Source organism: Actinokineospora spheciospongiae (assembly GCF_000564855.1).
Classification (GTDB): Bacteria; Actinomycetota; Actinomycetes; order Mycobacteriales; family Pseudonocardiaceae; genus Actinokineospora; species Actinokineospora spheciospongiae.
Map to the genome: position 1 here is coordinate 1 of NZ_AYXG01000100.1, position 54,259 is coordinate 54,259.

The following is a 54,259-nucleotide window of genomic DNA, read 5'->3' on the forward strand; positions in this document are numbered from 1 at the left end:
TCGCCACCCCCGGCCAAACACATCCACCCACCCGGGCAGGGCCGTAGCCGGGCCAGCGGTTTTCGGGGGCGGACGGCTGAGTTGCTGCGCCGGTGGGGTTCGCGGTGGCTGGCGGTTGCGGGGTGGTCGGTTGGGCAAGCGCATCCGCCCACCCGGGCAATTTGCTTGGCCGGGCAGGCGGTTGTCGGGGTGGCTGGCTGGTTGTTGCTGCGCCGGTGGGGTTCGGGTGGCCGGTGGCCGGGCCGCCGATTTCGGGGTGGCCGCAGGCGGGTCGGTGGTGTGCGGGTGGTTGGCCGGGCTTGGTAGTGGTCTAGCTGAAGCGGCTCGCGCAGCCCTTGCTGCCTTCGAAGAAGCCGACCCGGAAGGCCTCCACGCGGGCGAAGCCGGAGGGGATCTGCTTGCCCCGGGCGTCGGCGGCGATGAGGCTGTTGTCCTGGAGCAGTTCCGCCACCGCTTCGTCGAGGTCGCCGACGGCGAGGCGGAGTCTGCGGCCGGTGTCGTCGGTGGCGGTGTCGGTGTAGCGGGCCCAGGCGCCGGTCAGGCAGGCTGTGCGCAGGCCCGCCTTGTCGCCGTCGAGGGGGGCTCCTTCGGTTTTCTGGACCGACAGGGAGTAGCGGGAGGCGATTTCGGCGAAGGCGGCGAAGTCGCCGATGCCCGCGCCGTCGACGCCCGGTTCCTGGCCGCGCTTGGGTGGGTTGGCGATCTTCTGCACCTCATCGGCGTCGACGGCGATGGTGTTGGAGTCGGGGCAGAAGGAGACCGGTGGGGTGGAGGTGCCGGAGTCGCAGTCGGCGCCGTCGTAGGTGATCTCCGGGTGGCTGTCGGTGCCGCTGAAGGCGTCCGAGAGGCTTTCCTTGAGCAGCTTGCGGACCTCGTCCTTGCTGAGGTCGACGTTGCCGTCCTTGGAGTTCTCGATCTCGGAGTCCTTGCGCTCCTTCTCCACGATCCGGCCGTTGATCTCGTCGGTGTCCATCCGGGCGCAGCGGGTGGGGCCCTCGGCGAAGCCCGCCTGGAACGCGAACACCCGGTCGAACGCCAGGCCGTGCGCGCCCTGCTTCGACGCCGACAGGCCCGCCGGGTCGCGGATGAAGAACATGGTGGCCAGCACGTGGTTGAGGCCGGTGCCCGCGTTGATGTCGAAGTGCTCGGACTTCTTGTCGGCCACCCAGCGGAAGAAGCCGCCCGCGTAGCAGTCGGCCTGCTGCTCCTTGACGATGGTCGGCGTGGCCTGGCTGATGTTGCTCTTGGCGCCGAGGCGGAACTGCACCGCGTGGCCCATCTCGTGCGCGAGCACCGCCACCACCGACATCGGGCCGAACTGCTTGTCCAGCATCGGCAGCAGCACACCCCGGTCCCAGGCGACGCTGTCGTCCTGGCCGCAGTAGAACGCGTTGACCAGTTGCTTGGTGCTCTGCCCGCAGAGGGTGATCGACTTGCCCTCGGAGTCGTAGGACGCCAGGCGCTTGACCGGCTCGAACTCCTGGCCGTCGAAGTCGGCGGGCATCCGCTCGCCCCAGTACCTGTAGATGTCGGCCAGCGCGTTGGTCGCCAGCCGGTCCATCTCGCCGCCGTCGGCGTTCTCCACCGCCAGCTCGGCGTCCGGCACGCCCTGCTTGGGGCCGCTGGGCTGGTTGTTGTCCACCGGGATGCCCGCCGCGGTGCCCGCGTCGATGTCGCCGACGCCGCGTGCCCTGCCCTCGATCGGCGTGCCCGCGCAGCCGCCCAACTGGGCCACGACGGCGACCGCGGCGGTGAGCACCACCGCGACCCTGATCCTGGTGTCCCTTGCCCGCACGTCATCCCCACACTTCGCTCTGCGCAGGCCAGGGGCCTGCCGCCGGATGGCTGCACCCTACTGGGGAGTGGGCGGGAGCGGACCCCGATCAGCCCACGGCGGCACGGAAATGAGCGATTTTCACAACAGGGGGTGATCCGGTGGGCGTCAGACCAGCCCGCACTTGCCGTCGCCGCCGGTGAAGCCCGCGCGGAAGGCGGCCACCCGGTCGAACCCGGCGGGGATCGCCGCGCCCTTGGCGTCGCGGGCCGCGTAGTCGTAGTCGAGCAGCACCTGCACGGCCTCGTCGAGGTCGCCGGGGGACAGGTACTGCCCGGCGGAGTCGAACAGCGACCGGGTGAACGAGCCGGTCAGGCAGACGACCGAGCGCTGCGCGTCCGCCCCGTCCAGCGGCTTGCCCACCGCCGCCCGGGCGGCCAGCGCGTAGCGGCCCGCCAGCAGCGTGCCGGTGGCGTAGTCGCCGATGTCGCCGTGGATGCCGGGCAGGTCGTCGCGGTCGTCCAGCTCGATGGTCCCGGCGGTGGCGCAGTAGGCCACCGGCCCCTGCTCGCCCCCGTCGCAGGTGGGGTTGCCCGCCACCGCCTTCACCTCCGGCTTGGCCCACTCCTTGCCCGACCTGGTGACCAGCCCGCCGAAGTAGGTGTCGAGCCCGGGGGTGATCGAACCGACGATCTGGTCGAACTCGACGTTGCCGCCGCGGGCGGCGTCGTCGGCGTTGGTGAACCCGGTGAGGGTGAACTCCCGGTTGCCCACGGTCATCCCCGCGCACAGCTCGGCGCCCCGGTCGTAGCCGTCCTGGAACGCCGAGACCCGGTCGAAGGCGTCGCCGTGCGCACCGCCGTCGGTCTGGTCGGTGCCGATCGGGTCGCGGAAGCTGATCAGCGACTCCAGCGCCGAGTCCAGCCGCTCCTTCTCGATGCTCAGGTGCGGCGCCTTGCCGTCGGCGACCCAGCGCACGAACGAGCCCGCGTAGCAGTCGGCCATCGCCTCGATCAGGATCGTCGGGAACGCCTGCGGGTCGGCCCGCCGCTGCTCCATGCCCACCCCGGTCCGCGCCTGCACCGCGTGCCCGATCTCGTGCGCGAGCACCAGCACCACCGCGGCCTCGCCGAACCGCTCGCGCAGCACCGGCAGCAGCGCCGCCCGGTCCCAGGCGATCGCGTCGGAGGTCGGGCAGTAGAACGCGTTGCCCTCCACGTCGACCGGGCTGTCCGCGCACGGCGGCTTGGGGCTGTCCGCGTCGGAGGTGTCGACGGAGTAGTAGCCGCCCGCCAGGTCGTCGAACCGGGTGTCGAAGGTGGACGGGAAGGCGTCGGTCCAGTACGCCCGCACGTCGTCGACGACGGTGGCGGCCAGCCGGTCGATCTCACCGCCGTCGGTGTTCTTCACGAACGAGGTGTCCGCCGCCCCGCCCCTGTCCGGGGCCACCACCGAACCCTGGCCGACCGGCGTGCCGGACACGGTGGTCGTGCAGGCCACCAGCGCCACGGCGAGCGACAGCGCCGGGAGGAGGCGGGGCAGACGGGTGCGCACCCGTCCAGTGTGCCGCAGGACGGGTGCGCGATGGGGTCGGATTCGAAGCTCAGGCCTCCGGGACCAGCCAGACCACGCCCTGCGGGGGCAGGTTCAGCACCGCCGACGACGACCGGCCGTGCCACGGGGTGTCTTCGGCGGTGACCACGCCGTAGTTGCCCACCCCCGACCCGCCGTAGGCCTCCGCGTCGGTGTTGAGGACTTCGCGCCAGCGCCCGCCGTGGGGCAGCCCCACCCGGTAGTCCAGGTGCGGGGCGCCCGCGAAGTTGGCCACGCAGACCAGGTCACCGCCACCGCCGTGCCGGGCGAAGCTGAGCACGTTGTTGGCCGAGTCGTTGGCGTCGATCCAGGAGAAGCCCTCGGGGCGGACGTCGTCGGCGTAGAGCGCGGGCCGGTCGCGGTAGACGGCGTTGAGGTCGCCCACCAGCCTGCGCACCCCGCCGTGGAAGTGCTGCTCGGTCAGTTCCCAGTCCAGCGAGCGCGACTCCGACCACTCGCGGACCTGGCCGAACTCCTGGCCCATGAACAGCAGTTGCTTGCCGGGGTGCGCCCACATGAAGGCCAGCAGCGCGCGCAGCCCCGCCGCCTTGTTCCAGTCGTCGCCGGGCATCCGCGTCCACAGCGAACCCTTGCCGTGCACGACCTCGTCGTGCGACAGCGGCAGGACGAAGTTCTCGCTCCAGGCGTAGACCAGGGAGAACGTGACCTCGTTGTGGTGGAACGCCCGGTGCACCGGGTTGTGCCCGATGTAGTTGAGCGTGTCGTGCATCCAGCCCATGTTCCACTTGAAGCCGAAGCCCAGACCGCCCAGGTGCGTCGGCCTGGTGACACCCGGCCACGCGGTGGACTCCTCGGCGATCATCACCGAACCGGGGTGGTGCTTGTAGACGGTGGCGTTGAGCTCCTGGAGGAACTTGACCGCGTCCAGGTTCTCCCGGCCGCCGTGGACGTTGGGCAGCCACTCGCCGTCCTTGCGCGAGTAGTCCAGATACAGCATCGAGGCCACCGCGTCGACCCGCAGGCCGTCGACGTGGAACTCCTCCATCCAGTACAGGGCGTTGGCCACCAGGAAGTTGCGCACCTCGCTGCGGCCGAAGTCGAACACCAGTGTGCCCCAGTCGGGCTGCTCGCCGCGGCGCGGGTCGGCGTGCTCGTAGAGCGGGCTGCCGTCGAACCGGGCCAGCGCCCAGGCGTCGCGCGGGAAGTGCGCGGGCACCCAGTCCACGATCACGCCGATGCCTCGGTTGTGCAGGGCGTCGACGAACTCCCGGAACTCGTCCGGGGTGCCGAACCGCGAGGTCGGCGCGTAGTAGGAGGTGACCTGGTAGCCCCAGGAGCCGCCGAACGGGTGCTCGGCGACCGGCAGCAGCTCCACGTGGGTGAAGTTGTGCTCGACCAGGTAGTCGCCCAGCTCCTGGGCCAGCTCGCGGTACCCGAGGCCCTGGCGCCAGGAACCCAGGTGCACCTCGTAGGCGCTCATCGGCGCGCCCGACCAGTCGGTGGCGTCGCGCCGGGCGATCCACTCCTCGTCGGTCCAGGTGTGCGTCGAGGTGGTCACCACGGACGCGGTCTGCGGCGGGACCTCGGTGGCGAACGCCATCGGGTCGGCCTTCTCGTGCCAGTGGCCGTCGGCGCCGTGGATGCGGAACTTGTACCGGCTGCCCACCGGCACGCCCGGGATGAACAGCTCCCACACCCCCGAGGAGCCCAGCGAGCGCATCGGGTTCGCCCGACCGTCCCAGCCGTCGAAGTCGCCGCACACCCGCACCCCGCGCGCGGTCGGCGCCCACACCGCGAAGGAGGTGCCGGTGACCGTGCCGTTGGGGGTGTCGTAGGCGCGCGGGTGGGCGCCGAGGATCTCCCACAGGCGCTCGTGCCTGCCCTCGCCGAACAGGTGCAGGTCCAGCTCGCCCAGCGTCGGCAGCCAGCGGTACGGGTCCTCCACCAGCTCCGGGCCGGTGCCGTAGTCCACTTCCAGCAGGTACTCGTTCGGCACCACGGGCACCGCGGCCTCGAAGAAACCGGAAAGGCCCTCGGCCAGTTCGTGGCGGTCGCGGCCGATGAGCACCGCCACCGACTTCGCGTTCGGCCGCAGCGCGCGGACCACCGCCGTGCCGGGCTCCGCCGGGTTGGCGTGCGCACCCAGCACCGAGTGCGGATCGTGGTGGGTACCGGCGAGCAGGCGCTCGATCTGGTCCGTCGTCAAGAGAGTCAACCTCGATCCTGTGCGTCGGGCCCTGTCGCTGTCCAGTGGTACCCGAATCGGTCAGCCTGAAAGGTCTTGTGCCCGCGCGGTCACGCCGCGCGCTTGATCGCCGCCAGCGGGATCGCCACCCAGTCCGGGCGGTTGCGGTGCTCGTAGCGCACCTCGTAGACGGCCTTGTCCAGCTCGAACGCGCGCAGCAGCGCGGCGTGCTCGCGCGGGTCGCCGCCGACGGTGGCGTAACCCTCGCAGAACGCCGCCCGGTTGCGGTCGGCCCACTCCGCCGCCCGCACCTCCTGCTGGTGGTCCGGTTCGCCCCCGGCCACCAGGTGCAGGGCCGCGTAGTCGAACGAGCGCAGCATCCCGGCCACGTCGCGCAGCGGTGAGCGGGTCAGCACCCGCTCCTCCGGCGCCGCCGCGGGCTCGCCCTCGAAGTCGATCAGCACCCAGCCCGCCGTGGTGCGCAGCACCTGGCCCAGGTGCAGGTCACCGTGCACGTGCTGCACCGGGATGCCCCCGGACACCCCGCGCACCGCGTCGAAGGCCGCCCGCACCGCCGCCTCGTGCTCGGCCAGCGCGGGCACCTCCAGCAGCACCTCGTCGAGCCGCCGGTGCATCTGCGCCAGCGACGACTCCATCCCGGCCGCGTCGATCACGTCGCTGCCCAGGGTGGTGGCCAGGTCGGCGTGCACCTGCGCCACCGCCGCCCCCAGCCGCGACGCCTCGCCCGCGAAGTCGCCGCCGACCTCGCGGGCGTGCAGGTCGCCCTCGGCCAGCAGGTCGCGCACGCTCGCGGTGGCCGTCGCCCAGCCCTCGGCGGAGTCGCCGAGGAAGCGCTGGGCGAAGCCGAGCACCGCCCCCGCCCCCTCGACGACCCCCACCGGCTGCGCGATCTGCTTGCTGCCCGCCGCCCACAGCGCCCGGTGCAGGTCGACGTCGCGGTTGGCGCCGAGGACCGGCCTGCGGAACAGCTTGAGGATGTAGTGGTAGCCGAACACCACCGAGGTGTTGCTCTGCTCCACCCCGATCGGCCGCGCCCGCAACCCGGTCAGCAGCTCGACCCCGGGCTCGGCCCGCCAGCTCAGCCCGCCGAGGTCCGCGCCCTTGGCCATCAGGTCGATGAGCCCGGACATCAGCTCCGGGTCGTGCGTGGCGTCGTAGGCGTGCGACTCGCCCAACTGCCCTATCGCGAACGGCGCCAGGTGGTCGGGCAGCTCGGCGCGCACACCGATCAGCACCTGGTACAGCTCGCCGTTGGCCTCCACCAGGGCGTGCACGAGCGCGGGATCGCCGTCGGCCAGGCCGACGGCGCGCTCGACCCGGACGTCGGTGAGGTCCCGCCCCTTCGCCGCGAACCAGCGCTGCGCGGGCAGCCACGTGCGCAGGTCGTCCGTCAGGGACGCCACGGCGTGTAGGGGTCGGGTGCTCACTGAGGTTCGCCCTCCTCCTGGGGATCGGTGATCTGGAACCAGTAGAAACCGTGACCGGGGAGGGTGAGCAGGTACGGCAGCTCACCGATCGCCGGGAACCGGACGCCGCCGGTCAACTCCACCGGGATGCGCCCCTCCAACTCGGACAGGTGCAGCTCCACCGGCTGCGGGAACCGGGAGAGGTTGTTGACGCAGATGACCATGTCCTCGGTGCCGTCCGGGCGGGTGTGCCTGCGCAGGTACGCCAGCACACTCGGGTTCGAGGAGCCCAGCTCGGTGAAGTCGCCCTTGCCGAACGCGGTGTGCTCGGTGCGCACCTGCAGCATCCGCCGCGTCCAGTGCAGCAGCGACGACGTGTTGTTCATCTGCGACTCGACGTTGACCGCCTGGAACCCGTACACCGGGTCGGCGATCGCGGGCAGGTACAGCCGCCCCGGGTCGCACCGGGAGAACCCGGCGTTGCGGTCCGGCGACCACTGCATCGGGGTGCGCACCGCGTCGCGGTCACCCAGCCAGATGTTGTCGCCCATGCCGATCTCGTCGCCGTAGTACAGCACCGGCGAGCCCGGCAGCGACAGCAGCAGCGCGGTGAACAGCTCCTGCTGGTTGCGGTCGTTGTCCAGCAGCGGCGCCAGCCTGCGGCGGATGCCGATGTTGGCCTTCATCCGCGGGTCCTTGGCGTACTCCGCGTACATGTAGTCGCGCTCGTCGTCGGTGACCATCTCGAGGGTCAGCTCGTCGTGGTTGCGCAGGAAGATGCCCCACTGCGCCCCGCCGGGGATCGCCGGGGTCTGCGCCAGGATCTCCGAGATCGGGAACCGCGACTCCCGGCGCACCGCCATGAAGATCCGCGGCATCAGCGGGAAGTGGAACGCCATGTGGCACTCGTCGCCACCGATCTCCGGGTCGCCGAAGTACTCCACCACGTCCGCGGGCCACTGGTTCGCCTCCGCCAGCAGCACCCGGCCCGGGTACTCGTCGTCGACGACCTTGCGGCACTTCTTCAGGAACTCGTGCGTCCGGGGGAGGTTTTCGCAGTTGGTGCCCTCCTCCTCGAACAGGTACGGCACCGCGTCCAGCCGGAACCCATCGATGCCGATGTCCAGCCAGAACCGCAGGACGTCCAGCATCGCCTCCTGGACCTCGGGGTTCTCGTAGTTGAGGTCCGGCTGATGCGAGAAGAACCGGTGCCAGTAGAACTGCCCGCGCACCGGGTCATACGTCCAGTTCGACGTCTCGGTGTCGACGAAGATGATCCGCGCGTCGGAGTAGCGCTCGTCGGTGTCGGACCAGACGTAGTAGTCGCCGTAGGGGCCGTCCGGGTGGTTGCGCCCCTCCTGGAACCACGGGTGCGCGTCCGAGGTGTGGTTGAGCACCAGGTCGGTGATCACCCGGATGCCCCGCCGGTGGGCCTGGTCGAGCAGGTAGCTGAAGTCCTCGACCGTCCCGAACTCTGGCAGCACCGCCCGGAAGTCGGAGATGTCGTACCCGCCGTCGCGCAGCGGCGACGCGTAGAACGGGGGCAACCAGAGGCAGTCCACCCCGAGCCACTGCAGGTAGTCCAGCTTGTCGGCGAGTCCGCGCAGGTCGCCGGTGCCGTTGCCGTCGGAGTCGTTGAACGCGCGGACCAGCACCTCGTAGAAGACCGCGCTCTTGTACCACTCGAAGTCAGGGGGCGCTTGGCGGGCGGAGGTGAAGTCCTCGGCCTGCGGCTCCACCAGGTGGCCGTCGGCGGTCACCGATTCCCCCGTGTGCGGAACGCCCTCGAGCCCCAGTGCCGCGTCCGGCGCGGCGTCGTTGTCAACCGTCATGCTAAGTCGCCCTGTCACCGTCGTCGTTGTCGGTTGGCAATGCGTACACCACGTCCACTCGGCACGCACTCCCGACCCTGCCCTGACCTCGCGCTCCGGCTCTGTCCCGCACCCGGGGGTCTCGACGGTGTTCCGGGCGCGTCCCCGATGAGCTACCACGGGGACGGCCGGTTCAAGCGTCGTGGACGCGATCCACCCGGACAGACGCACAGCCGAACCCTGCCGCGGCAGGACAGCGCGGAACCGCCGAGCGCCTCCCGGCACCCGGCGATCCCCGTCCCACCGCCCCCGCTACCGGCGGATGTGCACGATGTGCGCCACGGCCTGCCACGGGTCGAGCCGGACGTAGTTGCCGATCGACGAGCCCCACTCCCAGGTCTGCCCCGACACCTCGTCGTGGACCTGGTAGGTGCGGTCGGGCTCGAGGCCGAGCGCCTTCCAGTCCAGCCACAGCCAGCCGTCCTGGGTGGTGTTCGGGTCGAGCGTCACCACGACCACCACGGTGTCCCCGGTCGCCGGGTCGACCTTGGAGTAGGCGATCAGCCCGTCGTTCTCCACGGTGTGGAAGGTCAGCGTCCGTAGCTGCTGCAACGCCGGGTGCGCCCGGCGGATCGCGTTGAGCCGGGTCAGCCACGGTTGCAGCGACCGCCCCTCGGCCAGCGCCGTCGCATAGTCGCGCGGCCGGAGCTGGTACTTCTCCGAGTCCAGGTACTCCTCGCTGCCCGGCTTCACGGCCTCGTTCTCGAACAGCTCGTAACCGGAGTACACCCCCCAGGTGGGGGACATCGTCGCCGCCAGCGCCGCCCGGATGGCGAACATCGCCCGCCCGCCGTGCTGCAACGACTCGTGCAGGATGTCGGGGGTGTTGACGAACAGGTTCGGCCGCGACTCGTCCGCGTGCGCGACGATCTCCTGGCCGAACTCGGTCAGCTCCCACTTCGCCGTCCGCCAGGTGAAGTAGGTGTAGGACTGGGTGTAGCCCAGCTTCGCCAACCCGTAGAGCCGCGCCGGGCGGGTGAACGCCTCGGCCAGGAACAGCACGTCCGGGTGCTGCGCCTTCACCTGCCGGATCAGCCACTCCCAGAAGTCCGGCGGCTTGGTGTGCGGGTTGTCCACTCGGAACACCTTGACGCCGTGGCTCACCCACAGCAGCACGACCCGCAGCGACTCGGCGTAGATGCCCTCGGGGTCGTTGTCGAAGTTGACCGGGTAGATGTCCTGGTACTTCTTCGGCGGGTTCTCCGCGTAGGCGATGGTGCCGTCGGGTCGGGTGGTGAACCACTCCGGGGCCTTGCTCACCCACGGGTGGTCCGGCGCGCACTGGAGCGCGAAGTCCAGCGCGACCTCCAGGTCCAGCTCCCTGGCCCTGGCCACGAACGCGTCGAAGTCGTCGAAGTCGCCGAGCTGCGGGTGGATGGCGTCGTGCCCGCCGTCGGAGGACCCGATCGCCCAGGTGGAGCCGACGTCACCGGGCTCGGACACGACGCTGTTGTTCGGACCCTTGCGGTTGACCTCGCCGATCGGGTGGATCGGCGGCAGGTAGACCACGTCGAAGCCCATGGCCGCGACCCGGTCCAGCTCCTTGGTCGCGGTGCGGAACGTGCCGTGCACGGGGTTGCCCGCCGCGTCCACCCCGCCGGTGGAACGCGGGAAGAACTCGTACCAGGAGCCGTAGAGGGCGGCCTTGCGGTCGACCAGGATCTGGTACGCCTTGCCCTTGGTCACCAGCTCGCGCACCGGGTGCTCGGTCATCACCCGCTGCACCGACTCCGACAGCGCCTCCGCGATCCGCGCCGGGAGGGGCACGGTGGTGTCGCGCAGCGCCCGCGCGGCGGAGATCAGCAGCTTGCGCTCGACGCTGCGGTCGGGCCGCCTGCCCACCCGCTCGACCAGCCGCGCCCCGATCTCCAGGTCGTTGGCCAGCTCGTCGGCGTCCTGCCCGGCCGCCACCTTCACCTCGACGGCGTGCCGCCACGTGCTCCACGGGTCGGACCAGGCGTCCACCCGGAACGTCCACAGCCCCTCGGCGTCGGGCACCACGTCGGCGGCGAACCGGTCGGTGTCCTTGCCGAGCGAGCGCATCCGCGTCCGGCGGGCGCGGGCGTCACCCGGCCCGCGCCAGGTGACCGTCGCGGCGACCGCGTCGTGGCCCTCGCGCCAGACGGTCGCCTCGATCGGGATGTGTTCCCCCACAACGGCTTTGGAGGGGTAACGACCGTTCGACACGATCGGGGAGACGTCATCGATGCCCAGGCGACCGCTCACCGGTCAGGCTCCTCTCGGTCGCGGGTGCTTGCCCCCAGTCTGCCTTGCTCGATCCAGTCGCACACACCGACCTCCCCATCCGAAAACCCAGGCATTGCTCGAAGACGTACCCCGCCCGGCCCGCCCCTCAACCGCCCCGGCGCGACCCCGCGCCGAGCTTCCCCCATAGGCACCACCGCGCCCCTCCGGTTCCTGACTCCCTGTCACCCCAACCGCTCCGCGGCCACCTCCCGGCAACCTGTCCGTCGCACGCGCGCCCCTCCTCCGCTTCTTTCGTTACTGTCGCGTAGCCCCCGCTCCCGGGCCGGGTGGTCCGGCGGGGTGGCTTGCTCGATCCAGGTTCGCCGCTAGGGTCGGTCAGCGTGAAAGCCGTACGTCGATTCACTGTCCGCGCCGGTCTGCCCGCGGCGCTCGCCGACCTGGGCACCCTCGCCACGAACCTGAGGTGGACCTGGCACCCGCCGACCCAGGACCTGTTCGCCTCGGTCGACCAGGCGATCTGGGAACGGGTCGGCGGCGACCCGCTGCACCTGCTCGCCCAGGTCCCGGCCGAGCGGCTGGAGGTGCTGGCCACCGACGACGCGTTCCTGGCCCGGGTCGCCGAGGTCGCCGACGACCTGCGCCGCTACCTCAGCGAACCCCGGTGGTACCAGCACCGGGCAGCCGAGCTGAACGGCACCCGGATGCCCGACTCCATCGCCTACTTCTCGATGGAGTTCGGCGTCACCGAGGCGCTGCCCAACTACTCCGGCGGCCTCGGCGTCCTCGCGGGCGACCACCTCAAGGCGGCGTCGGACCTCGGCGTCCCGCTGATCGGCGTCGGCCTGCTCTACCGCTCCGGCTACTTCCGCCAGTCGCTGTCGCTGGACGGCTGGCAGGTCGAGCACTACCCGGTGATCGACCCGAGCGGCCTCCCGCTCGAACCCCTCACCGAGCCCTCCGGCACCCCGATCCTGGTGCACGTGGCGATGCCCGGCGGCCGGGTGCTGCGCGCCCGGATCTGGAAGGCCAACGTCGGCCGGGTGCCGCTGCTGCTGCTCGACTCCGACATCGAGGAGAACTCCGACGACCTGCGCGGGGTCACCGACCGCCTCTACGGCGGCGACCAGGACCACCGCATCCGCCAGGAGATCCTCGCGGGCGTCGGCGGCGTCCGGGCGGTCCGCACCTACTGCGAGCTGACCGGCACCGCCCAACCCGAGGTCTTCCACACCAACGAGGGCCACGCGGGCTTCCTCGGCCTCGAACGCCTCCGCGAACTGGTCTCCAGCCAGGGGCTCGACTTCGACCAGGCGCTGTCGGCGGTGCGGGCGGGCACGGTGTTCACCACGCACACCCCGGTCCCCGCGGGCATCGACCGCTTCCCGGTCGACCTCGTCCAGCACTACTTCGGCGACGAATCCCTCCTTCCCGGGATCGACCTGCGCCGGGTCCTGGCGCTCGGTGCCGAGGAGAACCCCGGCATGTTCAACATGGCGCACATGGGACTCCGCCTGGCCCAGCGCGCCAACGGCGTCTCCCGGTTGCACGGCGCGGTCAGCCGCAGCATGTTCGGCGCCCTGTGGCCCGGCTTCGACACCGACGAGGTGCCGATCACCTCGGTCACCAACGGTGTGCACGGCCCGACCTGGGCGGCCAAGGAGATGACCACCCTCATCGGCGACCCGGAGACCCCCGGCGCCGACATCGCGGACGCCTCGGTTTCCGACGCGAAGCTGTGGGAACTGCGCTGCGGCCTCCGCGAGCGCCTGGTCGGCGAGGTCCGCCGCCGGGTTCGCGCCGCCTGGCTCCAACGCGGCGCCTCCGCCCTGGAGTTGGGCTGGACCGACTCGGTGTTCGACCCCGACGTGCTCACCGTCGGCTTCGCCCGCCGCGTGCCCACCTACAAGCGCCTGACCCTCATGCTGCGCGACCCCGACCGGCTGCGGGCCCTGCTGCTGCACCCGGACCGCCCGGTGCAGCTCGTCGTGGCGGGCAAGTCGCACCCCGCCGACGACGGCGGCAAGGCCCTCATCCAGCAAATCGTCCGCTTCGCCGACGACGTCGGCATGCGTCACCGCATCGCATTCCTCCCCGACTACGACATGTCCATGGCCCGCTACCTGTACTGGGGTTGCGACGTCTGGCTCAACAACCCCATGCGCCCGCTGGAGGCCTGCGGCACCTCCGGCATGAAGGCCGCCCTCAACGGCGGTCTCAACCTCTCCATCCGCGACGGCTGGTGGGACGAGTTCTACGACGGCAGCAACGGCTGGGCCATCCCCACCGCCGACGGCGTCAACGACCCCGTCCGCCGCGACGACCTCGAGGCCGCCGCGCTCTACGAACTGCTCGGCTCCCAGGTCGCCCCGCTGTACTACGACCGCGACGCCGCCGGGGTCCCCACCCGCTGGATGTCGATGGTCCGGCACACCCTGTCCTCGCTCGGCCCGCAGGTGCAGGCCTCCCGGATGGTGCGCGAGTACGTCGAGTCCGCCTACGCCCCCGCCGCCACCGCGGGCGCCCTGGCCCAGTCCGACGACTTCCGCGTCGCCCGCGACCTCGCCGCGTACCGGGGCAGGCTCTCCGGTGCGTGGCAGCAGGTCCGCGTCGTCGACTGCGAGCTGAGCCTGGACGAGGGGCAGACCCCGGTCATCGGCGACCGCGTCCACGTGCACGCCACCGTCGACCTCGCGGGCCTGACCCCCGACGACGTCGAGGTGCAGGCCGTGGTCGGGCGGGTCGGCGACACCGACGAGCTCTCCGATGTCGTCACCGCGACCATGCACCCCGTCGCCGCGGGCCGGTACACCGTCGAACTCCCGCTGCCCCACGCGGGAGCCCTCGGTGTGACCGCCCGGGTCCTGCCCAAGCACAACCTCCTCGCCACGCCCGCGGAGCTGGGCAAGGTGGTCCTCGCCTGAGCCGGACCCTAGACCGGGGCCCGATCGGCACCCGGCGGGTCAGCGCCAGTGACCGGGTCGGTCCGAACCTCCGCGTTCGGACCGACCCGGTCTGCTTTCCCGGTCATCAGGCCGAATTCCGCGTCCGTCCGCAGTGGACCGCGTCAGTCAGTGTCCATCCCGTCGCCTCTCGTCTGTGGTGTCGTGTGTGGTGCCGCTCGTGCCTTCGCCACCCGTCGCCGCGGCTGCCCCTGATTCGAGGATGCCCGACCTCCCGGCCGGTTGCGAGGGATGTCCCACCATCGAGTGAAGACTCGTTTCCGCACCTCACACCGCTTTGAATCTCGGTACAGTCGAACACGTGTCCACTTCGGGCATCGGACCTGAGGTGTCGGGAAGAGAAAGGACAGTCCTCATGGGAGAGTGCGTTCAGACAGGTCGGAACCACCGGTCGGAGGCCGGGTCGGAGCAGCCGGGCAGACCCGTCAGACGAGATCGAGCCGGGAGCGGGTAGCCGCGACCCTGGGCCACCACGGCACCAGCCGCTCGGCCTCGCCCAGCGCCGCGCGGGCGGCCCGGTTGTCGCCCGCCGCCATGTGCGCCCTGGCGAGCGTGGCCAGGTCGTCGGCGCGGCCGAGCCGGTCGTCACCGGAGTCGGCGGCGAGGCGGGCCAGTGAGATGGCCTTGCCGGTGTTGCCGAGCAACAGCTCGTGCAGCGCGCGGGAGCCGTTGAGCTTGTGCGCCGGGTAGCCCAGCGTCTCGGCGTTCTCGAAGGCCTGGACCGCCGTGCCCAACCCGAGTTCCGCGTCGAGGTGCCCCGCCTCGACCGTGGCGCAGGCCAGCCCGGCCAGGGCGGCGAAGGACACCGCGGCCTCCTGCGGTGTCTGCTCGGCGTCCCCGGCCAGTGCCATGGCCAGCATGAGCGCCTCGGCGTACCGGCCCTCGGCCTCCATCACCAGGATTCGCGCGGCGGTCGCCGTCCGGAGGCCCGGGTGGGTCTCGGCCAGTTCGGCGGCCAACGCGGCGGCGACCTCCAGGTGTCCCTCCTGGGCCGCGTCGACCGCCCGGCCGACCAGCGGGGCCGCATCGAGCTGCCGGGCGCGCACCCCGGTGACCTTGGGCAGCCGCAGCAGGTACCACCCCGTCGACGTCGAAGCCGCCGTCCTGCGCGGCAGCAACCCCGTCCCCACGGTGTAGGCGCAACCGAGCGCCGCCCCGATCCAGAACCCGTTCCGAGAGGAAAGCGCGAACACGATGGCCACCGCGACGACCGCCAGACCGACCAGTGCGGAACACAGCGCCGCACCCCACATCCGCTTGCGCGCGGGCGCCTTCCCCGGCCCCACCGCCACCGACAGCAACAGCGGCACCGCACGCACCGACACGACCCGCCGGGGCGTGGTCCAGTCGGCGAGCCTGCTGCCCACCCCGATCACGACCCTGTGCACCCGAACGCCCAGCGCCACCGCACCCACGAGCATCCCAACCTGCAAGGCGGCCAACCCGACGAGCAACCCGCACAACAGCCCGAACAACCCCCACCCGACCCCACCCGCTGTCCCGTCGACGAACCACAGCAGAACCCCGCCCCCGATCACCAACAGCGGAAGAGGATGGCGCAACACACGCGGGATCGACACACGACGCAGACGCGCCACACCCGCCCGGGGTTCCCCGCCCCCGCCCCCGGCCACCCGCGCCACGGCGCTACAGGCTGTCCACCTCACCGGCCAGCCGGACCACCCGCTACCCGCTACCCGCCACCCGTTAGCCGCCGCTCGCCACCGTTAGCCGCCAGCCGCCAGCCGCCAGCCGCCAGCCGCCAGCCGCCAGCCGCCAGCCGCCAGCCGCCAGCCGCCAGCCGCCAGCCGCCACGCCCCGCCCACGCGCCACCCGCGCCCCGCCAGCCCCGCTCGCCACCCGTGCGCCGCCAACCCCCCGCCCGCACCACCTGCGCCCCACCCGACTGGCGCCCCACCTGCCGGTGGCGGCTAGTCCGGTTGCGGCCAGGTGGGGGTGGCGCGTGCTCTGTGGCTGCCTTGCCTGGGTGCTGTTCCGGCGAACGCCTGGACTCGGGGCGTCACGACCGGAGGTGCTTTGCGGTGGTCTCGTCTGCCGTTCCTCCCGGCGAGACCACCTGAGTTCGCCGCGCCAGGGCCGTGTGGCTGCTCAGGCATGTTGCGCGGTGGGGCCGAGGGTGGCGGGGTCAGGGGATGGCGGGGGTGCCGCCTTCCTGTACCGGCAGGCCTGCTGCCTGCCAGGCGCGGAAGCCGCCTATGAGGTCGGTGGCGTGGGGGAGGCCCACCCGCTTGAGGTCGCGGGCGGCGAAGCTGGAGGCGTAGCCCTCGTTGCAGAGCACCACGACCGTTGTGTCCTCGGTGAAGCCGGGGATGCGGTGGTCGCCGTGCGGGTCGAGGCGCCATTCCAGGTGGATGCGCTCCACCGGGACCGCGCCGGGGATTTCGCCCTCGGCCGCCCGGTTGGTCAGCGGGCGGATGTCGACGAAGACCGCGCCTGCCCGGCGCAGTTCGTCGGCCCTGGCGGGGTCGACCCGGTCGAGTTCGGCTCTGGCCTGGGCGAGTTGGTCGTCGACGCCGCTCATGTGGGGCTCCCGGGGTGGGGCGGGGTGGTCATCGGGCGGTGCGCTGGGTGGGGAGGGGTGGGATTTCGGCGGGGACGTCGCGCAGGCTGGCGTACTCGCGGGTGGGGACCAGCGGTGGGGAGTAGGCGTGCACGCTCGCGGCCATCGTGGTGCCCAGGTTCTGCACCCGGTGGGCTCGGCCCTGGCCGAAGCCGAGTGCCGACCCGGTGGTGTGCAGGCGGTGGCGGATCGGGCCGGACGGGTAGCGGTAGGTCTCCGCCAGTTCACCCAGGAGCACGGTGAACGAGCCGGAGGCCCCACCGTGGTCGTGCGGGGCGGTGCCCTGGCCGGGGAGCCAGGACAGCAACCACAGCTCGACCTCGTCGGTGACGGCGAGGCGGGCCCACCAGCGCTGGGGGCTGGAGAAGCGGACCGTTGAGAGGAGTTGCTGCTGTAGATCGGTGCTCACCGCGGTGGTGAGGTCGCGGAGTTCAGCCGGGGTCCAGAGTGGACTTCGGGGGGAGATCAGTTCCCGCAGCCGCGGGACGGCGAAGCGGGGGTGGATGTCCAGGTCGGAGGTCGAGGTGGTCATGGCGCGCGCTCCCGGGTCGTGTCGTGCTGCGACGGCGGAACGCGGTGCGCCCGGTTCAGGCCGGGGGGTCCGGCGGGTGGGCGCACCGCGTGGCGCTACAGCCGCACGACGCCACCAGCAGGAGGTCGATCGTGCGGTCGCACCACGTGAACAACGTCGCGGACCTGGTCACGGGGCGATGCTGGCACGGGGCGGGAGGAATTCACCAGGCTTCTCACTGATTGGTACGCGGGGCTCGCAACAGGAGCAATGTGCGCCCGGTGAGCACCATGGCCTTGCCCGGCGACAACGGGTCGACGGCGGCGGGCACCCCGCGCGGGGTGCCGCTGTCGAGCACCGGGACGAAGCACTCGCCGTAGCGCTGCGACGGCAGGGTGAACTCGACGGCGTCCGGGCCGGAGTGCAGGAGCAGCAACCACGAGTCGTCGGCGACCAGTTCGCCCTCCCGGTTGCGCGACAGGCACTCCGAGCCGTCGATCCACATGCCGAGGGTGCGGTTGCCCTCGTCGAACCAGTCCTCGTCGGTCATGACCTCGCCGTCGGCGCGGAACCACACCAGGTCCGGTTCGCCGGAGCGGGTGGGCCTGCCGTCGAAGAAGTGCGGTTGGCGCAGGGCGGGGGACTCCGCGCGCAGCGCGGTGAGGCGCCGGGTGAAGGCGAGCAGGTCCTCGGCGCGCGCGTCGACCGCCCAGTCGAACCAGGAGGTGTGGTTGTCCAGGCAGTAGGGGTTGTTGTTGCCGTGCTGGGTGCGCCAGCGCTCGTCGCCCGCGCACAGCATCGGGGTGCCGGTGGACAGCAGCAGGGTGCCCAGCAGGTTGCGGGCCTGCCGGTCGCGCAGGGCCAGCACGGTCGGGTCGCCCGTCTCGCCCTCCGCTCCGCAGTTCCACGAGCGGTTGTCGTCGGTGCCGTCGCGGTTGTGCTCGCCGTTCTCCTGGTTGTGCTTGTGGTCGTAGGACACCAGGTCGCGCAGGGTGAAGCCGTCGTGGGCGGTGATGAAGTTGATCGACGCCCACGGCCGCCTGCCGCTGCCCGCGTACAGGTCCGACGACCCCGACAGCCGGTAGGCCAGGTCGCGCGGGCCGGTGGCGCCGCGCCAGAAGTCGCGGGCGCCGTCGCGGAAGCGGCCGTTCCACTCCGCCCACTGCCCGCCGAAGCCGCCCACCCGGTAGCCCTCGCCGGTGGCGTCCCACGGTTCGGCGATCAGCTTGCGGTTGGACAGCACCGGGTCGGTGGTGATGGCGGTGAGCAGCGTCGAGTTCGGGTCGAAGGCGCCGCCGCGGGGGCGGCCCAGCGCGCTGGCCAGGTCGAGCCGGAAGCCGTCGACGCCCAGCTCGGTGGCGAAGTAGCGCATCGAGTCGGTCACCAGCCGCACCACCGTCGGCGAGCCGGGGTCGAGGGTGTTGCCGCAGCCGGTCAGGTCGATGTCGCGGCCCGCGTCGTCGAGCAGGTAGTAGGCCGGGGCGTCCAGGCCGCGCATGGACAGCGTCGGGCCGTCAACGCCGCCCTCGCAGGTGTGGTTGTAGACGACGTCGAGGATCACCTCGATGCCCGCGGCGTGCAGCGCCGCCACCATGGTGCGGAACTCCTCGATCTCGTGGCCCGGCCTGCACGCGTAGCCCTCGTGCGGTGCCAGGAAGCCCAGCGTCGAGTAGCCCCAGTAGTTGTGCCTGCCCGAGCGCAGCAGCATCGGTTCGTCGGAGTGGCTGTGCACCGGCAGCAGCTCGACCGCGGTCACCCCAAGGCGCACCAGGTGCTCGATGACCGCCGGGTGCGCCATGCCCAGGTAGGTGCCGCGCTGGTGCTTGGGCACCTCCGGGTGCAGCTTGGTGAAGCCGCGCACGTGCAGCTCGTAGACCACCGTCTCCTCGAACGGCACGTCCGGGCGGGCACCGGTGGCCGAGCCGCCCGCGGCGGCCACCACCGACAGCGGGACCGAGCCGCGCGAGTCGAGCCGGGAGGGGGCGCCGGTCAGCGCGTCGCCGCGGTGGGCGCGGACCGCGGCGAGGTCGCCGACGGTGCCGGTGATCCGCCGGGCGTACGGGTCGACCAGCAGCTTCGCCGGGTTGCACCGGATGCCCCGGCCCGGCTCCCACGGGCCGTGCACCCGGTAGCCGTAGCGCTGGCCCGGGGTGATGCCGGGGACCAGGGCGTGCCAGATGCCGAAGGTGCGCTCGGTCAGCTCGATCCGCTGCTCCACCGGGGCGTCGTCCCCGTCGCCGACCAGGCACAGCTCGACCGACTCGGCCACCGAGCTGGCCACCGCGAACCGGACACCACCCGCCTCCGGGTGGGCGCCGAGGGGGAACGGGTGGCCGGGCAGCGTGCGCGGGTCAGTGTGGGACACCCGTCCATCCTCGCTCAGCTCGGCCGGACGATCGAGGGCGGTGGCGGCGGTGAGTGAGCGAAATCGCCCCCCGGGCTCAGGTCAGCCGGAAGGTGTGGTGCTCGAACGACTCCTCCTCGTCGACCGCCGGGCGCCCGCGCGGGCGCCGGGACACCGCGGGACGGACCTGCTCGGCCGCCGGACCCGGCCGGGAGGGGGCGGCGGCCCCGGCCGCCTGACCTGGCTGAGAAGAGGCGGCGGCTTGGCCTGGTCGGGAGGCGGCGGGGCTCCCGGTCGCTTGGCCTGGCCGGGAAGAGGCGGGGTGTCCGGCCGCCTGACCTGGCTGAGAAGAGGCGGTCGCTTGGCCTGGCTGGGAGGAGGCGGGGCTCCCGGTCGCTTGGCCTGGCCGGGAAGAGGCGGGGCGTCCGACCGCCTGACCTGGCTGGGGGGAGGCGGGGATCGCGGTTGCCGGACGCGGCTGGGAGGCGGCGGCCCCGGCTGCCGGGTCGGGCTGGGAGGAGGCGGGGTCGGGGACGGCGGGGGGTCTGCCGGTCGCGGCGAGGGCGGGGGTGAAGCCGACCGGGCCGAAACCGGTGTCCCACTCGGCCGGTCCCGGGCCTGCGGCGGCCACGATCTGCCCGAAGAGCTGCTGGTGGGCCGTCCAGCCGGTCAGCGACGGGCAGGCGAGGGTGAGCAGCAGCATCCGGCCCGTCCCCGGCTCCGGGATGAACGCCTGCAGTTGCAGGGTCAGCGGGCGGCGGTCGCGGACCTGCTCGGGGCCGGGCACCCGCTGGGCGATCACCGCCGGGCCCAGGCCGGTCTCCACCACGACCGTCTCCCGCACGTCCGGGCCCGCCAGGTCCTCCACCGAGTCGCGCAGCGCTTCCGCCGAGTCCTGGTCCCAGGACGGCGGGGCGTCCAGCGGGACACCGGTGAGCAGCGCGGGGGCGGCGTCCTGGGGTTCCACCACGGCCAGCAGCACCGCGCCCTCGCGCAGCGCGGCGTCGACCGCCTCGCCCGCGAGCGCTTCCAGGTCGGCCGCCGCCGCGGGCCGGATGCCCGCGATGGCCTGGGCGAATTCGCGCACCGCCGTGTCCCGGCTGCCGAGGGGGATGCGCTGGACCACGTCCGGGGGCATCGAGATGATCACTTGTCGCCGCTCAGGGTGCCGCTGATCTTGTCGGTGACCGCCTGGTCGACCGCGTCGCCGGTCGGGTTCATGGCCACCCGCAGCAGGGCCAGTCGGTCCTTCTGCTCCTCCGACAGCTCGACCCCCGCCTTCTCGGCCAGCTTCTGGGTGTGGTCGACGGCGCTGACCAGGCCCTCGCGCTGCCGCTCGCTCCTGCCCAGCTCCAACCAGACCTCGCGCCGCTGCGGGGTGGGGACCTTCGACAACCGTTCGAGCAGGTCCGGGTCCTTCTTGGCCGCCGCGCGCCCGGCGTCGATGAGGTCCCGGCGCACCTTGCGGGTCAGGCCCTTCTCCCGGACGGCCCTGGCGTCGTCGACCAGCCCGGGGACGCCGCCGTCGGTCAGCGCCCCCCGCATGTCCTTGGCGATCTGGCGGGCCGCCACCTTCTCCCCGCGCTTGAACGCGGCCTTGCCCGCGGAGCGCACCCCCGCCGCCACCGTGCCGCCGCCGGGGATCACGCTGGTGCCCAGGCCGAGCAGCGTGCTGGTCCACCCGGGGGCGTTCCTGGACCCGGACAACTGCTGCCCCAGGCCCGCCACGGACCCGACCGCGCCCGAGGCGGTCGAGATCCCCTCGGCGACCGCGGCGGCCGGGAGGCCGACGCCGGTGGCCGCCAGGCCCGCCGCGGCCGCCCCCGTGGCCAGTGAGACCGCGTCGGCCGCGATCGCGGTGCCGTCGAAGGCCTGCACGTACCAGGAGTCGTTCTCGGGCTCGAAGGCGTCGTCGGGGCCGCCCCGGATGCCCGCGGCGGCGCTGTTGGCCTCGCGCAGGTGCTTGGCCCGCAGCCGCTCGGCGTCGTCGAGCACCTTGCGCAGCGCGTCGTCGAGCCTGCCGCACGCCTCGTTCGCGGTGAGGAAGGCGTCGTACCGCTCCCGGTACCGCGGGTGGCCGGTGTCGTGCGGAACGGCCGCCGCGGCGGACTCCAGGTCGGCCTCGGCCGCCTTGAGGTCCTTCCTGATCTTCTTGGCCTTGGCCTCCAGCTCGTCGGCCTTGGCCTGGTTGGCCGTCAACTGCCCCGACCAGGTGCTCAGCGCCTTGGTGGCCGCGCCCAGCGACTCGCCGCCCTTGCCCAGGGCCTGCGGCAGGTCGTCGCCGTGGTCGCTGAACTCCTCGGCGGCGCTGCCGCCCCAGTCCGCTGAGTCGGTGATCTTCGCGGCGTCCTGCAACCGGGGCAGGGTGGTGGCGATGGCCTGCTGGGCCGAGGCCATGGACAGCAGCACCGCCTGCACGGAGCTGCTCTCACCCGGTGTCGGGTCGAAGCCCAGCGCGGGGAAGCCCGGCCTGCTCATCGGTGCCTCCTGCCGCCGCCGGTCGAGCCGCCCTGCCCCTGCCGGGAGTGCTGGTTGGCCACCTGCACGTCGGGGGCGTTGCGCACCAGGCCCTGGACGAGCTGCTCGGCGACGGTCTCGTCGGCCAGGGCCATCATCCGGTCGCGGCCCCCCTGCTCGACGGACTCGTAGTTGGCCACCGCGCCGCGGACGTTGTCGGCGATCGTGCCGATCTTGTCGCGCATCTTCCCCAGGTTCTGCTGCCACTGGTCGATGACCTCGGTGACCGCGGCGGTGATTTCGCCCGGCCCCAGGTCGCCGCTCGCGGCGTTCAGCGTCGAGATCACCTCGCCCACCGAGTCGGCCACCGCGTTCAGCTCGCCGACCCTGATCGCGAGGCTGGTGGTGTTCACCGTGTATCCCGACGCCATCACCCGCTCCTGTCTGTGCGTTGGCCACGAGTAGACGCGGATCGTCCCACCGGGGGACAGCCCGGTTGCGCACCCGGTCAAAACGGCCGCACGGGTCGGCAAGCCCCGCGCGGGGAGGCCGGGGGGCCGCAGAGGCAGAATGGCCGGTGTGACGGACCAGATCCAGCCCGGCAGCGGCCCCGAGACGCACGGCGACCTCGACGACCTCGACGACCTGGTGCTGCACCTGGCGGACGTGGGTGTCCGCCGCGGCGGCAACGACCTGCTCAGGGGCGTCGACTGGCAGGTCGAGTTGGACGAGCGCTGGGTGGTCCTCGGCGGCAACGGCGCGGGCAAGACGACGCTGCTGCGGCTCGCCGGGGCGGAGCTGCACCCGACCGCGGGGGTGGTGCACGTCCTCGGCGAGCGGATGGGCCGGGTGAACGTGTTCGAGCTGCGCACCAGGGTCGGCTTCGCCACCGCCGCGATCGGCGGTCGGATTCCGCCGGACGAGACCGTGCTCGACGTGGTGGTCAGCGCCGGGTACGCGGTGCTCGGGCGCTGGCGCGAGGAGTACGACCAGCTCGACACCGGTCGGGCGGGTGGGCTGCTCAAGTCGATGGGCATCGCGCACCTGGCCGAGCGGACCTTCGGCACCCTGTCGGAGGGCGAGCGCAAGCGCACGCTGATCGCCCGGGCGCTGATGACCGACCCTGAGCTGCTGCTGCTCGACGAGCCCGCCGCCGGGCTCGACCTCGGTGGTCGCGAGGACCTGGTCGGGCGGTTGAGCGAGCTGGCCATGGACCCGGACGCGCCCGCGACCGTGCTGGTGACCCACCACGTGGAGGAGATCCCGCCCGGGTTCACCCACCTGCTGCTCCTCGCCCGCGGCGAGGTGGTGGCGCAGGGGCTGATCGACGACGTGCTCACCAGCGAGAACCTGTCGGCGGCCTTCGGGCAGCCGCTGGAGCTCGAACGGTCGGGGGACCGCTACTTCGCCCGGCGCAGCACTGGCCATACAGTGCGTACTGACGAGTAACCTTCGACGGTCGGGTCAGCGACGACCGTGGTACACGAACCGGTAGGAGGGCATGGCCGTGGGTGAGTTCGTCCGGCTCGAGGTGGAGGACGGTGTCGGCACCATCCGCCTCGACCGGCCACCGATGAACGCGATCAACCGGCAGCTCCAGGCTGAGCTGCGCGAAGCGGCGCGGGAGGCCAGGGCGCGCGCCGACGTCAAGGCGGTGATCGTCTACGGCGGCCCGAAGGTGTTCGCGGCGGGCGCCGACGTCAAGGAGTTCGCCGAGATGGGCTACGGCGACATCGTCGACTACGCCCCCGAGTTGCAGTCCTCGCTGGCCGAGGTGGCGGCGCTGCCCAAGCCGACGGTCGCGGCGATCACCGGCTTCGCCCTCGGCGGCGGCTTCGAGCTGGCGCTGTGCTGCGACCGGCGGATCGCGGGCGACAACGCCAAGGTCGGGCAGCCGGAGATCCTGCTCGGCATCATCCCCGGCGCGGGTGGCACCCAGCGCCTGGCGCGGCTGATCGGCCCGAGCAAGACCAAGGACCTCGTCTACACCGGCCGGTTCGTCAAGGCCGAGGAGGCGCTGGCCCTGGGCATGGTCGACGAGGTCGTGGCCCCGGACGACGTCTACGAGGCGGCCAGGCGGTGGGCCGGGCAGTTCACCGGCGGTGCGTCGCGGGCGCTCGCGGCGGCCAAGGCGGCGATCGACGGCGGGTTGGACAACGACCTGGCCAGCGGTCTGAAGCTGGAGACGACCCTGTTCGCCGCGTTGTTCGCCACCGAGGACCGCGACACCGGGATGCGCTCGTTCATCGAGAACGGGCCGGGGAAGGCGCAGTTCGATGGCCGCTGACCCCACCCCGAACCCGCACGCCACCGCCGAGGAGGTGCAGGCCGCGTTCGCCGACCCCAAGCTGGCGAACGTGCTGTACCACGACTGGGAGGCGGGCACCTACGACGAGAAGTGGTCGATCTCCTACGACGAGCGCTGCATCGAGTACGCCACCGGCCGGTTCAAGGCGGTCGCGGGCGAGGACGGCTGGCCGTACGAGACGGTCATGGAACTGGGCAGCGGCACCGGCTTCTTCCTGCTGAACCTGATGCAGGGCGGGGTCGGCAGGAAGGGCTTCGCCACCGACCTCTCGCCCGGCATGGTCGAGGTCGCGCTGCGCAACGCCAAGGGCCTGGGCCTCGACGTCGAGGGCCGGGTGGCCGACGCCGAGCGCATCCCCTACGACGACAACAGCTTCGACCTGGTCGTCGGGCACGCGGTGCTGCACCACATCCCGGACCTGCCCGCCGCGTTCGCCGAGATCCGCCGGGTGCTCAAGCCGGGCGGGCGGTTCGTCTTCGCGGGCGAGCCGACGAAGATCGGCGACACCTACGCGCGCAAGCTCGGGCAGGCCACCTGGTGGCTGACCACGAACATCACGAAGTTCGGGCCGCTGCGCTCGTGGCGGCGGCCGCAGGGCGAGCTGGACGAGTCCTCGCGGGCCGCGGCGCTGGAGGCCGTGGTCGACATCCACACCTTCGACCCGGCCGAGTTGGAGCGCACCGCGCGCGACGCGGGCATGGTCGAGGTGAACGCGGTGACCGAGGAGTTCACCGCGGCGCTGTTCGGCTGGCCGGTGCGCACCTTCGAGGCCGCGGTGCCCCGGGAGAAGCTGGGCTTCGGCTGGGCGCTGTTCGCGATGAAGTCCTGGCAGCGGCTGTCCTGGCTGGACGAGAAGGTCATGCGCCGGGTCGTGCCGAGGCAGTTCTTCTACAACGTCATGATCGGCGGCCGCAAGCCGCTGTGACGGTCGGCGGCCGCGGCGGGGTCCTCGACCGCCGCGGCCGTCCCCGGCTCAGGTCAGCCGGTCGAGCAGGAACGCCCGCAGGGCCTCCACATCGGTCTCCAGTGCCACCTCGATCGTGCGGAACCCCGGGTCGACCGCGGGCGCGATGAGCCGCCGGTCGGCCAGCAGCCCGCCCCGGCGCGGGCCGAACGCGGTGTCGACGTGCACCGGGATCGGGGTGGTGCGCAGGATTCCCGGCCGGATCGCCTCCGCCACGGCCACCGCGTCGTGGATGACGGTGCCGTCGTAGCCGAGGATCTGCCGGTAGTGCGCCCGGTAGACCTCCGTCAGCGGCTCCAGCGCCGCGCCCAGCGGCCCGGACGCCGCGAGCCGGTCGAGCCAGTCGCCGTCGACAGCGCACTGGTAGGTCAGGTCGGTGGGGACCAGCACGGTCGGCAGGTCCTCGGTCACCAGGACGCGGTGGGCGGCCTCGGGGTCGCACCACAGGTTGAACTCGGCCGCGGCGGTCACGTTGCCGCCGGTGAGGCCGCCGCCCATGATGACCACCCGGTCGATGTTGGACTTCACCCCGGGGTGGGCGGCCAGCAGCGCGGCGATGTTGGTCAGCGGCCCGATCGGCACCAGCGTCACCGGCTCGGGGGATTCGGTGATCAGCCGGGCCATCAGCGCCACGGCGTCCTCCGGCTCCACTCCGCGTGACCGCTGCGGCAGCAGCGCGGACCGGCCGGACAACCCGTCGTCGCCGTGCACCGCCGCCGCCCGCAGCGGGGTGGCGTGCACCAGCGGCCGGGCGGCGCCGACGCCGACCGGGACGTCCTCCCGGCCGAGCAAAGCCAGTACCCGCAGGGCGTTGCGCGTCGTGTGCTCCAGGCCGACGTTGCCGAAGACCGTGGTCACGGCGAGCAGGTCCACCTCGGGTGAGCGGGCGGCCAGGGCCAGGGCGAAGGCGTCGTCCACGCCGGGGTCGGTGTCGATGATCAGTCGGGACATGCCCCCAGCCTGCCACCCGGTGGCGCTGGGTTACCGTCACCGGCATGACGTCGATGTGGGGTTCCCCGGTCGCCACCCGGCTCCGCTTCTGGTCCCGCGGCCACCGCGACCCGGCGCAGGCCCGGTTCCTCACGGTGGCCTCGCTGCGCTGGGTGCTGCGCAACCGCGCCTACACCCCGTGGTACCTGGTCCGGTACTGGCGGCTGCTGAAGTTCCGCCTGGTCAACCCGCACGTGGTGCTGCGCGGCATGGTCTTCCTCGGCAGGGACGTGGAGATCCACGCCCGCCCCGGCTTCGGCAGGCTGGAGATCGGCCGCTGGGTCCACATCGGCGACGGCAACGCCATCCGCTGCCACGAGGGTTCGCTGCGCATCGGCGACAAGGCCGTCTTCGGCAGGCAGAACGTGGTCAACTGCTACCTCGACATCGAGCTGGGCGCCGCCACCCTGGTCGCCGACTGGGTCTACATCTGCGACTTCGACCACGTCACCGCGGACGTCCACCAGCCGATCAAGGACCAGGGCATCGTCAAGTCCCCGGTCCGCATCGGCCCGGACACCTGGGTCTGCACCAAGGTCACCATCACCAAGGGCACCCGGATCGGGCGCGGCTGCGTCCTCGGCGCGCACGCCGTGGTCCGCGGTGACATCCCGGACTTCGCGGTGGCGGCGGGGATTCCGGCGAAGGTGGTGCGCAACCGCGTCTCCGCCTACGAGGCCGACGCCGAGCGCCGCGCCGCCGTCGCGGACATGGCCCGCAAGGCGGCCAAGGCGTTGCAGAAGACGCTGGAGAGCTGAGCCCCCTGAGCCGGGGTTCCGGGGGCGAGTCCCGGCCCGCGGGGCGGACCGGGCCTAGGAGACGGTGAAGGCGTTGCCGGTGGCGATCTTGGGGCGGCCGAGTTCGCGGGGGTGGGCCGGGGTGGCGCGGGTGTAGACCTCCGCGGTGCGGGTGGCGATGAGGGACCAGTCGAAGTCCTTGGTGAGGCGGGACTTGGCCAGGCGGGCCCGGCGCTTGGCGGCGGCCGGGTCGTCGAGGACGGCGCGGGTGGCCCCGGTGAGGCCGTCGACGTCGCCCGGGGGGAAGGAGAGGCCGGTGCGGTCCTGGACGACGACCTCGCCGAGGCCGCCCGCGGTGGAGGCGACCAGGGGGGCGCCCGCGGCGGCGGCTTCGAGGGCGACGATGCCGAACGGTTCGTAGCGGCTGGGGAGGACCACCGCGTCGGCGGCGGCCAGGGTGGCGAGCAGTTCCCGGTCGTCGAGGTGGCCAGCGAACTCGACCGCGCGGCGCACGCGCAGCTTCTTCGACAGCTCGACCAGGGCCTTGGCCTGCGAACCCCGGCCCGCGACGACCAGGCGGGTGCCGGGGTGGGTGCGGCGGATGCGGGGGAGGGCGGCGATCAGGTCGTGCACGCCCTTCTCCCACTCCAGCCTGCCGAAGAACAGCAGCAGCGGGGCGCCGTCGGGGCTGTGGGTGAGCCGGGCGGCGCGCACGTCGCGGGCCGAGACCCGCCAGCCGCGAGGTTCGATGCCGTTGTGGATGACCTCGATGCCAGCCGGGTCGACCTCGAAGAGGTGGGCGACCTCGGTGCGCATGGCCGACGAGCAGGTGATCAGCGCGTCGGCGCGGTTGGCCAGCCACCACTCGACCGAGTGGACCTGCTGGTTGAGCGGTTGGGAGAGCCAGCCGCTGTGCCTGCCCGCCTCGGTGGCGTGGACGGTGGCGACCAGGGCGACCCCGGCCTGCTCGGCGAGGGCGACCGCCGGGTGGGTGACCAGCCAGTCGTGGGCGTGCACCACGTCCGGCCGCCACTGCCGCAGCAGGGCCAGGCCCGCGCGGACCATGCCGTGGCCCATGGCCAGGGTCCAGGCCACCAGGTCCTTCTCGAAGACCAGGTGGGTGGGGTCCTCGGCGACGCGGATGACCCGCACCCCGGCGTCGGTGGTGTCGGTGGTGGGGTGCGTGGCGGCGTCGGTGCCCGCCTCGTGCCTGCACAGCACGACGACCTCGTGGCCCTGGGCGGCGAGGTTGACCGCGATGGCGTGCACGTGTCTGCCCAGACCGCCGATGACCACCGGCGGGTACTCCCAGGACAGCATCAGCACGCGCATCTCGTCGACTTCCTCACCTTCGGGTCTGAGAACCCTACTTGCCGGTAAGGAGGGTTCTGGCGTCGAGGTCGCCGAACAGGCCGTCCTCGGCGCGCAGCCGGGCCGCCCGGTCGGCGGCCCGCTCGCGCGCCCCCGACCGCAGCAGCGAGGCCAGCTCGGCGTAGCGCTCGCCGTGCACCTTGGCCCGGCGGCGGGCGTAGTCGGCGGCCGAGTCCTTGGTGACCATGAACGCCCAGTCGCTCGACAGGGCCAGCAGGGCCTCGCGGACGACCTGGTCGAACACGGGGTCGCGGCCCACCGACGGCGCCCGGTGCGCGACCAGGTCGAGCAGGTCGCGTTGCAGTTCGGCGCCCGCGTGCACCAGGTCGGCCACCTGCTCGCCGTCCCACACCCGCCAGTCCTTGCCCGACCCCCACGACGACGCGGGCAGGTCGACCCGGCCGCCGAGGTAGCCGGCGTCCAGCGCGCCGCGCAGCGAGGTCACCTCGACCCCGCGCGCGGGCAGCAGCCGCAGCACCTGTTCCAGCCACGCCGGTCCCTCGTGCCACCAGTGCCCGAACAGCTCGGTGTCGTACGCGGACACCACGAGCCCCGGCCTGCCGTGCCTGTCGTTCAGCTCGTGCAGCCTGCGCACCACCGTGTCCACGAAGTCGACCGCGTGCCGCTGCACGGTTTCCAGCGCGAGGGCGGGCTCGTAGGGCCGCTTGTCCTGCGGTGCCACGTGGCGCCCGGTCACCCGCGCGGGCTTGAGGCCCGACGGGTGGTCGTAGGTGTGGAAGTCGCGGTAGGCGGGGTCGCCCGGGTAGCCCGCCTTCGGGGACCAGACCCGGTAGGTGACCTCCAGGTCGCGGCCGAAGCACACCACGTCGGAGTCGCCGACCGTGCGGGCCAGGGCGGTGTCGCCGTGCAGCGCGGGGCCGTCGACGAGGAACCGGCGCACCCCCGCCGCCGCGTAGCCGGTCTCCATGCCCGGGGCGTACCCGCACTCCGGCGCCCAGATGCCCTCGGGCCGGTGGCCGATCCGGGCGGTGGTGTCGTCCAGGCCCGCGCGCAGGGCGAACGCCCGAAGCGCCGGGTCGAGCAGCGGCTGGAACGGGTGCGTGGCCGGGCCGCCGATCAGCTCGACGACACCGCTGTCCACCAGTGGCCGCAGGACCGGCGAGAACCCGTGCCGCCAGCGCCCCTCGAACTCGCCCAGGGCCGCCGCGGACGCCCGGAACTCCGCCGCGGCCACCTCGCGCAGCAGCGGGTCGTCGCGCTGCCAGCGGGTGGCGGCGTACTGGGCGCGCAGGTTCCAGTTGCCCAGCCAGTCGTGCACGGCGCGCAGCGAGTGCGGGTCGTCGAGCTGGGCGGCGAGCACCGGGGTCACGCCCAGGGTGAGCACGTCGCGGCGGCCCTCGGCGGCGAACCGCTCCAGCATCCCCACCAGCGGCAGGTAGGAGTGCGCCCACGCCTGGTAGAGCCACTCCTCGCCGACCGGCCAGGTGCCGTGGTGCGGCAGCCAGGGCAGGTGGCTGTGCAGGACGAGCGCGAAGCCCCCGATCGGCTCGCTCATGCGCGTGCGACCGCGACGAGGTCGAGCGAGGCGTCCACGTCCACGTCGTCGGCGGAGGTGATCTCGAAGTCCGCCGACGCCACCGAGGTCACCGCGTCGAGCAGTTGCGCCGACCACGGCTCCCCGGAGACGGCGACCTCCAACTGCGCGTCGATGATCGACCCGCCCAGGGCGGCGTCCAGCCCGCGCAGCCGGGGGCCGTGGGCCAGCCCGCCCAGGAACTCCACGGTGAAGCCCGCGTCGCGCAGCAGCCCGGCCAGTTCACCGCCCGCCAGCTCGCGGGTGTGGAACGGGTTGAGCGGGGTGTCGCGGCCGGGGGAGAAGGTGATCCGGTTCGGCGTGGTGACCAGCAGCAGCCCACCGGGGCGCAGCACCCGGTGGCACTCCAGCAGGAAGCCCTCCTGGTCCCACAGGTGCTCGATCACCTGCAGGTTCGCCACCACGTCGACCGCGCCGGTGCGGACCGGCAGCGCGGCGAGGTTGCCGCGCACGGTCCGCACCGCCGGGTACGCCTTCGCCACGTGGGCGGCGGTGTACGCGTCGTAGTCGAGCCCGATGACCTGCCGGGCGGTGCCCGCCAGCAGGTCGGCGCCGTAGCCCTCACCGCACCCGGCCTCCAGCACCACCGCGCCCGCGCAGTGGTGGGCCAGGTTCAGGTACGCGGCCTCGTGCCTGCGGAACCAATAATTCTCTTCCGCGATGCCGGGGACGGTGCGCTCCCCGGTGAGCGGCAGCTTGTCGGCGGCGCCTGCGGTTTCGGTGGACACGCGGGAAGACGGTAGCCGATGGACTACTGGTCAGTAAGGGTCAGGGCTTGCGGCCGACCGCCCCCGCGATGCAGAACTGCACCTCGTCGAGCGGCTTGAGCTGCGGGCCGTCCGGCCACCACTCCGCGCACAGCGAGAAGCCGGGCGGGACCAGTTCCAGGCCGGGGAACATGCTCTCGATGGCGGCGCGGGTGCGGAACAGGCCGGTGCCCATCGGGCTGTGCAGGAACACGTCCTCCATGCGCCGGGCCAGCGGGCTGTACTCGCTGGTCTCCGGGTCGAAGAAGTGGCTGATGCCGACCACCGAGCCCGAGGGCAGCGCGTCGATGTAGACCCGCATGATGTCGGCCGGGTCGCGCTCGCCCCCGTAGTGGTGGATGGTGCCCATCTGGAACAGCGCCAGCGGCTGGTCGAAGTCGATGTACTTGCGCACGACCTCGTCGGCCAGCACCCGCTCCGGCTCGAAGATGTCCTCGGCGGTGAAGTGGGTCTGGTCGTTCTCCTCCAGCAGCGCGCGCCCGTGCGCGAGCACCACCGGGTCGTTGTCGACGTAGACGACGGTCGACTCGGGGTTGATCCGCTGCGCCACCTGGTGGGTGTTCTCCGCGGTGGGCAGGCCGGAGCCGAGGTCGAGGTACTGGGTGATGCCGGTCTGCAGCGCCACGAACCGGGTGACGCGGATGAGGAACTCGCGGTTGTCGAAGGCGAGCTGCGCGGCCTCGGGGGCGACGCTCTGCACGCGGCGCAGGACCTCGCGGTCGATCTCGTAGTTGTCCTTGCCGTGCAGGAATGCGTCGTACACCCTGGCGATGCTGGCCTTGGAGGTGTCGATGTAGACGGGCACCCCTGGCTCGTCTGAGTGGGGACCTGCGGTAGACATGCGTTCCTCACCGGGTGTCGTGGATCATGGATGTTTCGCGATCAGGAGGTACCCTCACTGTAGGGGGACGGAACCGGCGGAAACCACGTCGGGTGATGATTGTTCTGCGAAGGGATGGCGGCCGTGGCGGAGGCGCAGAGCGGCGGGCCCACCGCGCGCCGCATCGTGCTCGGTTCCCAGCTCCGCAGACTCCGCGAGCGCGCCGAGATCACCCGCGCCGAGGCCGGGTACCACATCCGCGGGTCCGAGTCGAAGATCAGCCGCATGGAGCTGGGCCGGGTCGGTTTCAAGGAGCGGGACATCGTCGACCTGCTGGCCCTCTACGGGGTGGACGACCCCACCGAGCGCGACCAGTTCCTCGACCTGGTCCGCCAGGCGGGTGAGCCCGGGTGGTGGCACCGCTACAGCGACCTGATGCCCACCTGGTTCCAGGACCTGGTCGGGCTGCAGGAGGCCGCGTCCCGGTTGCAGATGTACGAGCTGCAGTTCGTGCCCGGTCTGCTGCAGACCGAGGAGTACGCCAGGGCGCTGGTCAGCCAGGGCCGCCCCGACCTCGCCACCGCGGAGACCGAGCGGCTGGTCGCGCTGCGGATGTCGCGGCAGAACATCCTGCGCAGCCTGAGCGCGCCGAAGCTGTGGGCGGTCGTGGACGAGTCGGTGTTGCACCGGCCGATCGGCGGGGCGCGGGTGCTGCGCGAGCAGATCGATCACCTGCTGGAGGTGACCCGGCTGCCGAACGTGACGTTGCAGGTGGTGCCGTACGCGCTGAGCGGGTACGCGGCCGAGGGCTCGTTCTCGATCCTGCGCTTCACCGAGCCGGAACTGCCCGACCTGGTCTACCTGGAGCACCTCGGCGGCGCGGCGTACCTGGACCGGCCCGAGGAGATCGAGCGCTACAGCCGCGTGGCCGACCGGTTGACCGTCGACGCGGAGACGCCGAGCCACACGCGGCAGTTCCTGGTCAAGCGCCGCCAGGAGATCTGACCCGAATCTTATTTTGCTTCACCTTTTTGTGTCGCCCTGACAGCTCCTCGTTCGACTCTGCGCATCCCCGTTCGCACGTTCGAGTTCCACGAGCGGATGACACTTTCGGATGCACGTGCATGTGCAAGCCCTTCGACCGTGTTACGGTCAGCAACGGCAGATGCACGTGCAGACACGAGACGGTCCGGAGGTCGACAGATGACCGACATTCGCAACGGGATGCCTGCGGGGCTGCTGAGCGCGGCCCGGTGGCGCAAGGGGTCGCGCAGCGGGGCCTACGGCAACTGCGTCGAGGTGACCCCGGTCGCTGAGGACCACACCGCGATCAGGGACAGCAAGGCGCCCAGCGGACCCGCCCTGGTGTTCCCGCGCGCCGCGCTGACCTCGCTCACCCGCGCCGTGCGCGCGGGGACGGTGCACGCGCCCAGCGCCGAAGACCTGCTGCGGGTGCTCGTCCTCCGCGGCTTCGAGTTCCTGCACCCCCGAGACGCCAACGGGGACCTGACCGCCGTCGTCGGGGTGCGCGCCCACCACGACGTGATCGACGTGGTCCGGTTGCACGCCGAGGACGACGCCATCGCCTCCCGCCTCCCGGCGGACACCCTCGACGTGCTCAACCCCACCCTGGTCCTCTGGCAGCGCACCGGGTGGGCGACCGCCGTCCTGCGCCAGCTCGTGGACCTCGCCGACGAGCGCACGCCGGGTATGCCCGCCCGCGGGGAAGCGTCGGTCTCGCCGCTGCGCGGCTGCTGGGTGCCGACCACACCCGGCCGCGCGCGGTGGCTGCCCGCCACCGCCTGACCGCCGCCCGAGCACTCGTCCAGCACAGAGGACGGTGGTCGCCTCCCCTCCGGGAGGTGGCCACCGTCCTCTGTGCGCTGGTCAGGTCTGCGAGACGACGACCGAGAGCATGCCGGGGCCCGCGTGCACGGCGATGGCGGAGCTGGCGTCGGTGACGACCCGCTCGCGCACCCCCGGGATGCGCTCGGTCAGCTCGGCCATCAGCTCGGCGGCCTGCCCGGGGGCGCCGACGTGCTCCACGGCGACGTCGACCGTGCGGTCGCCCGCGGCGGCGGTGGCGATGTCGGCGAGCCTGCGCTTGGCCCGGCCGCCGCCGATGACCCGGTCCAGCGGGGCGATCTGACCGTCCCGCATGGTCAGCAGCGGCTTGACCGACAGCGCCGTGCCGACGAGGTGCGCCGCGGCGCCGATCCGGCCGCCGCGGCGGAGGTGGTCGAGGGTTTCCACGTAGATGAAGGTGGAGCCGCCGTCCAGGCGGCGCTGCAACGCGTCGATGATCCGGCCGGGGCTGCCGCCCGCGCCCGCGACCCTGGCCGCGGCGGTGACCGCGTAGCCCAGGCTCATGCCCATGGTGCGCGAGTCGACCACGTTGACCGGCAGGCCGACCCGCGCGGCGGCCTCGCGGGCGTGCTCGGCTGTCTTGGACTGCCGGGAGGAGATGTGGACGGACACGACCGCGTCGGCCCCGTCCTCGGCCGCGGCGCGGTAGGCCCAGTAGAGCGCGGCGGGCTCCGGCGGCTCGGTGGACACCGGCCGGTCGGCGCGCATGGCGGCGACGACGGCGGCGGCGGGCACCCGGATCTCGTCGTCGAGGTGGTCGCCGATCCGGATGCGCAGCGGCACGACCCGAATCCCCCACTGCCGGGCGAGTTCCGGCGGCAGGCTCGCGGTGGAGTCTGTGATGACGGCGACCCTCATGGCCCTCGACCCTAGCCTTTCCCCAACCCCCGTCGGGGTTGCTTTGAGCGGTTGGCGGTGAGCACCGTCACGCGGTCGGCGGAAGGTCATGGTTGCACGTTCGCTACTGACGGGTAACATTGCGGTGCAAAAGGCCACCGTGCCAGCAGGCCGCAGGGCATGGCAAGGTCAGCCGAACCGCACATGTCCAACCACGGTGCGCTGGTCGCCGGATTTCCACGGCGGTACACGGTGCTCGTTCCCAGGAGGTCGAAGAAGACCCATGCCAAACATCGTTGTCCTGGTCAAGCAGGTGCCCGACACCTACTCGGAGCGCAGGCTCTCCGACTCCGACCACACGCTGGACCGTGATTCCGCCGACGCCGTCCTCGACGAGATCAACGAGCGCGCCGTCGAGGAGGCGCTGCTGATCAAGGAGGCGCAGGGCGGCGAGGTCACCGTGCTCAGCGTCGGCCCGGACCGCGCCACCGAGGCGATCCGCAAGGCGCTGTCGATGGGTGCGGACAAGGCCGTCCACGTCTCCGACCCCGCCCTGCACGGCTCGTGCGTGATCCAGACCTCCAAGGTCATCGCCGCCGCCGTCGGCAAGGTCGACGGCGTCGACCTGGTCATCGCGGGCAACGAGGCCACCGACGGCCGCTCCGGCGCCGTCCCGGCGATCCTCGCCGAGCTGCTGGGCTACCCGCAGCTCACCCACGCCCGCAAGGTCGTCATCGAGGGCACCACCATCAAGGTGACCCGCGAGACCGACGAGGGCCTGACCCACCTCGAGGCGTCCCTGCCCGCGGTGGTCAGCGTCGGCGAGAAGATCAACGAGCCGCGCTACCCGTCGTTCAAGGGCATCATGGCCGCGAAGAAGAAGCCGGTCGAGACGCTCACCGTCGCCGACCTGGGCATCGACGCGGGCGAGGTCGGCCTCGCCAGCGCCACGTCCACCGTCGTCGAGGCCGCCCCGAAGCCGCCGCGCGCGGCCGGGCAGAAGGTCGAGGACGAAGGCGACGGCGGCGCGAAGATCGCCGAGTACCTCGTCGGCCAGAAGCTCATCTGAGATCAGCAGCGAAGGAGGAAAGACAATGTCCGAGGTCCTGGTCCTCGTCGACCACATCGACGGCGAGATCAAGAAGGTCACCTTCGAGCTGCTGACCGCGGCCCGCTCGCTCGGCGAGCCGTCGGCGGTCGTCGTCGGCACGTCCGGCACGGCCGCGAAGCTCAAGGAGTCCCTGGCCGCCTACGGCGCGGAGAAGGTGTACGTCGCCGAGTCCGACGACGCCACCGGTTACCTGGTGACGCCCAAGGTGGACGTGCTCGCCGCGCTCGTCGCGTCGAAGTCCCCGGCCGCGGTGCTCGTGGCCGCGTCCGCCGACGGCAAGGAGGTCGCGGGCCGCCTGGCCGCCCGCACCGGCTCCGGCCTGCTGGTCGACGCCATCGGCGTCGAGGGCTCCGGCTCCGACGTGACCGCCGTGCAGTCGATCTTCGGTGGCGCGTTCACCGTCAAGTCGAAGACCACCGTGGGCACCCCGATCGTCTCGGTCCGCCCCGGCGGCGTCGAGTCCTCGGAGTCCGCGGGCGCGGCGGCCGAGGAGGTCGTGGAGGTCCCCGCGACCGACGCGGCCAAGGCCACGAAGATCACCGGCGCCGAGCCCATCGTCGGCGGCGACCGCCCCGAGCTGACCGAGGCCTCCATCGTGGTCTCCGGCGGTCGCGGCGTCGGCTCGGCGGAGAAGTTCGACGTCGTGGAGAAGCTCGCGGACGCGTTCGGCGCGGCCGTCGGCGCCTCCCGCGCGGCGGTCGACTCCGGCTACTACCCGGCGCAGTTCCAGGTGGGCCAGACCGGCAAGACGGTCTCCCCGCAGCTCTACGTGGCCCTGGGCATCTCCGGTGCGATCCAGCACCGGGCCGGGATGCAGACCTCGAAGACCATCGTCGCGGTCAACAAGGACGCCGAGGCGCCGATCTTCGAGATCGCCGACTACGGCATCGTCGGCGACCTGTTCGCCGTGGCCCCGCAGCTCACCGACGAGGTCGGCAAGCGCAAGGGCTGAGTTCTCCGGCTGGGTCCGCCCAGCACCACCGCCAGGGGCGGGCACCGGCACCGGTGCCCGCCCCTGGCGGTTCCCCGGTGTCAGATCGCCGTGAGGTTGACCGTTAACGCAACCTCCACTGATCCGTCACGGGAATCACCCCGCGCAGGTCGCCTGCCCGGCGTGACCCTTGTGCCATGACGCGGACCCAGGTGCTGCTCAGCACGGCGAAGCCGGGAACCGACACCCCCCACTACTCACTGCTCGTCGCGCAGGACGGCGCCGAGGTCGAGGCCGCGCAGAGACTGCGCCACCGGGTCTTCGCCGAGGAGATGGGCGCGACCCTGCACACGCCCAGGCCCGGCCTCGACATCGACGCCTTCGACGCGCTGTGCGACCACCTGGTGGTCCGCCACGACGCCACCGGCGAGATCGTCGGCACCTACCGGATGCTGCCGCCGGGGCGTGCCGCGACCCTGTACTCCGACACCGAGTTCGACCTGGCCCGGCTGGCGGGCCTGCGCGGCGCGCTGGTGGAGACCGGCCGCTCCTGCGTGCACCCGGACCACCGCAGCGGGGCGGTGGTGAGCCTGGTGTGGGCCGGGATCGCCCGGTACATGTTCCTCTCCGGCCACAACTGGCTGGCAGGCTGCGCCTCCGTGCCGCTCGACGACGGGGGCACGCTGGCCTCGGGCGTGTGGGACACCGTGCGGGACAAGCACTACGCCGACGAGCAGTTCCGCGTGCGCCCGCTCAGCCCCTGGGAGCCGGTGGGGTCCTCCGGCCGCGTCGCGCTCCCGCCGCTGCTGCGCGGCTACCTGCGGCTGGGCGCCAAGGTGTGCGGCCCGCCCGCCTTCGACCCGGACTTCCGCGTGGCGGACTTCTTCATCCTGCTGGGCCTGTCCGACATCGACGAGCGCTACCTCCGCTTCTTCCTGGGGGAGGGCCGATGACCCGCCCGCTCCCCCTGCCGGTGCCCCGCGCGGTCACCCTCCCGGCAACCCGCCCGGTGCCATCTCCCGCCCCCCGCGCTGTGCCGTCCCCCGCCCCCCGCCCTCTGGCCCACGCGTGGATGCCGACCTCGCCGTGCGGACCCCGCTGCCTGACCGGCGACGAGCCGACCGTCGGCGCGCTCCGGGCGGGCCTGCGGCTCAGCGGCGCCGCGTGCGTGCTGCTGGTGTGCGTGCTCGCCGTGCCGGTCCTCCCGTTCATCGGCCGCGACACCTTCGCCCGCCTGGTCTTCCGCTCCCTCCTCCGGGCCTTCGGCGTCCGGCTGGCGGTGACCGGCGGTGAGTCGCTGCGCGAGGCCAGGGGGCGCGGCGCGCTGGTGGCGACCAACCACGTGTCCTGGCTGGACATCGCGGCGGTGAACGCGATCCGCCCGATGCGCGCACTGGCCAAGCGCGACATCCGCGACTGGCCGGTCCTCGGCCGCGTCGTCGCGGCGGCGGGCACGGTGTTCGTGGACCGCGAGCGGCTGCGGTCGCTGCCCGGCACCATGGCGCACCTGGCCGAGGTCCTGCGCGCGGGCGCCCACGTCTACGCCTGCCCCGAGGGCACCACCTGGTGCGGCCAGGGCGTCGGCCGCTTCCGCCCGGCCATGTTCCAGGCCGCCATCGACGGCGGCGTCCCGGTCCGCCCGATCGCCCTGCGCTTCCGCACCGGGGACGGCCGCGAGACCACCGCCCCGTCCTTCATCGGCGACGAGACCATCGTCGACTCGGTCCGCCGGGTCGCCCGCCTGCGCGGCCTGGTCCTGGAGGTCAACGTCCTCGACGAGCTGGCCCCCGGCCGCGCCGCCGACCGCCGGGAACTGGCCGCCCTCACCGAGGCGGCGGTCAACGCCGCCCTCGGCCGGGCGCTCGTCCCCACCCCCCGGAACCGGCGCGGGCCGCACCCGTCCAGGACCCGCCAGTCCGCCTAGGTCCTGTCCGGCGCAGCCCGGTCTTGTCGTCGGTGTGCCCGGGTGGGTGGCCAAGCACATCCACCCGGGCACACCCACCAATCCCAAGGCGCAAAACCGGGAAAAGGACTAGACCTCCACCCGGGTCGAAGTTGCACGATGGCCCGATGAGCCACGATGGACCGATGAGCACCGCAGAGATCGCACCGGGGAAGTCGTTGTGGCTGCCGGAGAACCGGCGCACCACCTCGGCGGTGCTCCTCCTGATCACCATCGTGGCCTTCGAGCAGCTCGGCATCAGCACGGCGATGCCCAGGATGCTCGCCGACCTCGACGGCACCTCCCTCTACTCGTGGCCGTTCACCGTGTTCCTGTCGGCGAGCGTGGTCTCCACCGTGGTCTGCGGGCGGATCGCCGACCGCGTGGGCCCGGCCAGGGTGCTCTACGTGGCGCCCGCGGTGTTCCTCGTCGGGCTGCTGGTGGCGGGCACCGCGGACACCATGGCGGTGCTGCTGGTCGCCCGCGCGCTCCAAGGGGCGGGCATGGGCGCCGAGGCCACCTGCATCTACGTGCTGATCACCCTCGTCTACCCGGAGCGGTCCCGGCCCGCCGCGTTCGGTGCCCTGTCCGCGGCCTGGGTGGTGCCCTCGATCGTCGGGCCCACCGTGGCCGGGGTGGTCACCGAGCAGGTCGGCTGGCGCTGGGTGTTCCTCGGGTTGGCGCCGCTGGCCGTGCTCGGTGCGCTGCTGCTGCTCCCCGCCCTGCGCGGGCTGCCCCGCCCGGACCGGTCCGGCACCCCGGCGGGCAGGCGGTGGCTGCCGGTGGCCGCGGTCGCGGCCGGGGTCGCGATCCCGGTGGTGAGCTGGGCCGCGCAGCACCCGTCACCGCTGTGGCTGGTGGCGGGGGTGGTCGGGGTGGTGGTGCTGGTGGCGGCGCTGCGGACCCTGCTGCCGAAGGGGACGCTGCGCGCCGCCCGCGGCCTGCCCCGGGTGGTGCTGTCGCGCGGGCTGTTCGCCGGGGCGTTCCTGGCGGTCGAGGCGTTCCTGCCGCTGACCCTGGCGTCGGTGCACGGCTACCCGCTGGCGCTGGCCGGGTTGCCGCTGACGATCGCCGCGCTGGGCTGGTCCGGGGCCTCGCACTGGCAGGGCAGGCACCCGGAGGTGGAGCGGTCGGCGCTGATCCGGTGGGGGTTCGTCGTGCTGGGGGTCGCGTTGGCCGCGATGACGCTGGTCGCGGTGCCCGGTGGGCCCGGGTGGTTGGCGGTGCCGCTGTGGCTCTTCGCCGGTGCCGGGATGGGGATGGCGTTCCCGGCGATCAGCGTGCTGGCCCTGGGGCGGGCGCCCGAGCACGAGCGCGGGTTCGTCTCTGCGGCGGTGCAGGTCATCGACACCGTTTTCGCCGCCACCACGATCGCCCTGGGCGGGGTGTTGCTGGCGGGCATCGCCTCGGCCGCCGAGCCCACCGCCGCTGTGGTGGCCCTCGACCTGCTGATGGCCGCCATGGCCCTGGGCGGGGCGCTGCTGTTCCGGCGGGTGCGGGACGCGGCGGTGTGAGGTGGGCGGTGGGCGGTGTCTCGTTCCGCCCCGGTCCGGGGGCGGTCTACTCTGGGAGCGCGATGACGTATCTCGACCACGCAGCGACGACGCCGATCCTCCCCGAGGCGGCGGCTGCCCTGACCGCGGCGTTGACCTCGTTCGGCAACGCCTCGTCCCTGCATTCCTCCGGCCGCCGCGCCCGGCGCGCCGTCGAGGAGGCCAGGGAGACCATCGCCGGGGCGCTGGGCGCCCGCCCGTCGGAGGTGCTGTTCACCTCCGGGGGGACCGAGAGCGACAACCTGGCCGTCAAGGGCATCTACTGGGGGCGGCGGGCCAAGGACCCGGGGCGCACCCGCGTGCTGGTCTCCGCCGTGGAGCACCACGCGGTGCTCGACGCGGCGCTGTGGCTCGCCGAGCACGAGGGCGCCGAGGTGACCCTGCTGGAGGTCGACGACTTCGGCCGGGTGCACGAGGACACGCTGCGCGCCGCCATCGCCGAGAACCCCGACGACGTCGCCCTGGTCAGCGTGATGTGGGCCAACAACGAGGTGGGCACGGTCAACCCGGTCCGCGAGCTGGCGGGCACCTGCGCCGCGCACGGCATCCCGTTCCACACCGACGCGGTGCAGGCCGTCGGCGTCCTGCCGGTGCACTTCGCCGAGTCCGGGGCGAGCGCGCTCACCGTCAGCGCGCACAAGGTCGGCGGCCCGTACGGCGTCGGCGTCCTGCTGCTGGGCCGCGACGTGCCGTGCGTGCCGGTCGCGCACGGCGGCGGCCAGGAGCGCGACGTGCGCTCGGGCACCCTCGACGTCCCGGCGATCGTGTCGATGGCCACCGCGGTCCGGGTCGCCACCGAGCAGCGCGCCGAGCGGGCCGCCCGCCTCACCGCCCTGCGCGACGAGCTGGTCCGCGAGGTGCGCGCCGCCCTCCCCGAGGCCCTGCTCAACGGCGACCCCGGCGAGACCAGCGTGGACGGCGGCCCGTCCCGACTGCCCGGCAACGCGCACTTCACCTTCCCCGGCTGCGAGGGCGACAGCCTGCTGATGCTCCTCGACGCCCGCGGCATCGAGTGCTCCACCGGTTCGGCCTGCACCGCGGGCGTCGCCCAGCCCAGCCACGTGCTGCTGGCCATGGGCGTGGAGCCCGCGCCCGCCCGCGGCTCGCTGCGCTTCTCCCTCGGCCACAGCACCACCGTCGCCGACGTCCGCACCCTCGCCGAGGCCATCGCCCCGGTCGTCGAGCGCGCCCGCAACGCCGGGTTGGCGGGCCTGCGCCGCGGGGCGGCCCGGACAGCGGAGGTCTGACCCGTGCGCGTACTGGCCGCGATGAGCGGCGGCGTCGACTCCGCGGTGGCCGCCGCCCGCGCCGTGGAGGCCGGGCACGACGTCACCGGCGTGCACCTGGCCCTGTCGGCCAAGCCGGGCACCCTGCGCACCGGCTCCCGCGGCTGCTGCACGGTCGAGGACGCCCACGACGCCCGCCGGGTGGCCGACATCCTCGGCATCCCCTACTACGTCTGGGACTTCGCCGAGCGCTTCACCGAGGACGTCGTCGAGGACTTCGTCGCCGAGTACGCCGCGGGCCGCACCCCCAACCCGTGCCTCAGGTGCAACGAGCGCATCAAGTTCGAAGCCCTCCTGGACAAGGCGATCGCCCTCGGGTTCGACGCCGTCTGCACCGGCCACTACGCCCGCCTGGAGGTCGTCGACGGCCGCCCCGAGCTGCGCCGCAGCGCCGACCTCGACAAGGACCAGTCCTACGTGCTGGCCTCGCTGACCCGTGAGCAGTTGTCGCACGCGATGTTCCCGCTGGGCGGCTCGGTGAAGTCGGACGTGCGGGTCGAGGCGCAGGAGCGCGGCCTGGCCGTCGCGGAGAAGCCGGACAGCTACGACATCTGCTTCATCCCCGACGGCGACACCCGCGGCTTCCTCCAGGCCAAGCTGGGCGCGCGGCCGGGGCACCTGGTCGACGACGAGACCGGTGCGGTGCTCGGCGTGCACGCGGGGGTGCACGGGTTCACCGTCGGGCAGCGGCACGGGCTGGGCATCGAGGCGCCCGCACCCGACGGGCGGCCCCGGTACGTGCTGTCGCTGGAGCCGGTGAGCGGGAACGTGCGGGTCGGCGCCGTGGAGAAGCTGGGCGTGCGCGAGATCGTGGCCGAGCGCCCGATCTGGCCTTCCGGGGTCGCCCTGGGCGGGGAGGTCGAGTGCGTGGCGCAGGTGCGCGCGCACGGGGGGACCTCGGCGGCGCGGGCCGCCCTGGTCGACGGGGCGCTGGTGGTGCGGCCGTCGGCGGAGCTGCGGGGGGTGGCGCCCGGGCAGGCCGTGGTGCTCTACCGCCCGGACCCGGGCGGGGACGTGGTGCTGGGCAGCGGGATGATCTCCGCCACCCGCTGACCCGCTCCGGACCGGTGCCCGTCGGCACCGGTCCGCGCTGGGAACCCGGTCAGCGGGTGGGGTCGAGCAGCAGCTTGCCCACCGTCTTCCTGGCGCGCAGGTCCTCGTGGGCCTGGCGGGCGTCGGCCAGCGCGTACTCGCCGCCGCCGATCACCTTCAACGAGCCCCGTTGGACCGCCGCGAACAGTTCCCGCATGGCGTGCTGCATCAGGCCCGGCTTGGTGAAGGCGTGCGGGAGCCAGAGGCCGCTGATCGTCGTGGAGTGCGACAGCAGGGCGGGGAGGTTGACCGGCTTGGGCGGCTGGCGGCTGGCCATGCCGAAGAACGCGAGCCTGCCGAGGGGTGCGAGGGCGGCGATGCTGCGGTCGGTGACCGTGCCGCCGGTCATCTCCAGGACGACGTCGACCCGCTTGCCGCCGTTGGCCTCGCGGATGGCGGCGGTGAGGTCGTCGGCGCCGGGGTCGATGGCGGCGTCCGCGCCCAGGCTCAGGGCCAGGTCGCGCTTGTCCTGGGTGCTGGCGGCGGCGATGACCCGGCCCGCGCCCATGGCCTTGGCCAGTTGCACGGCCAGGGTGCCGACCCCGCCCGCCGCGGCGTGGACGACGACCGACTCGCCTGCCTCCAGGTGGGCGGCGGTGCGCAGCAGCAGCCAGGCGGTGGTGCCCTGCACGACGAGGCCCAGGGCGGTGAGGTCGTCGACGTCGTCGGGGACCTCGAAGGCCATGTGCTCGGGGGCGGCGACGCGCTCGGCGTAACCGCCCGCGTCGACCATGGACACCAGGCGCCTGCCGTCGGGGGTGCGGCCGACCACCTCGTTGCCGGGGATGAGCGGCAGGGAGGCGGGGGCGAGGTAGCTGTTCTCGGCGTTGTGAGAAGTCGCCAGACCTACCTCACGGCGCGAGCGCGGGCTAGTGTCTGTGCCAGCCCCGAAAACAGGGCGACCCCGCCCCGGCGGCAACCGGAGACGGGGTCTACTGCGCACCTGAATCGACCAGGAGTCAGCAGATGTCTGTGTACACCATCGAGGCCGCAGGCCGCGCCCTGCACGCCCAGCTTCTCGCGGAGGCCCGTGCCGCAGTGGCCACCGTCTACTCCCCAGACGAGTCGGTCTTCTCCATCGACCGCCTCACCGCGCTCTCCGCCCTCATCCCCGATGATGACCTCTTCGTGGAGGTGGCCGACCAGTTCGGACTCGCTCTCTGACCCAGCAACTAGAAGACCCCCTGTCACCCGACAGGGGGTCTTCTGTGTTTCGGCCTCCGGCACCGATCAGCCGGGCGGGAAGCGGCGGAGGCTCAGCGCCCGCGCCTGCGTCGTCGCCTGTGCCAGTGCTTCGACCAAGGCGTTGAGCTGGCTTACGGTCACCGGCTCCTCAGCGTCGATCGCGTCGCCGACGAACGTCGCGCGGGTCGCGGCCACCCGCAGCGCGGTCGCAGCCCGGGTGTCCACTTCGCTGATCATCGGCCCGACCCCTGTCCAGGTGTCCACAACGACGGCGCCCGCCCGATCACCAGCGACGGCGCGGCGGCGGTGCCCGGGTCGGGGAGGTCGAGCAGGCTGTCAACGACCTCGGCGAGGGTGCCCGCTCGCTCCCAGAGCAGCCCGCCGCCGGGGTCGGTGCGGGTGGCGAAACAGTCGGTCTCGCTGCGCAGCCTGACCGCGTCGGCGGTGTTGTCCGCCCATACCCTCACGCCGTCGAGCTGGTCGATGCCGTGGTCGTCCACCTTCGGCACCCAGGTCCACTCCGGCGCGGTCGGTCGAGGCGCGGCGAGCCGGACGACGTGCGGGTTTGCGAGGAGAGCGCTCACGCCAGCACCCCCCGCACCCTAGCCAGTCCGTGCACCTGTTCGAGATGGCTCGCCATCGCGTCGCCCGCGGCCTGTGGGGTGAGGCCGAAGCACATCGACTCGCATCCCTCGCGCGGGCACCGGACCCGGTACAGCGGGGGGTCCGGTACGCGCGGTGCGGGCACGTTGGCCCACATGCGCAGCAGCGTGCGGGAGCCGGTCACCGGTCCATCACCGGCCCGAGGAAGACGTTAGCGACGGCCAGCGCCGCGGCGACACCTAGCATGATCAGCACGGACATTCGGTCACCTCCTGATTCCAGGAAGCGACGCTAAGCCCTTGATTGCTGGTTTACGGTTACGTGCTCACGCTACCTCGCCGGGGGTACAGGGTGTACCCCTCCAAAATGTGAAGATGAGTACGTCCATATCAAGACCGTCGGTCGACCTCAAGGTTCTGAGAACAACACCACCCCGCGCTCGACATCCCCGGGTGAGGAGGTTGAACGCGGGGTGCCCTTTGCTGCGCACGCGAAGTCACGCGCCAGCGATGTTCTGTTTCGGTTGATCTCCGGATGGCCTCACAGCCCGCAGTCGTCGGCGCATCATGAACGGATGTTCGGCAGCGGCAGGGTGGTAGCCTGCCAATTCGGCGACCTCGCCATCAGTTAACCCTTTGGCCCGGAGCGCCCCGCCCAAGGTGGCGATCAACTCCGGAACTTCAGGCGCAAGGCTATCGCTACCAGGCTCGGAGGTTTTCCAACCGCGAGCGTTCATTGCCTTGTAGAACGAGGTCCGCTCCGCAGCGCTGGCCAGTTTGAGGTGGTAGGCCCGCTCGAACAGTGCCTGCATGGACACTCCCCACACCCGCTTGAGGTCGACCAGGCGACCAATGGTTGGTGGTCGCAGATCTGGCTTGATGACGTGGTCAGGCATGAGGAACTGGGCGGCGAACTCGTTGGCTTCGCGCTCGGGGTCATCGCTGGCCAACCCATTGTGGAGGACCAAATGACCAAGTTCGTGGGCGAGGGTGAGTCGCTTGCGGTCAGTGGGCACGGCACTGTTGATGAGCATGACCGGGTGGTTGCCGATCCACTGGGAGAGCCCATCGACCCGGGAAGTGCCGAAATCTTCCTCGAAGATCACGCATCCTGCTGACTCCAGCCAACGCATCAGATTCCGAACGGGTCCTACGGGCATACGCCATTGGGCGCGGACCATTAGTGCTGCTTCCGCTGGTGGGGTGTCGAGAGGGTCGAAAGTGGGAACTGACTGCTCAGCGCGCATCGACACCTCCTCGAACAATTCGGAGACATGCAGACGGTGCTTGTTGAGGCGGGCCTCCCACATGGTCCACAGCGACGGCTTGGCTGTGGCCTGTCGCCGCATATGCGCATCAACGGCGAGCGCGCCCCGTACTGTGTGGTCCCGAGTCAACAACCGCTTGGAGACACCGAAAATCTCTGCGAGGCGTTCCAGCGTCGCATCATCCGGTGTCCGTTGGTTGTTCTCATATCGAGACATGGTGGCCTGCGTCACGCCGAGCGCGGTCCGCAGGTCCTCCTGTTTCCACCCACGGGCGCGGCGAAGTGTCTCCAGCACTTCGCCAAGGCTCATGATGTTTCGTCCTCCGCCTCATCGACAACCGCGGCCAAGTCGAATTGCGGTAGGGTCGGGTCGACAGGTGTGCGGGTGATCTGCGTGCCACCGGCTTCGTCGGAGTCCGATTCGCCGAGTTGAACCACCCAGAACGGAGTCTTATCCAGGCCGTCTCGCAGGGACACCACTGCTGCCCCCATGTTCCGTAGCTCGGCATCCCAGCGGTAACCGAACCCCAGGCGGATCTCTTCAAGGCCATCCAAGGTGGGCACTGCGCCCTGCGCCCAAAAAGCCAGCGCAGCACGTGTGGGGTACGAACGAACCTTGTCGTTATCTGCGTGCCGTTTCACCCGTGCTCTGTAGCGAGTGCCGACCAAGACCTCCCTTGTAGGCCCGCACTCCAGGAACTCCACTCCTGCAACGTCATGCAAGTGATGGCGCAGGTTGGCGAACATGCGGTCGTGGACCCAGTTCGACAGGCCCCGGTCGCTGTGCTGGACCACGAATTGAGGAAGGGTCTCGCGGTAGAGAGTGAGGTCGTTCCGGCTGGCCTGCGTGGCATCCGACAAACCACGCAGTACCTTCTCGCCAAGATCGTCGAGCACGGCATCCGAGCTGGGTGCTGAAAACATACCAGAAAATATACCACCTGCATGGCTGGCCCGCTCGTGCCTACCGGTCAGACCCGTGCTGAGGCACACTGCCGCCGGTATGGTCCGCTAGCGGCATCGCTGCCGCGTGCGCCTTCGCAACGAAGGTGGGGGTCCACGATGTCATCTTCGGGAGGTACTACACAGCGACCCCGAGATCCGTGGCCAGTGCGCGAGCCTCGCGTTCGATCAGACTCCCGCCGGAGGTGACCAGCTCTCCGGCCAGAGTGCGTGCAAGCGGGTGGCAGGTCATCGACTCGCGGCTGATCCGGGTCGCACGCTGAAGCACGTGCAGGCTGGCCGTGTTCTCCTTGCGCTGCCGGTAGCCGCGAGCGACGTCCAGCCACACCCTGGCACGCCGATCCAGTGACGGGACCTTGTCCGGGTCGGCAGCCTCAGCGGTAGTCACCGCGGCTCCGCCCTTGTGCAGTTCGACCTGCACACTGACCCCGGTCAAGGCCGCGTTTGCCGCTCCGAACAGCGTTGCGGGGTGGGCGTATCCGGATGGAAGCCGCGTGGACATGTCGGCGGCGTCGTCCAAGCGCCGCAGGGCGTCGCCCTCGCGGCCCATCTTCGCCGCGGTGATCGCCCCGTGTGCTCGAACCGCGCCCCACAGCGCCCGCGGCTCGTCGTCGTCTCCGTCGAGCGCGGAGGCGAGAAGCCCGGCGGCGTCGTCGGCGAGCTGGAGGGCGTCGTCCTCGCGGCCAGTGCTGCGCCAGACGTTACCGACTACCCACGCCGCGGAGGCCAGCGCGCGCGGCTCGTCGGCTTGCTCTGCGGCGGACATGCACCGGTCAGCGGCCAGCCACAGCAGCGCCGAGTCCGCCACCCACGCGAGCATCTGCCCGGAGAGGGCGTAGGCGGACGACAGCGCGGCGTGCGCTTGGCGCCGGTCGGCTCCGTCGAGAGAGCGCGCGGCGTGGCGGCCGTCGGTGATGATCCGGGGCAGCACCGCGCCCACGGCGTCCCGCGGGGTGGGGGAGGAGTGCCAGAGCGCCCAGGCGTCGGCGACTCGGCGGGCGAGGTCGGTGGCCGACACCGGCCTCGCGGCGGCGAGCGAGAGGAGCGGGGCCTCGATCGCCTCGCGCACCCCTGAGACCGCCGCGTGCCCGGTCCTGCCTTGGAGGGCGAAGGGCGGTTGCTGTTCGCCGACGAGCACCGCGAGGTCGACACCGAGGACCCCAGCGAGCCGCATCAGCATGTGCACGTCGGGCGCGTTCCGACGCCCGCGCTCGACAGACTTGAGCCACTCCTCGGACCGGCCGACCAGACCGGCGACCACGGGCCGGGTCTTCCCCTTGCGCTCACGGACGGTCTGGATTCGAGCGCCGATCGAAAGCCCCGCGAGCTCGTCAACTGGCACGATGTGCCCCCTTCGGCTGGCCTCGCCCGCGGAGGAGCTGGCGCCGCGGAGAGGGGTACTGACTCCACCTACCTCTCAGGGTAGGCCCTTCTCGGCTTCCGTGGGACCTCCGCGACGCCGAGGACGCGGGTGGTCGCCGCGGAGGATCGGCGCCGACCGGGTGCCAGGGGCGGTGCGGACGCGGCGGGAGGGCAAAACCCCACTGAGAGTGGGGTTTTAGTGCCCTGTCCCTATTCCCCCTTAGAGAGAGCGTCTCTCTAAGGGGGAATAGGGAGAACCCACTAAAACCCCACTCTCAGTGGGGTTTTGAGGACGCTGCCGCTTCTCCGCGCAGCGGACCGGCCCAGATGAGCGACGAGTCACGGCGAGCGCAGACCTTATCTAATAAGACCCCCGGCGCTGCTCCAATAGTCGGGATTCCTCGAAAGGAGAGGCGCCGTGCTGCCGACGCCCGGACGCTGGCGGACCTGCCGCGAGTGCAATCGACCCTTCGACGCCTCCGGCGTTGGCCGCCCGCCTGTTCGATGCGGAGAAGTGTGTCGCCGTGCTGCCGACGCCCGGCGCAACCGGATCGCCCGCGTCCGGCTGATCTCGGCGAGGGACAAGCTGGCGGCCGTCACCGCGCAGCTTGCGGCGTGATCCCCGTGTGGCCTTCGGCCCACTGACCGTCACGCCCCCATACCTCGGACTGGTCCTCCGAGGGGACGCACCGCCAACGGCGGATCTCGCGTGGTGATCGGAAGGGCGGCGGCTTCGGCCTGCCGCCCTTCCCGCACCGCGAGCCAACGTCCCCAACCAGACCACCACCACGCGATCCGGCGGCTGACCTCCGCCAACGATCCCCGAAGGACGACCCCCACCATGACCTCGACGACCCTGGGCACCTTCGCCCACCACGCGGAGCGCTACCGCGCCGCAGGCTGGTTCGGCACGCTGCCTCTCCCCGCCAACGCCAAGTACCCGCCCCCCGGCGGCTTCACGGGCGGTTCCGGCGGCTGGCCCACCGATCAGGACATCTCCGCGTGGGGCGCGCGCTTCGGCGACAGCTTCAACCTCGCCCTCCGGCTGCCCGAGGACGTCATCGGCGTCGACATCGACGCCTACGGCGACAAGCCCGGCGCGACCACGCTGGCGGAGGCCGAAGCCCGGTGGGGCACCCTCCCCGCGACCTACACCTCCACCGCCCGCGCGGACGGCGTCTCCGGCATCCGGATCTACCGCGTCCCCGCCGGTCTGGCGTGGAACGAGGAGGTCGGACCGGCGGTCGAGGTGATCCAGTACGGCCACCGGTACATGGTCGCCGCGCCCTCGACCAACCCGAAGACCGGCACGGCCTACCGGTGGACGACGCCGCAGGGTCTCCCGGTCGACGTGCCGATCCTCGCCGAGATCCCCGCGCTCCCCGATGCGTGGGTGGCCGGGCTGACCCGCGGACCTCTGGCCGATGAGCGGCGGCGCCGGGTCGGCGTGGACGTCGATGCCTGGCTCGCCGACCTCCCCGACGGCCCGCCGTGCGCCGACGTGGAGGAGGCCCTCGACCGCGCCCGACTCGCGCTGTCCGGCGGTGGCAGCCGGTACGACGCCGCCGTGCACGGAACAATGGCCCTGGTCGGTAGAGGCCGCGGAGGCTGCTCCGGTGTCGCCGGAGCACTGCTCACCCTCCGGGCCGAGTACGAGGACGCTGTCGCTGGCGAGTCCCGCGACCCCCGCGAGTGGGACCGCTCGTTCCGCGGCGCTGTGGAGAAGACCGCCGGTCAGCGGGTCGAGTTCCACGAACGTTGCATCGAACATCAGGCCCGAATGTTGGTCTTCGACTACACCCCGCCCTCACTCTGGGATGAGCGCCCGATCCTGCGGCACCTGCACGACTTCGCCCGCGGTCGGCGAGTGGCGCCGCTGGCCGTACTCGGCGTGACCCTGGCCCGCGTGGTCGCGGCAACGCCGTCCAATATCGTTCTCCCGCCGATCATCGGCGGAGACGGGACGCTGAACCTCTTCGTGGCCCTTGTCGGAGATTCCGGCGCTGGCAAGGGCTCCGCGGAAGCCGCCGCGGCCGAGGCCATCGACATCTCAGCGCTGACCGACCGCATCTCCGGCGAGCCAGTCCGCACCGTGAACGTCGGCTCCGGCGAGGGCTTCGCCCACATGTTCGTAACTCGGAGACAGGGCGAACTGGTCCGTATCAGGGACTCGGTCCTCTTCTCTGTCCCCGAGGTCGACACCCTCTCCGCGCTGGGCGCCCGGCAAGGCGCGACGCTCATGCCGGTACTTCGGTCGGCATGGTCAGGTGAGCGGATCGGCTTCTCCTACGCGGACCCCACGAAGGCCCTGGACATCGAGCCCCGGTCCTATCGGTGCGCGCTGCTCCTCGGAGTCCAGCCCGCCAAGGCCGGTCCCCTTCTCGGCGACGCGGAGGGAGGCACGCCCCAGCGGTTCCTGTGGGTGCGTGCCGCCGACAAGGGGATACTCAAGAACCCGCCGCCGCCCCCGACCCCCGTCGTCTGGGATCGGAAGTACCCCACGGTTCCCCGCTATGAGATGGCGGTGACCCGCGAGGCCGTTGACGAGATCGGCGACGCTCACTGGCGCCGGAGCAGGGGAGAGGGCGACGCGCTCGACGGCCACGCGCTCTACACCCGGCTCAAGGTCGCCGCGGCGCTGGCGCTGTTGGACCGGAGACTCGACGTCACCTCCGACGACTGGCGCCTCTCCGGCCGGATCATGGCCCTGTCCGATCGGACCCGGGCCGGAGTTGTGGCCGACCTCCGCGAGCGAGCCAGCAAGGCCAACATCGGCCGCGCCAAGGCCGAGGCCGCCCGCGCGGTCGTCGTCGCCGAAGCCGTGGACGCACAAGCCATACAGCGCGCCAGCCGGGCCGTGAAGACCGCGCTGGGCAAGAACCCCGGCGGGTGGATGTCAGCGGGCGAACTACGTCGAGCGGTACCGAGCCGGGTCCGCCGAGACCTGGACGACGCCCTCGACGCGCTGGGCCTCTCCGGCGACATCGACACCGAGGCGATCACCTACCGCGGACAACAGGGCACCCGGTACCGGCTCCGCGGGTGATCTTGATTGAGCAGTGGACAGGTGGACACCTGACCAACGCTCGCCGCGATCCGCCTGCACTGTGGGAAAACAAATCTCTCTCTGACCTGCACGAATACACCGCGCCGGGCTGCCTCCGTCGAGCCAAGCAGTGGCCAGGTGTCCACCTGTCCACTGCTTGGCAGCGTCCGTAACCGCCCGCCGCCGCGGCCCTAGAAAGCGAGCCACATGACCGACAACGCTCCCGGCCCGCCCCCGTGCCCAAACCCGTGCACCGGGTGCACACAGCTCGCCGCCACCGCGGCGCGCATCGAGGACGTCCTCCAGACCATCGCGCTGGACATCTCCGAGTTCAAGAACAAGTGGGAAAGATCCACTGAGCAGTTCTGACCCCTGACTCCCGCCGCGCTCCCTCCTAACGCGGCGGTGAGGCTCCCGCGCCGGGCTCCGGCGGCTCCCAGAGCCCGGCGCGGTCGAGCCCCCTACTCCTTCGAGTCGAGCCGCCTCGGAGGCAATCGAGCCCCACGCCGCCGGGGCTCCGTCCGAAAAGGAACCCAATGACGCCAACCCGTACAGTCCACGTCCGCGAGAACTCGCTCGCCAACCGAACCCTCCGCTCCCCCCGTCTCTCCGCCCGCGTCCAAGACCAAGACGAGTGGAACACCCTGCTCAACGTCGCCATCCCCGGCGTGGACGCGGCCCTCGCTGCCCTGTCCCAGCGACCCCGGATCGACCCTGCCGCCACCGCCGCGGAAGTCGCACGAGCGCTTCGGAACGGCGCGGAGCTGCCCGCGAACTTCGGGGCCGCCGCGGTGGCGGCACAGGCAGAGATGGAGACCCGAAAGGCCGAGCAAGACATCCTGACGCGGCTTCGGAATGAGTTCGTAGCCGAGCTCGGGCACCTAGTGGATGACTCCGCCGAGAATATGGTCGCGGGGCTGGACGCCGATCTCCAGCAGACCCTAGACGCGGCGACGGCGGCCCTCCGCGAGCTCGACGGAGCGACCGATCCGATCGCCGCGATCAAGGCTGGGAAGGCCGCCGCGCTCGAGAAGTTCGCCGACGCACACCGCACCTACCTGGAGGTGCGGGAGCTGGCAGACGCGATCATCAGGCACGAGAATCCCGAGCTTGCTGCCGCGGACCCGATCCAGCGGGTCGCACTGCACATCGTGGACATTTGGCGGGATTGGGGGCTCCGCAATGCGGTGGCAACCCGGGACGGCTGGCGAGAGTCCGAACCTGCCCCGTACCCAGCCGACCTGGAGAGCCTGGAGTTTTTCGTATGGCTCTTGGATAACCGAAAAGCCGCATCCCCGCGAGTGGTCTCCGCAGGCGTGCTGCACACCCGCGTGGCCGCGGACGGCGCGTCGGCCCACAGAGAGTTTCAGGCCCGACACAGCCCCGGCACCGCGCATCGTCCCCTCGCTGACATGGCCGAGGCCAATCGGGTGCTCTGGGGCGGGGCTCCTCGCTCCTAACGTGCCTTGAAGGCCCCTGGGCAGCTCCCTGTCCAGGGGCCTTCCCCTCTTCATCCGCCTTGCCCTGCCTCGCCGCGCCTCCGTTGCCTCCGGCCGCGCGCTAACGGTGAGAGCTCAACGCGCAGACGTTTGCCGCACCGCGAGGACATGAGCCGCGTCGGCGCAGTCCCGAGCGCGCCCGTTCGACAGCCGCTCAGTGCCAGCCGCCGCGCCGCTGTCCTCCTGCTTCAACAGCCCTCGCGTCCGTGTCGACGCGGCAAGCCCGGACGGCCCCGTACGCGCGCCTAGGAACTCCGCGGGCGTCGCCGATCGCGCGACCTCTCCCGACCTACCCGGGGGTGCCCCTCCCCTCCCCACGGCCCATCGTGACCGGTGAGGAGGGCTCCTCGGAGCCGGACGGGTCAAGATGCCTCGGCGGAGCGTCCGAGCCCCCTATTTTCCTCTTCTGCAAGGAGTCTCGCCGTGCCTTCTGGCGGACACGCCCGCTCTGGACCACCCCCCGACCCCTACGCCGTGCGCCGCCGCGGCGCCGCCGCTGACGGCTGGATCACCATGACCCCGCCGCCCGAAGTGCCGCCATCATGGCCGCTTCCCAGTTCTCCCGATGACCGCGAGAAGGCCATCTGGGGTGAGCTGTGGAGCCGCCCGCAGGCTTCCCTGTGGCCGCGTTTCCACCTGACCACCGAGGTAGCCGTCCACGCTCGCACTGTCGCAGCGTTCGAGGCCGCGGGGTGTGTCAACGCCGCCCTCGGCGGTCTGATTCGCCGTCAGGCCGACGACCTCGGCCTGACAATCCCAGGCGCGCAGCGGAATCGCTGGACCTTCCCGGCGGCTGAGGAATCGCCCCGCCCGCAGCGGCCCCGATCCGCCCCCGGGTCCCGCGACCGCTTCCGCGACCGCTTCCGCGTCGTCCCTCCCGCCCGCGCAGACGGCGACCCCGCCGCCGAGTAACCGCCCTCGGCCACGCCGAGGCGACGTAGCGCGCGGGCGCCACCTCCTGATCTGACTGGAGATCCCATGCCACCGACCGCCACCATCACCGCCACCACCCCCGTCTCCATCGCCAGTTGGGTGACACCGCTGGTTGTCCTGAGCAACACAGGCACGGCTACCGCCTACGCGGGGGAGCACGGTGTCACCCCGGGCTCTGGAACGGCGGTGCCAGCAGGCGAAACCGTCGAGTTGACGAACAGCCGCGATGGCAATCTCTACCTCGTCGCTGGCGAGCCGACCGACGTGGAAGTCACTCGCTACGCGACCTCGGAAGAGGTCGCCGACTACCACCGCGCCGCCGTCTCCGCCGCCACCGGAGTCCCCTCCGCGCTGATCGGCGGCACTACCGCGGCCGAGATGGAAGCCTCCGCGGCTCTCCTCAACGCCTGGCTCGCTGGCGAGTAACCGCCCCCGGCCACGCCGCCGCGCTGGCGACCCCACTCCGCCCTCGCCGCGGCGTGGCCCTCGGCACCGTGCCCTCTCCGGTGCCGCGCATCGGCCGCGCTGGGGCGCCCTCCGCGCCCGCGCCGCCCTCTTCCCGAGCCCGCCGACTCCGGCGCCGCTTGCCACCACCTGAACGGACCAGACATGACCGACGACGGCCGACTCGCCGCCCTTCGCGCCCGGATGGAAGAGCTCCAACGGGACATAGAAGCCTTGGAGGAGGACTCCGCGGAGCCCGCGGCCTCCGGGCCAAACGCAGGTAGCAGCAGTTTCGAGATCACCAACCAAACCTTCGCCGCCCGCCGCCGCTACGGCTCCACTCAGGGCACCGCGACCGACTCCGGCGAGCCCTCGGCGGTCTCCGGCATGGCCGCAGGCCGCGCCGAGGCGCTTCGCCGTTACGGCTCCCCGCAGAGCGCCGCGCGGTCGGAGGCATCCGACTCTGACGAGTCCCCGTCGATTTCGGGCATGGAAGCCGGTCGCGCCGAGGCTCGCCGCCGCGCTGCCCAGGACCGCCGCTACCAGAAGCGCGGCTGAGCTCCGCGCCGCGCTGGAGATCGGTGCCCTTACGCATGACACCGCGCGAGTAAGACGCTGAGGTTCGGCTCCGATCCGGCCACGAAACGATGCGCTCAGAAGCGCGCCACCGCGTGGCCGGATCGTGTGCACAAAGTGAAGGAGCCTATCCAATGCCGACAACCGGCCCCGACGTCGTCACCCACCCCCCGATGCGTACCCGCGCCAAAGTAGATGACAGTGCATGGCGAGTCTGGCAGTCGCCAGACCCGGCTATCGGCCGCGGCTTTCTCACCGGCCCCTTTGATTTCTCGTGGCGTACGAGTTTCCTCTCCGGGTGCACGGGGGCTGAAATATGGCACAACGGGATCTACGAGGCAACCTGCAAGGCTCCGCCCGCCTACCTTCTCGGACACGGA

At 72.0% G+C, this 54,259-nt stretch carries 45 protein-coding genes; 20 read left to right on the forward strand and 25 right to left on the reverse strand.

Annotated features, from left to right (window positions below; all coding sequences use genetic code 11):
* Window positions 1-310 precede the first annotated feature (310 nt).
* The 6 genes from UO65_RS13650 to UO65_RS13675 all read right to left on the reverse strand — a co-directional run bounded on the left by UO65_RS13650 (window position 311) and on the right by UO65_RS13675 (window position 11,037).
* Window positions 311-1,795, reverse strand: a complete 1,485-nt coding sequence (locus UO65_RS13650; RefSeq protein WP_035282517.1) for a neutral zinc metallopeptidase — start codon at window positions 1,793-1,795, stop codon at window positions 311-313.
* Window positions 1,796-1,942: 147 nt separating this feature from the next.
* Window positions 1,943-3,328, reverse strand: coding sequence for a neutral zinc metallopeptidase (locus UO65_RS13655; RefSeq protein ID WP_233427566.1), 1,386 nt, complete (start codon window positions 3,326-3,328; stop codon window positions 1,943-1,945).
* Between the two features lie 49 nt (window positions 3,329-3,377).
* Window positions 3,378-5,534, reverse strand: coding sequence for a 1,4-alpha-glucan branching protein GlgB (gene glgB / locus UO65_RS13660; protein ID WP_411431358.1), 2,157 nt, complete (start codon window positions 5,532-5,534; stop codon window positions 3,378-3,380).
* A gap of 89 nt (window positions 5,535-5,623) precedes the next feature.
* A complete protein-coding gene (locus UO65_RS13665; RefSeq protein WP_052021146.1) occupies window positions 5,624-6,961 on the reverse strand; it encodes a maltokinase N-terminal cap-like domain-containing protein in 1,338 nt (445 codons plus the stop codon).
* Window positions 6,958-8,772 (reverse strand): maltose alpha-D-glucosyltransferase, encoded by a 1,815-nt coding sequence (gene treS, locus UO65_RS13670; protein ID WP_035282522.1) that lies wholly within the window; start codon window positions 8,770-8,772, stop codon window positions 6,958-6,960. Before treS ends, UO65_RS13665 begins: the two co-directional genes overlap by 4 nt.
* A 291-nt stretch (window positions 8,773-9,063) precedes the next feature.
* Window positions 9,064-11,037 carry an alpha-1,4-glucan--maltose-1-phosphate maltosyltransferase gene (locus UO65_RS13675; protein WP_035282525.1) on the reverse strand — a complete coding sequence of 658 codons (1,974 nt, stop codon included), beginning with the start codon at window positions 11,035-11,037 and terminating at the stop codon, window positions 9,064-9,066.
* 362 nt (window positions 11,038-11,399) lie between these two features.
* Here UO65_RS13675 and glgP point away from each other — a divergent pair, with 362 nt between their 5' ends.
* The gene (glgP, locus tag UO65_RS13680; RefSeq protein WP_035282527.1) at window positions 11,400-13,940 is read left to right on the forward strand and encodes an alpha-glucan family phosphorylase; all 2,541 of its coding nucleotides are present in this window, start codon (window positions 11,400-11,402) and stop codon (window positions 13,938-13,940) included.
* A 464-nt stretch (window positions 13,941-14,404) separates the two neighbouring features.
* Here glgP and UO65_RS13685 read toward each other — a convergent pair whose 3' ends face one another.
* The 7 genes from UO65_RS13685 to UO65_RS13715 all read right to left on the reverse strand — a co-directional run bounded on the left by UO65_RS13685 (window position 14,405) and on the right by UO65_RS13715 (window position 22,303).
* Window positions 14,405-15,520, reverse strand: a complete 1,116-nt coding sequence (locus tag UO65_RS13685) for a tetratricopeptide repeat protein (RefSeq protein WP_152552090.1) — start codon at window positions 15,518-15,520, stop codon at window positions 14,405-14,407.
* 605 nt (window positions 15,521-16,125) lie between these two features.
* Window positions 16,126-16,521, reverse strand: coding sequence for a rhodanese-like domain-containing protein (locus tag UO65_RS13690; RefSeq protein ID WP_035282529.1), 396 nt, complete (start codon window positions 16,519-16,521; stop codon window positions 16,126-16,128).
* Between the two features lie 28 nt (window positions 16,522-16,549).
* The gene (locus UO65_RS13695) at window positions 16,550-17,092 is read right to left on the reverse strand and encodes a cysteine dioxygenase (protein WP_035282531.1); all 543 of its coding nucleotides are present in this window, start codon (window positions 17,090-17,092) and stop codon (window positions 16,550-16,552) included.
* Between the two features lie 214 nt (window positions 17,093-17,306).
* Window positions 17,307-19,436 (reverse strand): glycogen debranching protein GlgX, encoded by a 2,130-nt coding sequence (gene glgX / locus UO65_RS13700; RefSeq protein ID WP_035282533.1) that lies wholly within the window; start codon window positions 19,434-19,436, stop codon window positions 17,307-17,309.
* A 76-nt stretch (window positions 19,437-19,512) separates the two neighbouring features.
* On the reverse strand, window positions 19,513-20,565 hold the full coding sequence (locus UO65_RS35820; protein WP_035282536.1) for a hypothetical protein: 1,053 nt from the start codon (window positions 20,563-20,565) through the stop codon (window positions 19,513-19,515).
* On the reverse strand, window positions 20,562-21,893 hold the full coding sequence (locus tag UO65_RS13710; protein ID WP_035282539.1) for a hypothetical protein: 1,332 nt from the start codon (window positions 21,891-21,893) through the stop codon (window positions 20,562-20,564). The genes UO65_RS35820 and UO65_RS13710 overlap by 4 nt, the downstream gene beginning before the upstream one ends.
* Window positions 21,890-22,303 carry a WXG100 family type VII secretion target gene (locus tag UO65_RS13715; RefSeq protein ID WP_035282541.1) on the reverse strand — a complete coding sequence of 138 codons (414 nt, stop codon included), beginning with the start codon at window positions 22,301-22,303 and terminating at the stop codon, window positions 21,890-21,892. The genes UO65_RS13710 and UO65_RS13715 overlap by 4 nt, the downstream gene beginning before the upstream one ends.
* A 139-nt stretch (window positions 22,304-22,442) precedes the next feature.
* On the opposite strand from UO65_RS13715, the gene UO65_RS13720 reads away from it, so the two are divergent.
* From UO65_RS13720 to UO65_RS13730, 3 genes are read left to right on the forward strand one after another with little or no spacing between them, the layout of a single operon-like run.
* Window positions 22,443-23,321 carry an ABC transporter ATP-binding protein gene (locus UO65_RS13720; RefSeq protein ID WP_035282544.1) on the forward strand — a complete coding sequence of 293 codons (879 nt, stop codon included), beginning with the start codon at window positions 22,443-22,445 and terminating at the stop codon, window positions 23,319-23,321.
* Between the two features lie 58 nt (window positions 23,322-23,379).
* Window positions 23,380-24,159 (forward strand): enoyl-CoA hydratase/isomerase family protein, encoded by a 780-nt coding sequence (locus UO65_RS13725; RefSeq protein WP_035282599.1) that lies wholly within the window; start codon window positions 23,380-23,382, stop codon window positions 24,157-24,159.
* Window positions 24,149-25,105, forward strand: a complete 957-nt coding sequence (locus UO65_RS13730) for a class I SAM-dependent methyltransferase (protein ID WP_035282545.1) — start codon at window positions 24,149-24,151, stop codon at window positions 25,103-25,105. The genes UO65_RS13725 and UO65_RS13730 overlap by 11 nt, the downstream gene beginning before the upstream one ends.
* A gap of 48 nt (window positions 25,106-25,153) precedes the next feature.
* Here the strand turns inward: UO65_RS13730 and UO65_RS13735 are convergent, their stop codons facing one another.
* Window positions 25,154-26,095: a nucleoside hydrolase gene (locus UO65_RS13735; RefSeq protein WP_035282547.1), complete on the reverse strand. Its 942-nt coding sequence runs from the start codon at window positions 26,093-26,095 to the stop codon at window positions 25,154-25,156.
* A gap of 44 nt (window positions 26,096-26,139) precedes the next feature.
* On the opposite strand from UO65_RS13735, the gene UO65_RS13740 reads away from it, so the two are divergent.
* Window positions 26,140-26,892 (forward strand): acyltransferase, encoded by a 753-nt coding sequence (locus UO65_RS13740; RefSeq protein WP_035282549.1) that lies wholly within the window; start codon window positions 26,140-26,142, stop codon window positions 26,890-26,892.
* Window positions 26,893-26,946: 54 nt separating this feature from the next.
* Here the strand turns inward: UO65_RS13740 and UO65_RS13745 are convergent, their stop codons facing one another.
* The 4 genes from UO65_RS13745 to UO65_RS13760 are packed head-to-tail and all read right to left on the reverse strand — an operon-like array spanning window position 26,947 to window position 31,405.
* Entirely contained in the window at window positions 26,947-28,203 is a 1,257-nt protein-coding gene (locus UO65_RS13745; RefSeq protein ID WP_035282551.1) for a glycosyltransferase family 4 protein, read from the reverse strand.
* Window positions 28,204-28,237: 34 nt separating this feature from the next.
* Complete coding sequence (locus UO65_RS13750) at window positions 28,238-29,758, reverse strand: 1,4-alpha-glucan branching protein domain-containing protein (RefSeq protein WP_035282554.1); 1,521 nt, start codon at window positions 29,756-29,758, stop codon at window positions 28,238-28,240.
* A complete protein-coding gene (locus UO65_RS13755) occupies window positions 29,755-30,525 on the reverse strand; it encodes a class I SAM-dependent methyltransferase (protein ID WP_035282556.1) in 771 nt (256 codons plus the stop codon). The genes UO65_RS13750 and UO65_RS13755 overlap by 4 nt, the downstream gene beginning before the upstream one ends.
* Before the next feature lie 40 nt (window positions 30,526-30,565).
* Window positions 30,566-31,405: an SAM-dependent methyltransferase gene (locus UO65_RS13760; RefSeq protein WP_052021148.1), complete on the reverse strand. Its 840-nt coding sequence runs from the start codon at window positions 31,403-31,405 to the stop codon at window positions 30,566-30,568.
* 114 nt (window positions 31,406-31,519) lie between these two features.
* On the opposite strand from UO65_RS13760, the gene UO65_RS13765 reads away from it, so the two are divergent.
* Both UO65_RS13765 and UO65_RS38080 read left to right on the forward strand, forming a co-directional pair.
* Window positions 31,520-32,389 (forward strand): helix-turn-helix domain-containing protein, encoded by an 870-nt coding sequence (locus UO65_RS13765; protein ID WP_035282560.1) that lies wholly within the window; start codon window positions 31,520-31,522, stop codon window positions 32,387-32,389.
* 198 nt (window positions 32,390-32,587) lie between these two features.
* Window positions 32,588-33,190: a DUF397 domain-containing protein gene (locus UO65_RS38080; RefSeq protein ID WP_233427568.1), complete on the forward strand. Its 603-nt coding sequence runs from the start codon at window positions 32,588-32,590 to the stop codon at window positions 33,188-33,190.
* 81 nt (window positions 33,191-33,271) lie between these two features.
* On the opposite strand, the gene UO65_RS13775 is transcribed toward UO65_RS38080, so the two are convergent.
* Entirely contained in the window at window positions 33,272-34,108 is an 837-nt protein-coding gene (locus tag UO65_RS13775) for a DegV family protein (protein WP_035282562.1), read from the reverse strand.
* A gap of 262 nt (window positions 34,109-34,370) precedes the next feature.
* Between UO65_RS13775 and UO65_RS13780 the strand changes: the two genes are divergently transcribed.
* The 7 genes from UO65_RS13780 to mnmA all read left to right on the forward strand — a co-directional run bounded on the left by UO65_RS13780 (window position 34,371) and on the right by mnmA (window position 41,963).
* Complete coding sequence (locus tag UO65_RS13780) at window positions 34,371-35,156, forward strand: electron transfer flavoprotein subunit beta/FixA family protein (RefSeq protein WP_035282564.1); 786 nt, start codon at window positions 34,371-34,373, stop codon at window positions 35,154-35,156.
* 25 nt (window positions 35,157-35,181) lie between these two features.
* Entirely contained in the window at window positions 35,182-36,150 is a 969-nt protein-coding gene (locus UO65_RS13785) for an electron transfer flavoprotein subunit alpha/FixB family protein (protein WP_035282565.1), read from the forward strand.
* Window positions 36,151-36,326: 176 nt separating this feature from the next.
* Window positions 36,327-37,082: a GNAT family N-acetyltransferase gene (locus tag UO65_RS13790; RefSeq protein WP_035282567.1), complete on the forward strand. Its 756-nt coding sequence runs from the start codon at window positions 36,327-36,329 to the stop codon at window positions 37,080-37,082.
* A 104-nt stretch (window positions 37,083-37,186) separates the two neighbouring features.
* Window positions 37,187-38,053 carry a lysophospholipid acyltransferase family protein gene (locus UO65_RS13795; protein ID WP_035282603.1) on the forward strand — a complete coding sequence of 289 codons (867 nt, stop codon included), beginning with the start codon at window positions 37,187-37,189 and terminating at the stop codon, window positions 38,051-38,053.
* Window positions 38,054-38,217: 164 nt separating this feature from the next.
* Window positions 38,218-39,585: an MFS transporter gene (locus UO65_RS13800; protein WP_035282569.1), complete on the forward strand. Its 1,368-nt coding sequence runs from the start codon at window positions 38,218-38,220 to the stop codon at window positions 39,583-39,585.
* Window positions 39,586-39,647: 62 nt separating this feature from the next.
* Window positions 39,648-40,871: a cysteine desulfurase family protein gene (locus UO65_RS13805; RefSeq protein WP_035282571.1), complete on the forward strand. Its 1,224-nt coding sequence runs from the start codon at window positions 39,648-39,650 to the stop codon at window positions 40,869-40,871.
* Window positions 40,872-40,874: 3 nt separating this feature from the next.
* On the forward strand, window positions 40,875-41,963 hold the full coding sequence (mnmA, locus tag UO65_RS13810) for a tRNA 2-thiouridine(34) synthase MnmA (RefSeq protein ID WP_035282573.1): 1,089 nt from the start codon (window positions 40,875-40,877) through the stop codon (window positions 41,961-41,963).
* Window positions 41,964-42,012: 49 nt separating this feature from the next.
* Here mnmA and UO65_RS13815 read toward each other — a convergent pair whose 3' ends face one another.
* A complete protein-coding gene (locus UO65_RS13815; protein WP_084175549.1) occupies window positions 42,013-42,951 on the reverse strand; it encodes a quinone oxidoreductase family protein in 939 nt (312 codons plus the stop codon).
* A gap of 17 nt (window positions 42,952-42,968) precedes the next feature.
* On the opposite strand from UO65_RS13815, the gene UO65_RS13820 reads away from it, so the two are divergent.
* Window positions 42,969-43,166 carry a hypothetical protein gene (locus UO65_RS13820; RefSeq protein ID WP_035282574.1) on the forward strand — a complete coding sequence of 66 codons (198 nt, stop codon included), beginning with the start codon at window positions 42,969-42,971 and terminating at the stop codon, window positions 43,164-43,166.
* 66 nt (window positions 43,167-43,232) lie between these two features.
* Here UO65_RS13820 and UO65_RS13825 read toward each other — a convergent pair whose 3' ends face one another.
* From UO65_RS13825 to UO65_RS13850, 5 genes are all read right to left on the reverse strand, one after another.
* Window positions 43,233-43,424 carry a hypothetical protein gene (locus UO65_RS13825; protein WP_035282577.1) on the reverse strand — a complete coding sequence of 64 codons (192 nt, stop codon included), beginning with the start codon at window positions 43,422-43,424 and terminating at the stop codon, window positions 43,233-43,235.
* Window positions 43,421-43,771 (reverse strand): hypothetical protein, encoded by a 351-nt coding sequence (locus UO65_RS13830; protein ID WP_152552091.1) that lies wholly within the window; start codon window positions 43,769-43,771, stop codon window positions 43,421-43,423. Before UO65_RS13830 ends, UO65_RS13825 begins: the two co-directional genes overlap by 4 nt.
* A 515-nt stretch (window positions 43,772-44,286) precedes the next feature.
* A complete protein-coding gene (locus UO65_RS13840) occupies window positions 44,287-45,366 on the reverse strand; it encodes a helix-turn-helix domain-containing protein (RefSeq protein ID WP_052021151.1) in 1,080 nt (359 codons plus the stop codon).
* Complete coding sequence (locus UO65_RS13845) at window positions 45,363-45,980, reverse strand: hypothetical protein (protein ID WP_035282582.1); 618 nt, start codon at window positions 45,978-45,980, stop codon at window positions 45,363-45,365. Before UO65_RS13845 ends, UO65_RS13840 begins: the two co-directional genes overlap by 4 nt.
* A gap of 157 nt (window positions 45,981-46,137) precedes the next feature.
* Window positions 46,138-47,361 (reverse strand): helix-turn-helix domain-containing protein, encoded by a 1,224-nt coding sequence (locus UO65_RS13850; protein ID WP_035282583.1) that lies wholly within the window; start codon window positions 47,359-47,361, stop codon window positions 46,138-46,140.
* Between the two features lie 861 nt (window positions 47,362-48,222).
* Between UO65_RS13850 and UO65_RS33300 the strand changes: the two genes are divergently transcribed.
* From UO65_RS33300 to UO65_RS13875, 5 genes are all read left to right on the forward strand, one after another.
* Window positions 48,223-50,427, forward strand: a complete 2,205-nt coding sequence (locus UO65_RS33300; RefSeq protein WP_052021152.1) for a bifunctional DNA primase/polymerase — start codon at window positions 48,223-48,225, stop codon at window positions 50,425-50,427.
* A 207-nt stretch (window positions 50,428-50,634) separates the two neighbouring features.
* Window positions 50,635-50,796 carry a hypothetical protein gene (locus tag UO65_RS36735; protein WP_161784464.1) on the forward strand — a complete coding sequence of 54 codons (162 nt, stop codon included), beginning with the start codon at window positions 50,635-50,637 and terminating at the stop codon, window positions 50,794-50,796.
* A gap of 299 nt (window positions 50,797-51,095) precedes the next feature.
* Window positions 51,096-51,887, forward strand: coding sequence for a hypothetical protein (locus UO65_RS13860; protein WP_152552093.1), 792 nt, complete (start codon window positions 51,096-51,098; stop codon window positions 51,885-51,887).
* A 1,017-nt stretch (window positions 51,888-52,904) separates the two neighbouring features.
* Complete coding sequence (locus UO65_RS13870; RefSeq protein ID WP_035282587.1) at window positions 52,905-53,285, forward strand: cupin domain-containing protein; 381 nt, start codon at window positions 52,905-52,907, stop codon at window positions 53,283-53,285.
* Between the two features lie 183 nt (window positions 53,286-53,468).
* Window positions 53,469-53,861, forward strand: a complete 393-nt coding sequence (locus UO65_RS13875; protein WP_035282589.1) for a hypothetical protein — start codon at window positions 53,469-53,471, stop codon at window positions 53,859-53,861.
* The last annotated feature ends 398 nt before the right edge of the window (window positions 53,862-54,259 follow it).

Excerpts from the sequence above, each read along its gene's own strand:
- UO65_RS13790 (WP_035282567.1), top strand. The coding sequence starts at position 36,327 with ATGACGCGGACCCAGGTGCTGCTCAGCACGGCGAAGCCGGGAACCGAC.
- treS (WP_035282522.1), bottom strand. The coding sequence starts at position 8,772 with ATGACGGTTGACAACGACGCCGCGCCGGACGCGGCACTGGGGCTCGAG.
- UO65_RS13875 (WP_035282589.1), top strand. The coding sequence starts at position 53,469 with ATGACCGACGACGGCCGACTCGCCGCCCTTCGCGCCCGGATGGAAGAG.
- UO65_RS38080 (WP_233427568.1), top strand. The coding sequence starts at position 32,588 with ATGACCGACATTCGCAACGGGATGCCTGCGGGGCTGCTGAGCGCGGCC.
- UO65_RS13800 (WP_035282569.1), top strand. The coding sequence starts at position 38,218 with ATGAGCACCGCAGAGATCGCACCGGGGAAGTCGTTGTGGCTGCCGGAG.
- UO65_RS13695 (WP_035282531.1), bottom strand. The coding sequence starts at position 17,092 with ATGACCACCTCGACCTCCGACCTGGACATCCACCCCCGCTTCGCCGTC.
- UO65_RS13825 (WP_035282577.1), bottom strand. The coding sequence starts at position 43,424 with ATGATCAGCGAAGTGGACACCCGGGCTGCGACCGCGCTGCGGGTGGCC.
- UO65_RS13735 (WP_035282547.1), bottom strand. The coding sequence starts at position 26,095 with ATGTCCCGACTGATCATCGACACCGACCCCGGCGTGGACGACGCCTTC.
- UO65_RS13765 (WP_035282560.1), top strand. The coding sequence starts at position 31,520 with ATGGCGGCCGTGGCGGAGGCGCAGAGCGGCGGGCCCACCGCGCGCCGC.
- UO65_RS13760 (WP_052021148.1), bottom strand. The coding sequence starts at position 31,405 with ATGTCTACCGCAGGTCCCCACTCAGACGAGCCAGGGGTGCCCGTCTAC.
- UO65_RS13840 (WP_052021151.1), bottom strand. The coding sequence starts at position 45,366 with ATGAGCCTTGGCGAAGTGCTGGAGACACTTCGCCGCGCCCGTGGGTGG.
- UO65_RS13780 (WP_035282564.1), top strand. The coding sequence starts at position 34,371 with ATGCCAAACATCGTTGTCCTGGTCAAGCAGGTGCCCGACACCTACTCG.
- UO65_RS13775 (WP_035282562.1), bottom strand. The coding sequence starts at position 34,108 with ATGAGGGTCGCCGTCATCACAGACTCCACCGCGAGCCTGCCGCCGGAA.
- UO65_RS33300 (WP_052021152.1), top strand. The coding sequence starts at position 48,223 with ATGACCTCGACGACCCTGGGCACCTTCGCCCACCACGCGGAGCGCTAC.
- UO65_RS36735 (WP_161784464.1), top strand. The coding sequence starts at position 50,635 with ATGACCGACAACGCTCCCGGCCCGCCCCCGTGCCCAAACCCGTGCACC.
- UO65_RS13720 (WP_035282544.1), top strand. The coding sequence starts at position 22,443 with ATGGCCGGTGTGACGGACCAGATCCAGCCCGGCAGCGGCCCCGAGACG.
- UO65_RS13715 (WP_035282541.1), bottom strand. The coding sequence starts at position 22,303 with ATGGCGTCGGGATACACGGTGAACACCACCAGCCTCGCGATCAGGGTC.
- UO65_RS13750 (WP_035282554.1), bottom strand. The coding sequence starts at position 29,758 with ATGAGCGAGCCGATCGGGGGCTTCGCGCTCGTCCTGCACAGCCACCTG.
- UO65_RS13745 (WP_035282551.1), bottom strand. The coding sequence starts at position 28,203 with ATGCGCGTGCTGATGCTGTCCTGGGAGTACCCGCCGGTGGTCATCGGC.
- UO65_RS13785 (WP_035282565.1), top strand. The coding sequence starts at position 35,182 with ATGTCCGAGGTCCTGGTCCTCGTCGACCACATCGACGGCGAGATCAAG.
- UO65_RS13690 (WP_035282529.1), bottom strand. The coding sequence starts at position 16,521 with ATGAGCGGCGTCGACGACCAACTCGCCCAGGCCAGAGCCGAACTCGAC.
- UO65_RS13805 (WP_035282571.1), top strand. The coding sequence starts at position 39,648 with ATGACGTATCTCGACCACGCAGCGACGACGCCGATCCTCCCCGAGGCG.
- UO65_RS13820 (WP_035282574.1), top strand. The coding sequence starts at position 42,969 with ATGTCTGTGTACACCATCGAGGCCGCAGGCCGCGCCCTGCACGCCCAG.
- UO65_RS13845 (WP_035282582.1), bottom strand. The coding sequence starts at position 45,980 with ATGTTTTCAGCACCCAGCTCGGATGCCGTGCTCGACGATCTTGGCGAG.
- UO65_RS13710 (WP_035282539.1), bottom strand. The coding sequence starts at position 21,893 with ATGAGCAGGCCGGGCTTCCCCGCGCTGGGCTTCGACCCGACACCGGGT.
- UO65_RS13730 (WP_035282545.1), top strand. The coding sequence starts at position 24,149 with ATGGCCGCTGACCCCACCCCGAACCCGCACGCCACCGCCGAGGAGGTG.
- UO65_RS13870 (WP_035282587.1), top strand. The coding sequence starts at position 52,905 with ATGCCACCGACCGCCACCATCACCGCCACCACCCCCGTCTCCATCGCC.
- UO65_RS13740 (WP_035282549.1), top strand. The coding sequence starts at position 26,140 with ATGACGTCGATGTGGGGTTCCCCGGTCGCCACCCGGCTCCGCTTCTGG.